Annotated in this window: 48 protein-coding genes, 1 tRNA gene and 1 pseudogene; 25 read left to right on the top strand and 25 right to left on the bottom strand. The window is 65.4% G+C overall.

The genetic code is table 11. The annotated features are described in order from the left end of the window. From ACETPF_RS19955 to ACETPF_RS19990, 8 genes and pseudogenes are all read left to right on the top strand, one after another. Nucleotides 1-573: pseudogene (locus ACETPF_RS19955) on the top strand (phenylalanine 4-monooxygenase); the annotation flags it as partial. Next, nucleotides 570-1,805, top strand: coding sequence for an amino acid aminotransferase (locus ACETPF_RS19960; protein ID WP_373936364.1), 1,236 nt, complete (start codon nucleotides 570-572; stop codon nucleotides 1,803-1,805). The pseudogene ACETPF_RS19955 and the gene ACETPF_RS19960, both read left to right, overlap by 4 nt. Beyond that, the gene (locus tag ACETPF_RS19965) at nucleotides 1,802-2,464 is read left to right on the top strand and encodes an SDR family oxidoreductase (protein WP_373936365.1); all 663 of its coding nucleotides are present in this window, start codon (nucleotides 1,802-1,804) and stop codon (nucleotides 2,462-2,464) included. Before ACETPF_RS19960 ends, ACETPF_RS19965 begins: the two co-directional genes overlap by 4 nt. A gap of 25 nt (nucleotides 2,465-2,489) precedes the next feature. Continuing rightward, complete coding sequence (gene hppD / locus ACETPF_RS19970) at nucleotides 2,490-3,581, top strand: 4-hydroxyphenylpyruvate dioxygenase (protein ID WP_373936366.1); 1,092 nt, start codon at nucleotides 2,490-2,492, stop codon at nucleotides 3,579-3,581. Further along, a complete protein-coding gene (locus ACETPF_RS19975; protein WP_373936367.1) occupies nucleotides 3,578-4,126 on the top strand; it encodes a VOC family protein in 549 nt (182 codons plus the stop codon). Before hppD ends, ACETPF_RS19975 begins: the two co-directional genes overlap by 4 nt. Next, nucleotides 4,123-5,130: a fumarylacetoacetate hydrolase family protein gene (locus ACETPF_RS19980; RefSeq protein WP_373936368.1), complete on the top strand. Its 1,008-nt coding sequence runs from the start codon at nucleotides 4,123-4,125 to the stop codon at nucleotides 5,128-5,130. The genes ACETPF_RS19975 and ACETPF_RS19980 overlap by 4 nt, the downstream gene beginning before the upstream one ends. Next, complete coding sequence (locus ACETPF_RS19985; protein ID WP_373936369.1) at nucleotides 5,130-5,426, top strand: 4a-hydroxytetrahydrobiopterin dehydratase; 297 nt, start codon at nucleotides 5,130-5,132, stop codon at nucleotides 5,424-5,426. The genes ACETPF_RS19980 and ACETPF_RS19985 overlap by 1 nt, the downstream gene beginning before the upstream one ends. A 100-nt stretch (nucleotides 5,427-5,526) precedes the next feature. Beyond that, nucleotides 5,527-6,825 (top strand): hypothetical protein, encoded by a 1,299-nt coding sequence (locus tag ACETPF_RS19990; protein WP_373936370.1) that lies wholly within the window; start codon nucleotides 5,527-5,529, stop codon nucleotides 6,823-6,825. A 3-nt stretch (nucleotides 6,826-6,828) separates the two neighbouring features. Here ACETPF_RS19990 and ACETPF_RS19995 read toward each other — a convergent pair whose 3' ends face one another. Further along, nucleotides 6,829-8,067 carry a tyrosine-type recombinase/integrase gene (locus ACETPF_RS19995; RefSeq protein ID WP_373936371.1) on the bottom strand — a complete coding sequence of 413 codons (1,239 nt, stop codon included), beginning with the start codon at nucleotides 8,065-8,067 and terminating at the stop codon, nucleotides 6,829-6,831. 166 nt (nucleotides 8,068-8,233) lie between these two features. Beyond that, a tRNA-Leu gene (locus ACETPF_RS20000) sits at nucleotides 8,234-8,320 on the bottom strand. A 127-nt stretch (nucleotides 8,321-8,447) separates the two neighbouring features. On the opposite strand from ACETPF_RS20000, the gene ACETPF_RS20005 reads away from it, so the two are divergent. Both ACETPF_RS20005 and ACETPF_RS20010 read left to right on the top strand, forming a co-directional pair. Further along, nucleotides 8,448-9,200, top strand: a complete 753-nt coding sequence (locus ACETPF_RS20005; RefSeq protein WP_373936372.1) for an alpha/beta fold hydrolase — start codon at nucleotides 8,448-8,450, stop codon at nucleotides 9,198-9,200. Continuing rightward, on the top strand, nucleotides 9,200-10,090 hold the full coding sequence (locus tag ACETPF_RS20010; protein WP_373936373.1) for a tetratricopeptide repeat protein: 891 nt from the start codon (nucleotides 9,200-9,202) through the stop codon (nucleotides 10,088-10,090). Before ACETPF_RS20005 ends, ACETPF_RS20010 begins: the two co-directional genes overlap by 1 nt. Nucleotides 10,091-10,145: 55 nt before the next feature. Here the strand turns inward: ACETPF_RS20010 and ACETPF_RS20015 are convergent, their stop codons facing one another. Next, nucleotides 10,146-10,850: an SIMPL domain-containing protein gene (locus ACETPF_RS20015; RefSeq protein WP_373936374.1), complete on the bottom strand. Its 705-nt coding sequence runs from the start codon at nucleotides 10,848-10,850 to the stop codon at nucleotides 10,146-10,148. Between the two features lie 102 nt (nucleotides 10,851-10,952). On the opposite strand from ACETPF_RS20015, the gene ACETPF_RS20020 reads away from it, so the two are divergent. Genes ACETPF_RS20020 through ACETPF_RS20030 form a run of 3 tightly spaced genes read left to right on the top strand, consistent with a single transcriptional unit; the run spans nucleotide 10,953 to nucleotide 12,566 of the window. Further along, a complete protein-coding gene (locus ACETPF_RS20020) occupies nucleotides 10,953-11,387 on the top strand; it encodes a VOC family protein (protein ID WP_373936375.1) in 435 nt (144 codons plus the stop codon). Between the two features lie 5 nt (nucleotides 11,388-11,392). Continuing rightward, complete coding sequence (gene gloB / locus ACETPF_RS20025) at nucleotides 11,393-12,115, top strand: hydroxyacylglutathione hydrolase (protein WP_373936408.1); 723 nt, start codon at nucleotides 11,393-11,395, stop codon at nucleotides 12,113-12,115. A gap of 49 nt (nucleotides 12,116-12,164) precedes the next feature. Next, entirely contained in the window at nucleotides 12,165-12,566 is a 402-nt protein-coding gene (locus ACETPF_RS20030) for a hypothetical protein (protein WP_373936376.1), read from the top strand. Nucleotides 12,567-12,687: 121 nt separating this feature from the next. Here ACETPF_RS20030 and ACETPF_RS20035 read toward each other — a convergent pair whose 3' ends face one another. From ACETPF_RS20035 to rpmF, 5 genes are all read right to left on the bottom strand, one after another. Further along, nucleotides 12,688-13,044: a MerR family transcriptional regulator gene (locus ACETPF_RS20035; RefSeq protein WP_373936377.1), complete on the bottom strand. Its 357-nt coding sequence runs from the start codon at nucleotides 13,042-13,044 to the stop codon at nucleotides 12,688-12,690. A gap of 244 nt (nucleotides 13,045-13,288) precedes the next feature. Then, a complete protein-coding gene (locus ACETPF_RS20040) occupies nucleotides 13,289-13,585 on the bottom strand; it encodes an integration host factor subunit alpha (RefSeq protein ID WP_373936378.1) in 297 nt (98 codons plus the stop codon). A gap of 101 nt (nucleotides 13,586-13,686) precedes the next feature. Further along, entirely contained in the window at nucleotides 13,687-14,655 is a 969-nt protein-coding gene (locus ACETPF_RS20045) for a beta-ketoacyl-ACP synthase III (RefSeq protein WP_373936379.1), read from the bottom strand. After that, nucleotides 14,652-15,677 (bottom strand): phosphate acyltransferase PlsX, encoded by a 1,026-nt coding sequence (gene plsX / locus ACETPF_RS20050; protein WP_373936409.1) that lies wholly within the window; start codon nucleotides 15,675-15,677, stop codon nucleotides 14,652-14,654. Before plsX ends, ACETPF_RS20045 begins: the two co-directional genes overlap by 4 nt. A 68-nt stretch (nucleotides 15,678-15,745) precedes the next feature. Then, on the bottom strand, nucleotides 15,746-15,925 hold the full coding sequence (gene rpmF, locus ACETPF_RS20055; RefSeq protein ID WP_373936380.1) for a 50S ribosomal protein L32: 180 nt from the start codon (nucleotides 15,923-15,925) through the stop codon (nucleotides 15,746-15,748). 210 nt (nucleotides 15,926-16,135) lie between these two features. On the opposite strand from rpmF, the gene ACETPF_RS20060 reads away from it, so the two are divergent. Continuing rightward, nucleotides 16,136-16,564, top strand: a complete 429-nt coding sequence (locus ACETPF_RS20060) for an MAPEG family protein (RefSeq protein ID WP_373936381.1) — start codon at nucleotides 16,136-16,138, stop codon at nucleotides 16,562-16,564. Here the strand turns inward: ACETPF_RS20060 and ACETPF_RS20065 are convergent. The 5 genes from ACETPF_RS20065 to ACETPF_RS20085 all read right to left on the bottom strand — a co-directional run bounded on the left by ACETPF_RS20065 (nucleotide 16,561) and on the right by ACETPF_RS20085 (nucleotide 19,868). After that, nucleotides 16,561-17,220 carry an MBL fold metallo-hydrolase gene (locus ACETPF_RS20065; RefSeq protein ID WP_373936382.1) on the bottom strand — a complete coding sequence of 220 codons (660 nt, stop codon included), beginning with the start codon at nucleotides 17,218-17,220 and terminating at the stop codon, nucleotides 16,561-16,563. The genes ACETPF_RS20060 and ACETPF_RS20065 overlap by 4 nt on opposite strands. A 277-nt stretch (nucleotides 17,221-17,497) precedes the next feature. After that, nucleotides 17,498-17,917 (bottom strand): RrF2 family transcriptional regulator, encoded by a 420-nt coding sequence (locus ACETPF_RS20070; RefSeq protein WP_373936383.1) that lies wholly within the window; start codon nucleotides 17,915-17,917, stop codon nucleotides 17,498-17,500. A 164-nt stretch (nucleotides 17,918-18,081) separates the two neighbouring features. Beyond that, nucleotides 18,082-19,113 (bottom strand): glycerophosphodiester phosphodiesterase, encoded by a 1,032-nt coding sequence (locus ACETPF_RS20075; protein ID WP_373936384.1) that lies wholly within the window; start codon nucleotides 19,111-19,113, stop codon nucleotides 18,082-18,084. Between the two features lie 2 nt (nucleotides 19,114-19,115). Further along, entirely contained in the window at nucleotides 19,116-19,472 is a 357-nt protein-coding gene (locus ACETPF_RS20080; RefSeq protein WP_373936385.1) for an ArsC family reductase, read from the bottom strand. Between the two features lie 15 nt (nucleotides 19,473-19,487). After that, complete coding sequence (locus tag ACETPF_RS20085) at nucleotides 19,488-19,868, bottom strand: RidA family protein (RefSeq protein ID WP_373936386.1); 381 nt, start codon at nucleotides 19,866-19,868, stop codon at nucleotides 19,488-19,490. Nucleotides 19,869-20,002: 134 nt separating this feature from the next. Here ACETPF_RS20085 and ACETPF_RS20090 point away from each other — a divergent pair, with 134 nt between their 5' ends. Then, on the top strand, nucleotides 20,003-20,317 hold the full coding sequence (locus ACETPF_RS20090; RefSeq protein WP_373936387.1) for a hypothetical protein: 315 nt from the start codon (nucleotides 20,003-20,005) through the stop codon (nucleotides 20,315-20,317). A gap of 9 nt (nucleotides 20,318-20,326) precedes the next feature. Here the strand turns inward: ACETPF_RS20090 and ACETPF_RS20095 are convergent, their stop codons facing one another. Further along, nucleotides 20,327-20,737: a group II truncated hemoglobin gene (locus tag ACETPF_RS20095; protein WP_373936388.1), complete on the bottom strand. Its 411-nt coding sequence runs from the start codon at nucleotides 20,735-20,737 to the stop codon at nucleotides 20,327-20,329. A gap of 149 nt (nucleotides 20,738-20,886) precedes the next feature. On the opposite strand from ACETPF_RS20095, the gene ACETPF_RS20100 reads away from it, so the two are divergent. After that, on the top strand, nucleotides 20,887-21,486 hold the full coding sequence (locus ACETPF_RS20100) for a thermonuclease family protein (RefSeq protein WP_373936389.1): 600 nt from the start codon (nucleotides 20,887-20,889) through the stop codon (nucleotides 21,484-21,486). Nucleotides 21,487-21,492: 6 nt separating this feature from the next. Here the strand turns inward: ACETPF_RS20100 and ACETPF_RS20105 are convergent, their stop codons facing one another. Further along, nucleotides 21,493-22,071: a glycine zipper 2TM domain-containing protein gene (locus tag ACETPF_RS20105; protein WP_373936390.1), complete on the bottom strand. Its 579-nt coding sequence runs from the start codon at nucleotides 22,069-22,071 to the stop codon at nucleotides 21,493-21,495. Nucleotides 22,072-22,220: 149 nt separating this feature from the next. Next, nucleotides 22,221-22,694, bottom strand: coding sequence for a class I SAM-dependent methyltransferase (locus ACETPF_RS20110; RefSeq protein ID WP_373936391.1), 474 nt, complete (start codon nucleotides 22,692-22,694; stop codon nucleotides 22,221-22,223). 254 nt (nucleotides 22,695-22,948) lie between these two features. Between ACETPF_RS20110 and ACETPF_RS20115 the strand changes: the two genes are divergently transcribed. Further along, nucleotides 22,949-24,127, top strand: a complete 1,179-nt coding sequence (locus tag ACETPF_RS20115) for a GSCFA domain-containing protein (RefSeq protein WP_373936392.1) — start codon at nucleotides 22,949-22,951, stop codon at nucleotides 24,125-24,127. A gap of 15 nt (nucleotides 24,128-24,142) precedes the next feature. Here ACETPF_RS20115 and ACETPF_RS20120 read toward each other — a convergent pair whose 3' ends face one another. The 3 genes from ACETPF_RS20120 to ACETPF_RS20130 all read right to left on the bottom strand — a co-directional run bounded on the left by ACETPF_RS20120 (nucleotide 24,143) and on the right by ACETPF_RS20130 (nucleotide 27,540). Then, nucleotides 24,143-25,195, bottom strand: a complete 1,053-nt coding sequence (locus tag ACETPF_RS20120) for a ribonucleotide-diphosphate reductase subunit beta (protein ID WP_373936393.1) — start codon at nucleotides 25,193-25,195, stop codon at nucleotides 24,143-24,145. Between the two features lie 102 nt (nucleotides 25,196-25,297). Beyond that, complete coding sequence (locus ACETPF_RS20125) at nucleotides 25,298-25,666, bottom strand: HNH endonuclease (RefSeq protein ID WP_373936394.1); 369 nt, start codon at nucleotides 25,664-25,666, stop codon at nucleotides 25,298-25,300. Between the two features lie 14 nt (nucleotides 25,667-25,680). Beyond that, nucleotides 25,681-27,540, bottom strand: coding sequence for a ribonucleoside-diphosphate reductase subunit alpha (locus tag ACETPF_RS20130; RefSeq protein WP_373936410.1), 1,860 nt, complete (start codon nucleotides 27,538-27,540; stop codon nucleotides 25,681-25,683). Nucleotides 27,541-28,056: 516 nt separating this feature from the next. Here ACETPF_RS20130 and ACETPF_RS20135 point away from each other — a divergent pair. Together ACETPF_RS20135 and ACETPF_RS20140 are read left to right on the top strand one after the other, a co-directional pair. Next, on the top strand, nucleotides 28,057-28,716 hold the full coding sequence (locus ACETPF_RS20135) for a glutathione S-transferase family protein (RefSeq protein WP_373936395.1): 660 nt from the start codon (nucleotides 28,057-28,059) through the stop codon (nucleotides 28,714-28,716). Between the two features lie 80 nt (nucleotides 28,717-28,796). Further along, entirely contained in the window at nucleotides 28,797-30,317 is a 1,521-nt protein-coding gene (locus ACETPF_RS20140; RefSeq protein WP_373936396.1) for a fumarate hydratase, read from the top strand. A gap of 142 nt (nucleotides 30,318-30,459) precedes the next feature. Here the strand turns inward: ACETPF_RS20140 and ACETPF_RS20145 are convergent, their stop codons facing one another. Next, the gene (locus ACETPF_RS20145) at nucleotides 30,460-31,677 is read right to left on the bottom strand and encodes an MBL fold metallo-hydrolase (protein ID WP_373936397.1); all 1,218 of its coding nucleotides are present in this window, start codon (nucleotides 31,675-31,677) and stop codon (nucleotides 30,460-30,462) included. 88 nt (nucleotides 31,678-31,765) lie between these two features. On the opposite strand from ACETPF_RS20145, the gene ACETPF_RS20150 reads away from it, so the two are divergent. Next, complete coding sequence (locus ACETPF_RS20150) at nucleotides 31,766-33,166, top strand: alanine/glycine:cation symporter family protein (protein ID WP_373936411.1); 1,401 nt, start codon at nucleotides 31,766-31,768, stop codon at nucleotides 33,164-33,166. A gap of 147 nt (nucleotides 33,167-33,313) precedes the next feature. Here the strand turns inward: ACETPF_RS20150 and ACETPF_RS20155 are convergent, their stop codons facing one another. Beyond that, nucleotides 33,314-33,496: a CsbD family protein gene (locus ACETPF_RS20155; RefSeq protein WP_373936398.1), complete on the bottom strand. Its 183-nt coding sequence runs from the start codon at nucleotides 33,494-33,496 to the stop codon at nucleotides 33,314-33,316. Between the two features lie 90 nt (nucleotides 33,497-33,586). After that, complete coding sequence (locus tag ACETPF_RS20160; RefSeq protein ID WP_373936399.1) at nucleotides 33,587-34,744, bottom strand: N-acetyltransferase; 1,158 nt, start codon at nucleotides 34,742-34,744, stop codon at nucleotides 33,587-33,589. 149 nt (nucleotides 34,745-34,893) lie between these two features. On the opposite strand from ACETPF_RS20160, the gene ACETPF_RS20165 reads away from it, so the two are divergent. Further along, nucleotides 34,894-35,958, top strand: coding sequence for a fatty acid desaturase family protein (locus tag ACETPF_RS20165; protein WP_373936400.1), 1,065 nt, complete (start codon nucleotides 34,894-34,896; stop codon nucleotides 35,956-35,958). A gap of 311 nt (nucleotides 35,959-36,269) precedes the next feature. Here ACETPF_RS20165 and lptG read toward each other — a convergent pair whose 3' ends face one another. Next, nucleotides 36,270-37,370, bottom strand: coding sequence for an LPS export ABC transporter permease LptG (gene lptG / locus ACETPF_RS20170; protein WP_373936401.1), 1,101 nt, complete (start codon nucleotides 37,368-37,370; stop codon nucleotides 36,270-36,272). 4 nt (nucleotides 37,371-37,374) lie between these two features. Next, on the bottom strand, nucleotides 37,375-38,583 hold the full coding sequence (gene lptF / locus ACETPF_RS20175) for an LPS export ABC transporter permease LptF (protein WP_373936402.1): 1,209 nt from the start codon (nucleotides 38,581-38,583) through the stop codon (nucleotides 37,375-37,377). A gap of 128 nt (nucleotides 38,584-38,711) precedes the next feature. Here lptF and ACETPF_RS20180 point away from each other — a divergent pair, with 128 nt between their 5' ends. Next, nucleotides 38,712-39,206: a DUF2141 domain-containing protein gene (locus tag ACETPF_RS20180; protein ID WP_373936403.1), complete on the top strand. Its 495-nt coding sequence runs from the start codon at nucleotides 38,712-38,714 to the stop codon at nucleotides 39,204-39,206. A 9-nt stretch (nucleotides 39,207-39,215) separates the two neighbouring features. Then, entirely contained in the window at nucleotides 39,216-40,184 is a 969-nt protein-coding gene (locus tag ACETPF_RS20185) for a diacylglycerol kinase family protein (RefSeq protein ID WP_373936404.1), read from the top strand. A 333-nt stretch (nucleotides 40,185-40,517) separates the two neighbouring features. Here the strand turns inward: ACETPF_RS20185 and dgcA are convergent, their stop codons facing one another. Next, nucleotides 40,518-41,495, bottom strand: coding sequence for an N-acetyl-D-Glu racemase DgcA (gene dgcA, locus ACETPF_RS20190; protein ID WP_373936405.1), 978 nt, complete (start codon nucleotides 41,493-41,495; stop codon nucleotides 40,518-40,520). 82 nt (nucleotides 41,496-41,577) lie between these two features. On the opposite strand from dgcA, the gene ACETPF_RS20195 reads away from it, so the two are divergent. Continuing rightward, complete coding sequence (locus tag ACETPF_RS20195; RefSeq protein ID WP_373936406.1) at nucleotides 41,578-42,870, top strand: class I SAM-dependent methyltransferase; 1,293 nt, start codon at nucleotides 41,578-41,580, stop codon at nucleotides 42,868-42,870. Between the two features lie 43 nt (nucleotides 42,871-42,913). Then, nucleotides 42,914-44,692 carry an ABC transporter transmembrane domain-containing protein gene (locus ACETPF_RS20200; RefSeq protein ID WP_373936407.1) on the top strand — a complete coding sequence of 593 codons (1,779 nt, stop codon included), beginning with the start codon at nucleotides 42,914-42,916 and terminating at the stop codon, nucleotides 44,690-44,692. Nucleotides 44,693-44,835 lie beyond the last annotated feature (143 nt).

The raw sequence follows: 44,835 nt of genomic DNA on the forward strand, positions 1-44,835 counted from the left end.
CGGCATCAGCCCGCTCGCATTCGAAGCCCAGGTGGCATAATGAGATGGGTGACCGGCGCAAAACCGTTACAAGTCCACGACATCTTCCACGACGTGTTCGGGCATGTCCCGCTACTCGTGCATCCGGTGTTTGCCGACTACATGCAGGCCTATGGCGAAGGGGGCCTGAGAGCCGCCAAGCTCGGCACGATCGAGGCGCTCGCGCGACTCTACTGGTATACGGTCGAGTTCGGACTGATCCGCGATGGCGGCGATCTCAAGCTCTACGGCGCGGGCATCGTATCGTCTTATGGCGAAAGCCTCTTCGCTCTCGACGATCCGTCGCCCCACCGCATCGGGTTCGATCTCGAGCGGGTGATGCGATCACAATATCGGATCGACGATTACCAGCAGAACTACTTCGTCATCGACAGCTTCGAAGACTTGCTGCAGCAGACGCGCGATGCGGACCTGGGGCCGATCTACGAGCGCCTGCGCGGCCATGAGCCGATCGAGGTCGGAACCCTGCTTTCGACCGACCGCGTCTTGCATGCGGGAACCCAGGATTATGCACGCGCAAAGGCTGGGGCATGACGGTTTCCTCTCACGCATTCGCGAGCCTTGAGCCGCAAAAGCCGGACGCGCTGCTGGCGCTGATCGCGCAGTACCGCGCCGACCCGCGGGCCGACAAGATCGACGTTGGCGTGGGTGTCTACCGCACTGAAACGGGCGAGACACCCGTGATGCGCGCAGTGAAGGATGCCGAAGCAACGCTCCTCGCCGTACAAGCCAGCAAGTCCTACCTCGGGGCCGAGGGCGACCAGCGCTTCGCGCAGCTCATCTGGCGGTGTGTATCGGGCAACGACGAACTCGGCGCGCGCTGTTTCGGGCTGCAAACCCCCGGCGGCACAGGCGCCTTGCGCGTCGGCGCAGAGTTGCTGGCGCGCGCCCGGCCGGACGCACGGGTCTGGATCGGCGAGCCGACATGGCCGAACCATGCGCCGATCTTCCGCGAAGCGGGCCTGCAAGTGCGCACGCATCCTTATGTGGATGCAACAGGCGGAAGCATCGACTTCGACGCCATGGATTCCGCGCTGACGGATGCAGCAAGCGGCGACGTGCTCCTGCTGCACGGATGCTGTCACAATCCAACCGGTACGCAGTTCTCCGGCGAACAGTGGATGGCCTTGTCCGACCTTTGCCACGGGCGTGGCCTCGTGCCCTTCATCGATCTGGCCTATCAGGGCCTGGGCGATGGCATGGAAGAAGACGCTCGAGGGGCACGTCACATGCTCGCGGCAGTGCCCGATGTGCTTTTGGCCTATAGCTGCGACAAGAACTTCGCCCTCTATCGCGACCGGGTCGGGGCCCTCTTCGTCCAGTCGGGAACGGAACAATCGCTGGAATTGGCTCGAAGCAACGCGCTGACGATCGCCCGCAGCCTGTGGTCGATGCCGCCCGATCACGGGGCTGCCGTTGTCCGGACGATCCTCGATGATCCTGCGCTGCGGACGGACTGGGAGAATGAACTCGCCGGCATGCGTGACCGGCTCCTGGCGGTCCGGCGAGGGCTGGCAGCAGCCCACCCCCTGCTCGCGTCGGTTGCGACGCAGCGCGGCCTTTTCTCCCTGCTCCCCCTGGACGCCGACGCCGTTGCTGCCGTCAGGCGCGCGCACGGGATTTACATGCCGGCAGATGGCCGGATCAACCTGGCCGGGCTCAATCAGGCAAATCTCGGCCGGTTCGTCGAGGGCGTACTTCCCCACCTGCTCGCCCGCGACACCAGCATCCTCCAATCTGCCAAGTCACAGGAACTCTCCGCATGAAGCTTATCGTCACCGGGGCTGGCGGTGCCCTCGGCGCGGCCACCGCCGCGCTTCTCGAACGACAGGGGCACGACGTCGCGCGCATAGTTCGCGTGTCGGCTTCCCAGGATATGCGCACGATCGCCTGTGAAGATCTCGCCGATGCACAGGCGGCCGAGCAATCCGTGGGTGCGGCCGTGGAAGCTTTGGGCAGTCTTGACGGTCTCCTTCATATGGCCGGGGCCTTCGATTGGCGACCCGTTGCTCAAAGCGACGCTGCCTTGTGGCAGGTCCTGTTTCGCAAGAACTTGGAAACCACCCTCGCGGTCGTGAAGGCGGCGCTCCCGTGCCTCGAAGCGAGCGGTGCGATCGTCACGATCGGTGCCGCGGCAGCCGAACCGAGCGGTGCCGGCATGGCGCCTTATGCGGCGTCCAAATCCGCCGTCGCCCGGCTGACCCAGAGCCTTGCGGCGGAGCTGGACGAAAGCCGCATCCGCATCAACACGCTGCTGCCCTCGATCATCGACACGCCGGCCAATCGCGCCGCCATGCCCGACGCCGACCCGTCGAGCTGGACCCACCCGGACGCCATCGCCGAAGTAGCGTCCTTCCTGGTGTCGCCCGCCGCCCGGGCGATTCACGGTGCCCTGATCCCGGTGACCAACGCTGTCGCCGCCTGACAAAAATTTGCGAGAGGAAAACGATATGAGCCTGTTCGAAAACCCCATCGGCCTAGATGGCTTCGAGTTCGTGGAATTCAGCGCGCCCGAAAAGGGGGTGCTGGAGCCGGTCTTCGCCGCCATGGGCTTCACCCTGATCGCGCGCCACCGCTCCAAGGACGTGCAGTTGTGGCGGCAGGGCGGCATCAACCTCATCGCCAATTACGAGCCGCGCAGCCCGGCTGCCTATTTCGCCGCGGAGCATGGCGCGTCGGCCTGCGGCATGGGGTGGCGGGTGAAGGACGCGAAGAAAGCCTACGAACTTGCCATCGAGCGTGGCGCGGAGCCGGTCGAGGTGCGAACTGGCCCGATGGAATTGCGCCTGCCCGCGGTGCGCGGGATCGGCGGATCGATCATCTACCTCATCGATCGCTATGAGGACGAGAAGGGCGGTCTGTCGATCTACGACATCGACTTCGTGTACGAGCCGGGCGTCGACCGGCATCCGCAAGGCGCTGGCTTCAGGATCATCGATCACCTGACCCACAATGTCTATGGCGGGCGCATGGCCCATTGGGCGAGCTTCTACGAGCGCGTCTTCGGCTTCCGCGAAATCCGCTATTTCGACATCAAGGGCGAATATACCGGCCTTACCAGCAAGGCGATGACCGCGCCCGACGGCAAGATCCGCATTCCGCTCAATGAGGAAGGCAAGGCCGGCGGCGGCCAGATCGAGGAATTCCTGCGCGAATATAATGGCGAGGGCATCCAGCACATCGCCCTGCTGTGCGACGACCTCATCGCCGCCTGGGATCGCCTCAAGGCGCTGGGCGTGCCCCTGATGGCCGCGCCGCCCGCCACCTATTACGAGATGCTGGACGAGCGGCTGCCCGGCCATGGCGAGCCGGTCGAAGAGTTGCAGGCGCGCGGCATCCTGCTCGACGGATCGACCCAGGATGGCGACCCCCGCCTGCTGCTCCAGATCTTCGCGCAGCCGCAGATTGGCCCCGTTTTCTTCGAGTTCATCCAGCGCAAGAAGGATGAGGGTTTTGGCGAAGGCAATTTCACCGCCCTGTTTCAGAGCATCGAGCGCGATCAGCTGCAGCGCGGCGCGCTCAATGTCGGAGAGCCGGTATGAGCACGACAGCGCCCGCGCTCAAGCGCATCCATCACGTAGCCTATCGCTGCAACGACGCGAAGGAGACGGTGGAATGGTACAGCCGCGTGCTCGGCATGACCTACACCACCGCTTTCGCCGAGGACAAGGTGCCCTCCACCGGCGAGGACGACCCCTATATGCACGTCTTCCTCGATTGCGGCGGCGGCAATGTGCTGGCCTTCTTTGAGCTGCCGAACCAGCAGCCGATGGGCCGCGACCCCAACACCCCGGCCTGGGTCCAGCATCTCGCCTTTGAGGTGGAGGATGAGGCCGCCCTGCTCGCCGCCAAGGCGCATGTCGAGGCACAGGGGATCGACGTGCTCGGCCCGACCTTCCATGGCGTGTTCCGCTCGATCTATTTCTTCGACCCCAACGGCCATCGCGTCGAACTGGCCTGCAACATCGGGACCGACGAGCAATATGCGGAACTCAAGCGCGTCGCGCCGCTGATGCTGGAGGAATGGAGCCAGACGAAACGCGCCCCACGCCACGCCGAATGGCTGCACAAGGACCCCACCGCATGAAACTTGCCAGCCTGAAGCAGGGCCGCGACGGTCGCCTGATCGTCGTATCCGAAGATCTGTCCACCTATGCCGACGCATCCGCGATCACGGCGACGCTCCAGGCGGCGCTCGACGACTGGTCGAGCGTCGAGCCGAAGCTCAAGGCGCTCGCCGATGGTCTGGCGGCAGGTACGGTTGCCGGTCAGCCGCTCGATCCCGCTGCGTTCGCCGCGCCCTTGCCCCGTGCCTACCAGTGGGCCGATGGGTCGGCCTATGTGAACCATGTTGAGCTGGTACGCCGCGCGCGCGGAGCCGAACTACCCGACAGCTTCTGGCATGATCCGCTCGTCTATCAGGGTGGCTCAGACCGTTTCCTCGGCCCTCGCGACGCGATCCCGCTGGCCGACGAGTCCTGGGGTTGCGACATGGAGGCCGAGGTCGTCGTCGTGACGGGTGACGTTCCACAGGGCGTGTCGCCGGAGGACGCGCGCGGCCTCATACGACTTGTCGGCCTCGTCAACGACGTGTCGCTGCGCAACCTCATCCCGGGCGAACTGGCCAAGGGGTTCGGCTTTTACCAGTCCAAGCCTGCGAGCGCGCTGTCGCCGGTCTTCGTGACGCCGGATGCGCTGGGCGAGCGGTGGCAGAATGGCAAGCTGCGCGGCACGCTGCATGTCGATCTCAACGACGAACCCTTCGGCCGCGCCGACGCCGGCGTGGACATGACCTTCGACTTCGGCGTGCTCATCGCGCATCTCGCCAAGACCCGCTCATTGGGGGCCGGCACGATCGTCGGATCGGGAACCGTGTCCAATCGCGACGCCGATGGCGGCCCCGGCCGGCCCGTCGCCAATGGCGGCTTGGGCTACAGCTGTATTGCGGAGGTGCGCATGGTCGAGACGATCCGCGATGGCGCGCCAGCGACGCCGTTCCTCAAATATGGCGATACGGTCCGTATCTGGATGGAGGATGACAACGGTCATGCCATCTTCGGCACGATCGACCAGAAGGTGGAGGCCATCTGATGCGGCGGTTGACCGACCAGGAACGAGCCGACGCGCTCGCCACGCTCGCGGAATGGACGCATGAGCCGGATCGCGATGCGATCGTGCGGACGTTCCAGTTTCCCGATTTCGTGACCGCCTTCGCCTTCATGACAGCGGTCGCGCTGGAAGCCGAGAAAGCCGATCATCACCCGGAATGGTCGAACGTCTATGGTCGCGTCTCCATAATGCTGACGACCCATGATGCCGATGGCCTGTCCGAGCGAGACATCAATCTCGCGCGCGAGGTCTCGGCCCTCGCAGCGCGTTTCGAATGAGAAGAAAAGGAGGGGCGCCTCGAAAGCGCTGCCCTCCATTCTTTCCGAGCAGACCTGAAGAGCGTGGAAACACACGGACGTCGAGACTTGCCTTCGTGTCTTGCGTAACGGCGAGACTTATCGATCGGCCATGACCGGCGGCGGCTCTGCATTCAAGATGACACGCAGGGATCTGTTCGACCGCGCATGGTCCAAGCCGATGACCAGGAATGCCATCGAACTGGGCACCACTGCGCCTCAGCTCGCCGCTCTGGCCAGACGCCTCGGCCTCCCTCTGCCGCAGGCTGGTCACTGGATGAAGAAGGAGGTGGGAAAGGAACCGCCCACGCCTGAGTTTCCTTCGGATCCTGTTCTCGACTCGGAAGTCCATGTCGTCGACCCTGCTCCCGTACCGAGACGTGGATCGGTCCTGCCCCATCGGCATCGACAGCCCGCATCCGAGCTGCTCGGCGGCACACCGTCGACGGCTGATCATGCGCCCGACGCAGCATTAGTTCCGGCCTCTGCGACGGAGGGCCGACTGCCCGAACATCCAAAGGTCAGCCGAACCCGCAGGACGATCGGAAGAAAAGCAGGGGCCGATCGTGCTTCGGTGGGCGGTAGCGGCCATTTCCGCCTGCTCATCACTCCATCGTTGGGAGAGCGGGCATGTAGGATTCTGGATGCGCTGGCCACGACCGTGGAGGCAAGGGGCTGGTCGATCGAGACTTCCGACAACGGCTATGTCGTTGCGGCGGATAGCGAGAAGATCGGCTTCGTGATCGAGGAGAAGCTCGATCGCGTACCGCACGAGATGACACCTCGCGAGATCAAGCAGAAAGCCGATTATGATCGCGAGTGTGCGCTGGCCGATCGCGGGATCGGCTACCGGCCGTGGCGCGAGCCCCAGATCCCCCAGCATGACCATGTCCCCAATGGCGAACTCGTTCTGAAGTTCGACCACGATTACGATGCCGGCGGCATCCGCAGGACCTTTTCGGATGGGAAGCGGCAGCGGCTGGAAGACATGATCCCGTCGATGATCGGCTCGCTCGAAAAATGGAGTGTCGCGATAAAGGCACGGCGTGAAGAGCGCGCAAGATGGCAGCGCGAGTCGGAAGAGCGGGAGCAGCGGCGCCAGGATCGCGAGCGGCAGGCCCGCATCGAAGGGTATCGGATCGCATTCCTGCGACGCCAGGCGGAGCGCGTACGCGAGATCGATGGCCTCTCCGCCCTCATCGCCAGGTGGGAGGAAGCGGGAGATGCCGGAGCTCAGTTTGCCGACCTGCTCGACTTTGCCCGCCAATATCGAAGACATCTCGAGAAGCAGATCGCGCCCACCGATGTGGCGAAGCGCATAGCGGCTCTCAAGCTCATGGACGATGACGTCTATATCTATGATGCTGGGAGGATCGACTGAGGCTCAGCCGGCCGAAGCCTGCCGACCGCCGAAGTTGGGCTTGAGCAGCTTTGCGCCCTCGCGCAGCCGATCGAGCTCGTCGGACCACCACTGCATCATGGTGACGCGCTCGTTCCAATACTCTCCGCGCGTGTAGGCGCGCCGTACGCCATCATTCTCCATATGCGCGAGTTGGCGTTCGATCGCGTCGGGATTGAACTTGCCGGATTCGTTGAGCAACGTCGCAGCCATGGCCCTGAAGCCGTGGGCCGTCATCTCCTCCTGCCCGAAACCGAGCGCCCGCAGCGCGGCCGTCACCGTGTTCTCGGACATCGGTCGCTGTCCGGTCCGAAACGAAGGAAAGCAGTAGCGCCCGGTGCCGGTCAGCTCCCACAGCTCTTCGAACAAGCCTGTCACCTGCGTGGAGAGAGGGACACGGTGGGGTCGCCGCATCTTCATCTTCTCGGCGGGGATGTTCCAGACCGACCGGTCGAAATCGAACTCGGTCCATTCGGCTTGTCGCAGTTCCCCCGGACGGACGAACAGGTGCGCCGAGAGCCGCAGCGCGTAGAGGGTGATGCCGTGTCCGGTGTAGCCCTCGATCGCTCGCAGCAGCTCGCCGGCACGGTTGGGAGTCGTGATCGCGGCGAGATGCTTGGGCTTGGGAACGGTCAACGCGCCACGAAGGTCGCTGGTTGGATCGCGTTCGGCGCGAGCGGTTGCGACCGCGTAGCGAAAGATGCGCCCCAGGACGCTGCGCATGCGGCGCGCGCTCTCATAACGGCCGGTCGCCTCGATGGCCCGTAACACGATAAGGACTTCATGTGCCGTGACCTGGGCGATCGGCCGCGTGCCGATCTTGGGATAGGTCTTGTCGAGGAGCCAGCGGATCTTGCTGAGCGTGATCTCGGCCATCTGCTCGCGCTCCTGCTTTTCGATCCACTCCAGCGCGACGGCCTTGAAGGTGTCGTTCTGCGCGACCTGTGCCTTTGCCAGGGCCACCTTCTGTTCGTGGGTGGGATCGAGCCCAGCGGCGATCTGTCGGCGCGCCTCGTCGCGCTTGTTCCGCGCGTCGGCCAAGCCGACTTCGGGATATGTGCCGAAGGCGAGCGTGCGATATTTCCCGAGGCGCCGGTAGTTGAGGCGCCAGAGCTTTGCTCCGGTGGTTCGCACGAGCAGATAGAGACCGCCGCCATCGGACAGCTTATAGTCTTTGTCCCGCGGCTTCGCGCTTGCTACGGTGGTCGCGAACAGGGTGCTCATTGGGGGTATCGTCCTTGCAAAGGACGGAGAACGATACCCTCGGATATACCCCCATTGTTCCCGATTGGTGCCGTATCCGCCCGGATTTGACCGGACGGTTATAGCACAAGAATCGCCGGATTTCAGCCATTTCCGGGACGTCCCCGGACGCCCCCGGAAGAACAAATGGTGCCCAGAAGAGGACTCGAACCTCCACGACCTTGCGATCGCCAGCACCTGAAGCTGGTGCGTCTACCAATTCCGCCATCTGGGCACGGGGTAGGAGCGCGCCTCTAGCCGGTGGTCCTGGGGCTGTCAACGCGGGGGCGGGATATTTTTGGAATTGTCGCCAAGGCCGGCTATGAGCGCCGCTCGCACGCACCCGTCAATGCAGGACGATGATGACCGCTCCACTCCCTGATCCCGCTTTCTTCTCCCGACCCGACGGGCTGCGCCTGGCCTATCGCTTCAGCGCTGGCGCGGGGCCAGTGCTGGTGTTCCTGCCGGGCTATATGTCCGACATGGAGGGCGGCAAGGCGGTGGCGCTGCATAACTGGGCGGCAGGGCAAGGGCGGGCGATGCTGCGGCTCGACTATGCCGGCTGCGGGCTAAGCGAGGGGCGGTTTGCGGATGGTACGCTGGCGTGCTGGCGCGACGATGTGCTGATGCTGGTCGACGCGCTGACGAGCGGACCGGTGGTGCTGGTGGGATCGTCGATGGGCGGATGGCTGGCGCTGCTGGTCGCGCTGGCGCGGCCGGATCGGGTCGCGGGGCTCGTCGGCATCGCCGCCGCGCCGGACTTCACCGAATGGGGCTTTACCGATGCCGACAAGGCGCTGCTCGCGACCGAGGCGCGGATCGAGGAGCCGACGCCCTATAGCGACACCCCCTATGTGACGACGCTGGATTTCTGGCGGTCGGGGCAGGCGCTGCGGCTGCTGGAAGGAGAGATCGCGATCGACTGCCCGGTGCGGTTGCTCCATGGGCAGCGGGACACCGACGTGCCGTGGGAGATTGCGGTGCGGACGGCGGCGCGGCTGCGTTCATCCGATGTGCAGACGCTGCTGGTTAAGGACGGCGACCATCGCCTCTCGCGCGACGGCGACATCGCGCTGCTGATCCGCACCGTCGACGCCCTGCTGGAAAGCCTCTGATGCCCTTTCTCCTGCCGCTCCTGCTTCAGGCCTATGATCCCGAGATCGAGGCGGTGATGAATCGCAGCCGCCAGCGCAAGCAGGAGGAGCGCGCCGCCGCCGCGTCGGCCGCCTCCGCGGCGGCGGCGGCGGCAAAGCCTGCCCCCACCCCTGCCGCGCGGACCGATGGGCGCATTCCGGTGCCGGAGAAGTTCGCCGCGCCCTTCCAGCAATGCCTGGACATGGCGATCGAAGCGCCGGACGGCGGCATCGCCTTCGCCCAGAAATGGCGGATCGAGGGTGGCAGCTTCTATGCGCGCCATTGCCTGGGCTTCGCCTATGCGCGGGCGGAGCGCTGGGCGCCGGCGATCGTCGCGTTCGAGCAGGCGGCGGAGGAAGCCGAGCGCGGCGGCGAGATGGCGCAGAGCGCGCGGCTGTGGGCGCAGGCGGGCAATGCGGCGCTGGCGAGCGGGGACGCGGCCAAGGCGCGGGGCGATTTCGACGCGGCGCTGGCACGCGGCCTGCCCGACGGGCTGGAGAAGGGCGAGGTGCATCTCGACCGGGCGCGGGCGCTGGTGGCGCTGGGCGACATGGCGGCGGCGCGGGAGTCGCTCGACGTGGCGCTGGAGCAGGCGCCGGGCGACCCGCTGGGCTGGCTGCTGTCGGCGACGCTGGCGCGGCGGACGGGCGAGCTGCGGCTGGCGCAGGCGCATATCGCGCGGGCGGTGCGGCTGTCGCCCGACGATGCGTCGGTCGCTCTGGAAGAAGGCAATATCGCGATGCTGACCGAGCATGACGATGTCGCCCGCGCCGCCTGGCAACGCGCGGCGAGGCTCGCGCCCGATGCGCCGGCGGGGAAGGCGGCGGCCGACAATCTGTCGCGCATGGGCGGGGCTTCCCCCGCCCGTTGAACCTCCAACTTGTACAGCGAGCTGGACAGTTGTTTGGCGGTTTTTCGGGTCGCCCCTATTTGAGATAGAAGTCGACCGTGGTGACGACGCGGACCTTCTTGTAGGGCGTATCGCTGCCCCCTTCCCCGCCCGCTTCGCCGTCGCGGGCGTCGATCGAGAAATAGCCCTGGGTCGCGCTCTTGATGCCGCCGACGCCGGAGCCCGAATCCTGGGCGAACTGTTCGGCGGCGGCGCGGGCGTCATTGGTGGCGGCGGCGACCATCTGCGGCTTGATGTCGTTGAGCTTCGTGAAGCTGTAGCGCATCCCCGATCCTTCCTGGAGCGTGACGCCGCGCCGGACGAGGTCGAACTGCTGCGCGACGGCGCGCTGGGCGCGGGCGATGTCGGTGGTGCGGAGCAGCATACGCTGGGTGATGGTGATGGTGTTGACGCCATTGTTCAGCCACTGGTTGACGCCCGCGCCGGTGGGCTTCAGGTCATCGGCCTTGAAGCCGAGGTCACGGAAATAGGATTGCAACTCCTTGGTATTATTGTCTATTTCTGCACGTACCGCAGGAAGGTCGAAGCCGGTGGCGCTGTAGCTGATCGACCAGGTGGCAAGATCGGCGGTCACGTCCTTTTCGGCAAGGCCGCGCACCGTCACCGATCGGTCGGCCGCCTTGGCGCGCTTGAGCCCATCGCCCAGCAGATAGCCGCCCGCCACCATGCCGATCGCAAGCAGCCCCGCGCCAGCCAATAGTATCTTGTCGCGCATCTCCATCTGCCTTTCCCCTTCCGTCCCGGCCCCAGCGGCCTTATCTTGATGGCATATCTGACACCCTATAGATGAACCGTTGCTTTATAGCGACGAACGGAGCCAGCCTTGCCCAAATATCTCCACACCATGATCCGCGTCAGCGACATCGAAAAGACGGTCGGTTTTTTCGAACTGCTGGGCCTGAAAGAAGTCAAACGCTTCGACAATGAGCAGGGGCGCTTCACCCTGGTGTTCCTGGCCGCGCCGGGCGACGAGGAGGCGCAGGTGGAGCTGACCTACAACTGGCCCGCGGAGGACGGCAGCCCGGCGGAAATCTATGGCGAGGGGCGCAATTTCGGCCATCTCGCCTATCGGGTCGAGAATATCTACGACACCTGCCAGCGGCTGATGGACGCCGGCGTGACGATCAACCGGCCGCCGCGCGACGGGCATATGGCCTTCGTCCGCAGCCCCGACAATATTTCTATCGAGCTGTTGCAGGACGGGCGGCTGGAGCCGGCGGAACCCTGGGCGTCGATGCCCAACACGGGCAAATGGTGATACCGATGCTGGAGGTCGTGCGCGTCCCGGTCCTGACCGACAATTATGTCTGGCTGGTCCATGATGCAGCCAGCAGTGAGACGGTGGTGATCGATCCGGCGGTAGCGGAGCCGGTGCTGGAGGCGGCCGCCGCGCGAGGCTGGACCATCAGGCAAATCTGGAACACGCACTGGCACCCCGATCATGTCGGCGGCAATGCGGCGATCAAGGCGGCGACCGGCTGCACCATCACCGGCCCGGCGGCCGAGGCGGAGAAGATCGGCACGCTCGACCGGGCGGTGGGCGAAGGCGATATGGTCCGCATCGGCGACCATGAGGCGGCCGTGCTGGCGGTGCCGGCGCATACGGCGGGGCATATCGCCTATCATCTGGCGGACGATGCGATGATCTTCGTCGGTGACACGCTGTTCGCGATGGGCTGCGGGCGGCTGTTCGAGGGGACGGCGGCGCAGATGTTCGCCAATATGCAGCGCTTCGCCGCTTTGCCCGACGACACGCAGGTCTATTGCGCGCACGAATATACGCTGTCGAATGGCCGTTTCGCGCTGACGGTGGAGCCGGACAATGCGGCGCTGATTGCGCGGGTGGCGGCGGTGGAGGCCGCCCGCGCGCGCGGCGAGGCGACGGTGCCCACGAGCATCGGCGCGGAGCGGGCGACCAATATCTTCCTGCGCGCGCGCGACGTGGCGGACCTCGCCGCCCGCCGCGCCGCGAAGGATGCTGCCTGACGGGAGGCCGGGCGCTGTGTCGTCTCCCACATATTGGATGGAGAGAGAGATGCGCGCCTGGATGGTCCTCATGCCCCTGTTGCTGGCCGGCTGCGCCGGCAGCTATGCGCCCGCGCCGCTGACGCAGCGTCAGGCGGCCGATCTCGACAAGGCGCTCGCGGGCAAGGTCGCGGGCGAGCCGCAGACCTGCATCAACCGCGAGCCGCAGACCAATTTGACGGTCATCAGCAACAATGTCCTGCTCTACCGCGTCAGCGGAAAGCTGGTGTACAAGAATGAGCTGATCGGGACGTGCAGCGGCCTCACCAGCGGCAGCACGATCATCGTGCGGAGCTATGGATCGCAGATGTGCCGCGGCGACATGGCGACGACCGCCAATCTCCAGACCGGGATCACGACGGGCGCTTGCGCGATCGGATCGTTCATTCCCTATCGCACGCCCAAGCCTTGAGGGTCTGAGGCGAGGGCCAGGCTTTCAGTGCCCCGGCGCACGCCGGGGCCAGGGTTCGAGGCGCTGCGCATGGGGCTCTGGACCCCGGCTTTCTCTGGGGAAGACGTTAGCTTGGGTTGCGTCACCCCTCCCCGATGGCGCGGGCAAGAGCGTCGCGTATGCCTTGAAGCCGGCGCAGCAGCGCCGCGTCGTCGGTGGGCGCGGGTGGCGGCGGGGCGGGCTGTGCCGATCCGTCGCGCGCTCCCTCGCCCAGTGCCTTCTGCGCGCCCTTGACGGTGAAACCCTCGACAGTGAGCAGCTGGTGGATGCGGCGCGCCAGCGCGACATCGGCCGGGCGGTAATAGCGGCGGTTGCCCGAGCGCTGGAGCGGACGAAGCTGCGGAAAGCGCGTTTCCCAATAGCGCAGGATATGCTGGGGAACGGCAAGCTGAGCGGCCAGTTCGCTGATCGTCAGAAATGCGCCATCGGCCTTTTCCATGGTGCGATGTTGCACCCAACATCGCGCCAAGGTCAACTGGCGTAAATTCAATATGCTAGCGGTCGGCAGCCTTGAGCCAAAAACACCCCGTTCGTCCTGAGTAGCCATTGAGCGAAGTCGAAATGGCGTATCGAAGAGACCAAGAACTGCGCTTGGTGCTTCGATACGGGCCTTCGACAGGCTCAGGCCCTACTCAGCACGAACGGTTGATATTTCGGGCGGATGCTTTGAAGCAATCGCCCCCTCAGATCGAGGAAACGCGGTCGCGCATGGTCTGGCTGGCGCGGAAGGTGAGGACGCGGCGGGGTTCGATCGGCACTTCGACGCCGGTCTTGGGGTTGCGGCCCATGCGCTGCGTCTTGTCGCGCAGGACGAAGGTGCCGAAGCTCGAAATCTTCACATTTTCGCCGCGTTCCAGCGCCGCCGACATATGTTCGAGGATCGATTCGACCATCGCCGCCGCTTCGGCACGCGACAGCCCGACATTGCGATTGACGCTTTCGGCCAGATCAGCCCGCGTGAGAGTATTGTTACCCGACATATGCCATCCCCGTTCCCGATGTGCAGAACATCATCCCCCCGGATGATCCTTCAAGAATGTGCGCGATTCGGCGCGATTTCGCAAGCTTCCTGAAAAGCCAGTCAGATACGCAGGACGCACGCCCCCCAGGTGAAGCCGCCGCCCATCGCTTCGAGCACGACGAGGTCGCCGGTCTTGATCCGTCCGTCGCGCACCGCAAGGTCCAGCGCCAGCGGCACCGAGGCGGCGGAGGTGTTGGCGTGACGATCGACGGTGACGACGACACGATCGGGCGAGAGCTTCAATTTGCGCGCGGTGGCGTCCAGGATGCGGGCGTTGGCCTGGTGCGGGACCAGCCAGTCGATCTGGTCGGTCGACAGGCCCGCCTGCCCCATCACCTCGTTCAGCACGGCGGCGAGATTGGTGACCGCGTGGCGGAACACTTCCTGCCCCTTCATCCGCAGCTTGCCGACCGTGCCGGTGGTGGACGGACCGCCGTCGACATAGAGAAGCTGGTTATGGCGGCCATCGGCATGGAGCTTTGCCGCCAATATGCCGCGCGCGCCCTCCGCGCTGTCCTCCGCGCCCAGCACGACCGCGCCGGCGCCGTCGCCAAACAGGACGCAGGTGGTGCGGTCCTGCCAGTCGAGGATGCGGCTGAAGGTTTCCGAGCCTATCACCAGCGCGCGGGTCGCGCCGCCCGCGCGGATCATGCTGTCCGCCACAGTCATGGCGTAGAGGAAGCCGGAACAGACGGCGGCGACGTCGAAGGCGACGCAATCGTCTATGCCCAGCGCCGCCTGCACCTTGGTCGCGGCGGCGGGGAAGGTCTGGTCCGGTGTGGCGGTCGCCAGGATGATGAGGTCGATGTCCTGCGGCGTGAGGCCGGCGGCATCGAGCGCGCGCTGCGCCGCCTGTGTCGCGAGCGTCGCGGTGGTTTCGCCGTCGGCGGCGATGTGGCGGGTGCGGATGCCGGTGCGCTCGACGATCCATTCGTCGCTGGTGTCGACGGTCTGCGCCAGTTCGTCATTGGTGACAATGCGCGCCGGCAGGGCGGAGCCGGTGCCCAGGAGGATGGAGCGGCGGGTCACTTGGCGGGCTGCTCCAGCTTCGATGCGGCGGCGGACAGCGCGGCCACGCCCGCCATGTCGGCGGCGATGCGGCGGGTGATGTCCTCTTCCAGCAGGCGCGCGGCGACATGGACGGCGTTCGCCACGCCCTTCTCGTCGGCGCTGCCATGGCTTTTCACGACCACGCCGTTCAGACCCAGGAAGACCGCGCCATTATGATTGTTGGGGTCGAGATGATGCTTGAGCAGGTGCATGGCGGGCTTGGAGATCAAGAAGCCGATCTTCGAGCGGATCGAGCTGGTGAACGCCTTGCGCAGAACGTCGGTGACGAAGCGGGCCGTACCCTCCGCCGTCTTGAGCGCCACATTGCCCGAAAAGCCGTCGCACACGATCACGTCGCAGTCGCCGCGCGCCAGCTTGTCGCCTTCGGTAAAGCCATCGAAGCGCAGCGGCAGGCTGTCGGCCGCGCGCAGCACGGCGGCGGCGTCGCGAATCTCGTCGGTGCCCTTGAGATCCTCCGTGCCGATGTTGAGCAGGCGGACGCGCGGCTTTTCCAGGTCGAAGGCGATGCGCGAATAGGCCGCGCCCATGACCGCGAACTGGACGAGATTGCGGGCGTCGCATTCGGTGTTGGCGCCCAGGTCCAGCATGACGACGTCATTGTCGCCGAGCGTCGGGAGCAGCGCCGCGAGCGCGGGCCGGTCGACGCCGGGCATGGTGCGGAGCGCGAGCTTCGCCATCGCCATCAGCGCGCCGGTATTGCCGGCGGATACCGCCGCGCCGGCCTCCCCCGCCTTCACCGCGGCGATCGCCATGCTCATGGAGCTGGATTTCTTGCGGATGGCGACGCTGGGCTTGTCCGATCCGTCGACCACCGTGTCGGCATGGACCACGTCCGACGCCGCGCGCAGATTGGGGTGATTGTCCAGCGCCGCCTTGATCTGCGCCTGATCGCCGAACAGGGTGAAGCGCAGCCCTTCGTGGCGGCGGCGGGCCAGCGCGGCCCCCGCCATCATCACGCGCACGCCTTCGTCCCCGCCCATCGCGTCGATTGCGATTCGCGGCTGGCTGGACACTCTCAATTCACCCCTTTGCGGAGTAGAGGGAGGACTTACGCCCCGACGGCGACGATTTCGCGGCCGTTATAATGCCCGCAGGCGTCGCACAGATTGTGGGGACGCTTCAGCTCACCGCAGTTGGAGCATTCGTTGAACGCCTCGACGCGCAGCGCGTCATGGCTGCGACGCATGCCGCGGCGGGAAGGGGAAGTCTTGCGCTTGGGGACAGCCATGTCGGCACCTTGTTCCGTATATCAATCTGGTTGTGCGACTTGCCGGCCCCACATGGAAATGCCGACGCCAACGGCGCCGCAGACCCATGCGGCCCGGATGATCGCGAAGCCATGCGCCTATAGCCTTTTTTGGATAAGGCGCAAGTGCTTCCTTGCCTCGGGCGACGGCGGGTTTAAGCTCCCGCGGCTGGAGTGGGGAGACTGAAAACCATGGTACTGCCGATCACGCTGACCTTCGCCGCCGCCTGCGCGCTTCTCAACCTGTGGCTGGCGATTCGCTGCGCCCGCTTCCGCATCAGGGACAAGGTGCTGCATGGCGACGCGGGCCATGCGCTGCTGGCGAAGCGGATGCGGGCGCACGCCAATTTCGTGGAATATACGCCGATCGTGCTGATCCTGTGCGGGCTTGTGGAGCTGGCGGCCGGCGCGTCGATCTGGCTGTGGATCGCGGCGCTGGCCTATGTGGTCGCGCGGGTGGCGCATGCCTTCGGCATGGATGCGGACGGCCCAACGGCATGGCGCGCGGGTGGCGCGCTGCTGACCTGGGCGATCATGGCGGGGCTGGCCGTCGCGGCGCTGCTGATCGCCTATGGCGCAACGCGCGAAGTGCCCGCGCCGCCGAGCATGGCGCAGGTCTAGCGCGCCAGCACCGAATCGGCGACGAAGGGATTGCTGCGCCGCTCATGCGCGAAATTGCTCATCGGACCATGGCCGGGGACGAAGGCGGTGTCCCCGCCCAGCGGCCAGAGCTTGCCGGTGATCGCGTCGATCAGCTGCTGATGATTGCCGCGCGGGAAGTCGGTGCGGCCGATCGATCCCTGGAACAGCACGTCGCCGACGATCGCGAGCTTGCTGGGGGCGTGGTGGAACACGACATGGCCGGGCGTGTGGCCGGGGCAGTGATAGACGTCGAGGGTGAGGTTGCCAACCGTCACCTGATCGCCATCGGCCAGCCAACGGTCGGGCTCGAACGTGCGGCCGTCAATGCCATATTTGGGGCCTTCGCTTCCGAGCTTGTCGATCCAGAAGCGATCTTCCTCATGCGGCCCCTCGATCGGCACGCCAAGCTCTTCGGCGAGGATGCCCGCCTGCCCGCAATGGTCGATATGGCCGTGGGTGACGAGGATCTTCTCGATCGTGACGCCGCTCTGTTGCGCGGCGCGCTTGAGCAGCGGCAGGTCGCCGCCCGGATCGACGAACGCGCCGCGCATCGTTTCCGTGCACCAGAAGAGGGTGCAATTCTGCTGGAGCGGGGTGACGGGGATAAGCGTGGCTTTGAGCGGCGGCTGGGTCATGATGGGGATGTGGCGGAGGGGCAAGCCATCCGCAAGCCCCCGCTTCTCTGCACGCCCTCTCGCCCGTTCGGGCTGAGCCTGTCGAAGCCCTCTACTCCTGCACACAGCCCAAAGAATAGAAAAGCCCTTCGACAGGCTCAGGGCGAACGGAGAAATATCGCGCGCGAGATATGTTAACGATCACCGTGCATGAAAAAGCCGTTCCAAAGCATCAATGCGAACAATCCGAGGGCAAGTAAGGCCCCAATCAAACAGCCCGTTCCTGGAAGCGGGCATTTCATTCCACCACCACCAGCGGATCGGCAAGGCTGATCCCGTCCAAAACCTTTGCCATCTCGTCCCGAACCTTGAGCATCACCCGGTGCAGCCGGCATTCCGATTCGGGCAGGCAATTGGTGCAGCTTTCATGGGCGAAGCGGCTGGCGCAGGGGGTGAGGGCGAGCGAGCCGCGTGTCAGGCGGACGATGTCGCCATAGCTGATGTCGACCGGGGCCAGCGCCAGCCAATAGCCGCCCTCGCGCCCGCGCTGGGTCGCCACCAGCCCTTCGCGCGAGAGTTCGGACAGGATCACGGTCAGGAATTTCGCCGGGATATTCTGCCGCGTCGCGATCTCGCTGAGCGGCACGGGGCCTTGTCGGTAGCGGTCGGCGAGATGTTGCAGCGCGCGGATGGCGTAACGGGTCTTCTGGGACAGCATGGTCCGGTTATTCGCCCGCTCGCCGGCTTTGGCAAGTCGGGGGATGGAGATTGCGAGGCTAATCATCCTCACCCTTCCCACCGGCTTCGCCGGCGGGCCCCTTCCCTCTCCCGCCGGGAGAGGGAGAGAGGTGCGAATGCACCGATGAGGGTGAGGGTGATGGACTAAGGCGCCGGGTTGAGCGCCGCGCGGGCTTGCCTTGGAAAATCGCTGAAGAAGCCGTCCACCCCGGTCGCCGCGACGGCGCGGACCCAGCCGGCGAAGTCGCCACGCCCCTGGGGATCATCGGGCCGCTGATACTGTGCGGGCAGGAAGCCGTTTTCCATCCTGAGCGTCCAGACATGGACCTGCAACCCCGCCTCATGCGCGCGGCCGACCAAAGCGGTCGGGCCTTCGGGCGCGATCAGCAGCGCGGCGGAGGGGCCGATGCCGTCAGCATAGGCGGCGATTTCGCCCAAGCCCTGCACGGTCAGCATGTCGGCATAGGTCGTCCCGGCCATGTCCGCCGGGCCGCCCTCCGCATCGACAAGCTGGATGAGGCGCAGCCGCGTGGCGGCGCGCAAGGCCTTGAGATTGCCGACCTCGAACGACTGGATGAAGACGGGATCGTCCTGCGTCTCATAGCCATATTTGGTGAGCAGGGCGAGCAGCGCCGCCTGATGCGGCAGGCCGATCGTCGCGAAATAGGTCGGGTGCTTGGTTTCGGGATAGAGGCCGATGCGGCGATGCGCCTCCGCCTCCTTCGCGCGGACCAGCTGCAAAATCTCCTCGAACGTCGGGATCTGATACAGGTCGTTGAAGCGCTTGTTGGCCGGGCGCACGTCGGGCAGCCGCTCGCGCGCGTGGAGCGTCCGCAATTCGGCGATGGTGAAGTCCTCGGTGAACCAGCCGGTCATGACGATGCCGTCGATGGTCTTGCTGGTCTTGCGCTCGGCGAATTCGGGATGATCGGCGACGTCGGTCGTGCCGCTTATCTCATTTTCGTGCCGGGCGACCAGCACGCCGTCCTTGGTCAGGACAAGGTCGGGCTCGATATAGTCCGCGCCCTGGTCGATCGCGCGCTCATAGCTCGCCAGCGTATGTTCGGGCCGCTCGCCGCTCGCGCCGCGATGGGCGATGATGATGGGTTCCGCCAACGCGGGGGGGAGAGGAAGGAGGCTCATCAGCAGCAATCCCGCATGGACCAGCCCCCGCATCGTCACGCCTTCACGCGCTGGAGCGCATTTTCGTAGGTCGTCGCCTTGAACCCCACGATCGTGCCCTTGCCCGTATCGAGGATGGGCCGCTTGATCATCGAGGGGTTGGCGAGCATCAGGAGGATCGCCTTGTCCGCGTCGATATGCGCCTTGTCGCCCGCGTCCAGCGCCTTGAAGGTCGTGCCGGAGCGGTTGAGGATGGCTTCCCAGCCATGCTCCATCACCCATTCCTCCAGCCGGCCCTTGTCGATGCCCGACACCTTATAGTCGTGGAAGCTGTATGCCACACGCTCATTGTCCAGCCAGTTGCGGGCTTTCTTGATCGTGTCGCAATTCTTGATGCCGTACATGGTGATCATGGCCAAGGGCTCCGTTCAGCCCCGAAAGGCGGTGACTTCGATTTCGATCTTCATCTCCGGCTTGATGAGGCCGGTGACGACGCAACTGGCGGCGGGGCGATGTTCGCCGAACACCGGCGCGGTCGCCTGGCCCAGCACGTCCCAATAGGCCGGGTCGGTGATATAATAGGTAACCCGCACCACGTCCGCGAAGGAGAAGCCGGCTTCCTCCAGAGCCTTGCCGATGACCTTGAGCGCATTGCGCCCCTGGTCGACGACATCCTCGGGCATGGCCTTCGTCTCGGGATCGGTGCCGGTGGTGCCGGCGACGAAGCACCAGTCGCCCTGAACGACGGCGCGGGAATAGCCGACCTGCGCCTCGAACGGCGAGCCGGAGGAAATGAGCTGGCGAGGCATGAAGGATTCCTGCTGCGGTGCGAAAGGATCGGGTGCGCCTTTGCCCCCTCCCCCGCCGCCTGTCCAGCGCTTTTGCGGAACAGCGCCCCGCGCCGTCCGTTGAAGCGCGGTTACGATGTGCAGGAGATGACGCGATGGACCGCCCTACCCCCGACCGCGAGCTGGAAGACAATAGCGAGCAGGCTGAAGCCGGCACCCAGGCGCAGGATGTCGCCGACGAGGCGATGACCCGTGCGATCGACCTCAGCGAAGACAGCGAGCGCGGCGGGCGGCCCAACCCCGCGCAGATCATCCCCGACGATACCGAGGATCTGGTCGAGAAGATGGAGGCGATGAACCGGTCGGGCCGGATCGACATGGACGCCTATGCCGGCGAGCCGCAGATGGACGATGAGGAGGATATGTTCGGCGACACCGAGGATGCCGGGGACGAGGATGGCCTGTCCTGACGCCAAGCGTCAGGCGGCGGCGGTGTGATCCAGGCCGAAATTGATCATGCCGCGCGCCATGTGCCCCAGCGCTTCGGTCATGGCGTCGGCCAGCGGGGGATCGATGGCCTCTTCGCCAGCGACGGCGCAGGTCATCGCCATGGCCCATTGATCCGCCAGTGCAGGTGTGATCGGGAAAGCCCGATGCAATGACATGATGCACGGCCCGCGATCGAACCAGTCGCGCGGGCCGCCCAGCCAGCCGCACAGGAAACGGGTGAGCCCATGCCGCACCGGCCCCAGATCCGCCGCGTGAACCGCGCGGAGCGGCGCATAGGCGGGATCGCTGTCGATCAGATCGTAGAAACGATCGACGATGCCGCGCACGATCGGCTCGCCGCCGATGCGGGCATAGGGGCTGGGCGGCGCGGCAGCGTTCATGGTCGGCTCCGTTTTGGACGGGATGTGCCCAGCATGACGAAGCTTTCCGGCGCGGCATTGATCCGCGTCAAATCGGGGCGTCGCCATATCGGGTGAAAGCTGGATCAGCTTTAACGGGCTGTTTGCCGGTCGGCCGCTAGACCGGCGGCATGGCAAGAGGACATTCGGGGCGGCGCGGATCGTCGCAGCGCGACAGGGTGCGGCAGGCATGGCTGGCGGAAGCGCGGAGTAGCGGCAGCGCGGCGCGGTTTCGCCCCGCGCCGGCGCGACGCGGGCTGAACGGGCCGGCGATCATCTACATGGTCTGCCTGGCGCTCATGCTCGGCTGGTTCGGGCCGGACTGGGTTGCGCGCTACACGCCGAGCGCACCGCTGACGCGCCACGCGCCGGCGACGGATACGCTGTCGGCGCGGTTCGGCTTCTGCCATAGCGGGGGCGGGACCAACTGCGTCGTCGATGGCGACACATTCTGGTTCCGGGGCGAGAAATACCGGATCGCCGACATCGACACGCCCGAAACCCATGGGCCGCGCTGCGCAGCGGAGGCGGCGCTCGGCGCGCGGGCGACCGAGCGGTTGCAGGCGCTGCTGAACGCGGGGCCGTTTTCGTTGGAAGTGGGCGACAGGGACATGGACCGCTACGGCCGCGCGCTGCGGATCGTCACCCGGAATGATGAATCCCTCGGCACCATATTGGTCGCCGAGGGACTCGCCCGGTCGTGGGATGGCCGCCGCCATCCCTGGTGCTAGTTCCGCTTAACGGCAGCTCACGCCGCCACGGTCGATCTCGCGGCCCAGCAGCGCGCCCGCGCCGCCGCCGATCAGAACGCCGGCGATGTTCGACTGGCCGCGATCGATCTGGCTGCCGAGCAGGCCGCCCAGCGCCGCGCCGACGATCAGGCCGGTCGTGCCGTCCGAGCGGCGGCAATAATAGCGGTCGTCATAGCCGCGATAGATGCGGGTGCGGCGATCGACCCGGATCGGGGCATAGCCGGTGCGATAATAGCGGTTGGGCTGATAATAGCGGCCATAGCGCGGATCGGGCCGGTTATAGTCATAGGCATAGACGGTGCGGCCGGGGCGATAATAGTCGCGCCGATCATTGCGCCGGTCGTCGCGCCAGTCGCGGCGGGCTTCCTGCCGCGCATCGCGGATGTCGCGGCGATATTCCTGCCGCGCCTGCTGCACGCTGCGGTTATAGTCGCGGCGGGCTTCCTGCGCGTCGCGGCGATATTCGCGACCCGGCTGCGCCTGCGCGGCGGTGGCGCTCAGGCCCGTCAGCGTCATCGCGCCCAGCGACAGGGCGGTGACGACGGGCTTAAACAGCATCTTCATGGTCGAGGCTCCTTTCCCTCTTCATCCTTGCTGGCGGTAGAACCCGCCGCGGGGAAAGGCGTTGCATGAACGGAACAAAACCTGCGGTTCATGGGGGCGACAGGCGGGGGGAGCACCGGAATCGACGGCGGAAGCCCAGAGCGAAGCAGTTACGTCTTCGATATCCGGTAGAAATGAAGGGCCGGCTTATATTCCGTCACCCTGACATTGCTGAAACCAACGCTCTGGAACAGGGCGATCAGTTCGTAGCTGGTCATGGCATTGACCCATCCCAGGGACAGCCGGTCCCGGGCAGGACTGCGCTCCAGAGGATGATAGCTGAACAGACCCTCGTCAAACTGCGCGGCAAGTCCGCGAAGAAAGCGCGGTATGTCGAAAAAATATTCGAGCACGCCCATTCCCAGCGCGAAATCGGCGTCCGTGGCGGGCAAATCCTGCTCGTTCAGATCGACCACGATCGTGCGTTCGTCGCGGCGCGCCACGTCGAGCGGGACATAGCCGTGCCCCGGCGGCAACAGCCTTTCTATCATCATGTCGTTGCAGCCGATATCCAGGACGCGGCGGCCAGGCGGTATCAAGGCGATCGCCGCCTCCGCGCGGACGATCCACAAGGGGTCGGTCACGATTTCGTGCAAGGATCGCCATCGACCCATCGCCGTCTTTTGTCGTTTTATGGCGGTTATCGTCGTCTTGCGCGTTTCGAGACGCCTCGCCTCTATTTCAGGACTAACATCTGCCATTTCGCGCTTGTTTCAAAGTTGCCTGGCATTGACCACCGAAAAATTGATCGCGACCCTTATATTGCGCCCGAATAATGGGTACGCATATCCGGTCCTATCAACCGGAAAGGGAAGCCATGACAGGGGCCAACGGGATGATGACCGCGTCCGTCGACGGATCGGAATTCAAGGTCAGCCGCTCCTTCTTTCGTGGCGAGCACACCAAGTTTCGGCCTGTAGCGAAGGGGATGGCCAAGCCGGGCGCTTTGGCCAAGCATGTCCTGGCAGGATGGATGCCGGACCAGCCCTTCATCGGCAAGGACACGACCATCGTGGCATTCGGCAGCTGTTTTGCCAGTCATGTCAGCGCCTATCTCAACAATCTGGGGTTCGACGTCGCCACCCAAAGAAAAGGCAGGGCCTATATCACCGAGATGGGCGATGGCATCGTCAACAGCTATGCGATCCGGCAGCAGTTTGAATGGGGATGGGAAGGCCGGACACCCGCCATACCGCTTTGGCACGGCTATCGCGCCGAGGAGTTCGGCTATGATGAGGATGTCCAGATCGCCACCAAGGCTTTGTTCGACGAGGCGGATGTATTCATCATCACTCTGGGCCTGTCGGAAATATGGTATGACGAACCGACCGGCGAGGTGTTCTGGCGGGCCGTGCCGGAGGCCAGCTTCGACCCGGCACGGCATAAATTCCGGGTCGCAACGGTGTCGGAAAACAAGGATAATCTCCGCGCGGTCTATGACCTGATCAGACGCCACCGCCCCGGCGCATCGATCATCTTCACCGTGTCCCCGGTCCCCTTGTCAGCCACCTTCCGCCCGATCAGTTCCTTTACCGCCAATTCGGTATCCAAGGCCAGCCTGAGATGCGCGGTGGATGAATTGATCCAGGAGATAGGGCCGGACGACAAGCTGTTTTATTATCCCTCCTACGAGGTCGTGCTCGACTGTTTCCACCATCCCTTCGTCGATGATCTGCGCCACCCGCACGAACATCTCCTCGACCTCAACATGATCGCCTTCGAGCGGTATTTCTGTTGCACCGGCCTTCAGGATCAGGATGTCGAACTGGCCTATCTCCACGCGATCGATGCTGACCGGAAAATCGGCGAGATGAGCGAAGAGGAGCGCCAGCACATGCTGGAACAGCAATTATTGTGGCGCGCCGCCCATCCCGCTGCGTCATTGCGAAAAGAAAAGGCGATGGCGGACCGCGAAGCCACCATCAAGGCCAGGCAAGCGGAAAAAGCTGCGCGCATCGCCGAACGCGACGCGCGCATTGCGGCACGGGAAGCCCGGCTCAAGGCGAAGAACGGCTGAGCCGGGCGATTTTTCCTACTCCGCCGCGATCCCCGCTGCCTTGAACATGTCGGGGCCTTCGTCGTCGGCATTGGCCGCGTCGGCGCTCTTCACCTTCTGGCGGCGGTCGAAGGCGTCCCAGACGTCGTTCCACTGGCCGCGCGTCGCGCCCTTCGAATATTCGGTGGCGCGGGTTTCGAAGAAATTGGCGTGCTCCACGCCGTTCAGCAGCGGGGTGAGCCAGGGGAGCGGATGCTCGTCGATCATGTAGATCGGCTTCAGACCCAGCTGTCCCAGCCGCCAGTCGGCGATGTAGCGGACATATTTCTTGATGTCCTTGGGCGTCATGCCGGGCACCGGCCCCATTTCGAAGACGAGATCGACAAAGGCGTCCTCGATCCGGACGGTCTTGTGGCACATGTCCAATATGTCGTCCTTGACCGCCGGGGTCAGGCAGCCGCGTTCCGCGCAGAAGGCGTGGAACAGCTTGATGATGCCTTCGCAATGGAGCGTTTCGTCGCGGATCGACCAGGTGACGATCTGCCCCATGCCCTTCATCTTGTTGAAGCGCGGGAAGTTCATCAGCATCGCGAAGGAGGCGAAGAGCTGCAAGCCCTCGGTAAAGCCGCCGAACATCGCGAGCGTGCGGGCGATATCCTCGTCCGTATCGACGCCGAATTGTTGCAGATAGTCGTGTTTGTCCTTCATCTCCTTATATTGCATGAAGGCGCTATATTCGCTTTCGGGCATGCCGATCGTGTCGAGCAGATGGCTGTAGGCGGCGATATGCACCGTCTCCATGTTGCTGAACGCGGTCAGCATCATCTTGACCTCGGTCGGCTTGAACACGCGGCCATATTTTTCGTGGTAGCAATCCTGCACCTCGACGTCCGCCTGGGTGAAGAAGCGGAAGATTTGCGTGAGCAGGTTGCGCTCATGGTCGGAGAGCTTCTGCGCCCAGTCGCGACAATCCTCGCCCAGGGGCACCTCCTCGGGCAGCCAGTGCAGCTGCTGCTGGCGCTTCCAATACTCATAGGCCCAGGGATATTCGAAGGGCTTGTACACCTTGGAGGCTTGGAGAAGAGGCATAAAAGATTGACCCTAAGATATGTCAATTATTGGTATACCAGAAACAGCGGAATACCGAAAATATCGACTAATTTTACAAAGCACAGAAGAAGTTAATCTGAATTATTTCTTCAAGAATGCGCCGAGCATGCCGCCAAGCGATCTATTGGCCCTACAGCTAAGAGCGCGCAGGTTTTCATACCCATTTCCACCACCGAGAGACCTCGGAGTAACATGATCTATTTCCCAACCATAGATAGAATCATGCCTACCGTAATGAGACAAACAAATGATATTGCCCAGTTCATCTACACGGGCATCTGTAGGATGAAATATTACACCTCGGCTAAGAGGACTTGTCCTCTCCCAAGCAGCTTTCTTCCGCAGATCGTCGGAACTAAACCCACTGAATAAATCAGCGATAGCATTTTCCAGGCTTGGCGGTTCGCGCTTGGACAATATTTCAGCAATGTAGTTAAACTGATTTCCCACGACACATCTCCTACTCACTGGCAGGCTAGGCACTCGTCATAGTCCGTCGTCTCGCCGATCTGGAATTTGGGGGCGTCGATCGTGTTGTCGGCTTCCACCCCGCCGGCGAAGCCCGCGCGCTGCACGCTCTTGGAGCGCAGATAGTAGAGCGACTTGATCCCCAGTTCCCAGGCGCGGAAGTGGAGCATCAGCAGATCCCACTTTTCCACGTCCGCCGGGATGAACAGGTTCAGCGACTGCGCCTGGTCGATATAGGGCGTGCGGTCGGCCGCGAGTTCGAGCAGCCAGCGCTGGTCGATCTCGAAGCTGGTCTTGAACACGTCCTTCTCTTCCTGGCTCAGGAAATCGAGATGCTGGACCGAGCCGCCCCGCTCCAGGATCGAATTCCAGACGGCCGTGCTGTCCTTGGCCTTGGCCACCAGCAGCTTTTCGAGATAGGGATTCTTGACCGGGAAGCTGCCCGACAGCGTCTTGTGGGTATAGATGTTCGCCGGGATCGGTTCGATACAGGCCGATGTGCCGCCGCAGATGATGCTGATCGACGCGGTCGGCGCGATCGCCATCTTGCAGGAGAAGCGCTCCATCACGCCCTGATCGGCGGCGTCGGGGCATGGGCCGCGTTCCTGCGCCAGCATCATCGACGCCTCGTTCACCTTGGCGTTGATATGCTTGAAGATACGCAGGTTCCACGATTTCGCCATCGCTCCCTCGAACGGCAGGCTGCGCGCCTGGAGAAAGCTGTGGAAGCCCATGATGCCAAGGCCCACCGATCGTTCGCGGGCAGCGCTGTACTTGGCGCGCGCCATTTCGTCGGGCGCGCGGTCGATATAGTCCTGAAGCACATTGTCGAGGAAGCGCATCACATCCTCGATGAAGCGGGCGTCCTTGTTCCACTCGTCCCAGGTTTCGAGGTTGAGGCTGGAGAGGCAGCAGACCGCCGTGCGGTCATTGCCGAGGTGATCACGCCCGGTCGGCAGGGTGATTTCCGAGCAGAGGTTCGAGGTCGACACCTTGAGCCCCAGGTCGCGATGATGCTTGGGCATCATGCGGTTCACCGTGTCGCTGAACACGATATAGGGCTCGCCGGTGGCAAGCCGCACCTCGACCAGCTTCTGGAACAGGGCGCGGGCGTTCACCGTGCCGCGCACCGACTGGTCCTTGGGGCTGCGGAGGTTGAATTCCGCGCCGTCGCGCACCGCCTCCATGAACTCGTCGGTCAAAAGGACGCCGTGATGCAGGTTCAGCGCCTTGCGGTTGAAGTCGCCGCTGGTCTTGCGGATCTCCAGGAACTCCTCGATCTCCGGGTGGGAGATGTCGAGATAGCAGGCGGCCGACCCGCGGCGCAGCGAACCCTGGCTGATCGCCAGCGTCAGCGAGTCCATCACCCGGACGAACGGGATGATGCCGCTGGTCTTGCCATTGAGGCCCACCGGCTCACCAATGCCGCGCACATTGCCCCAATAGGTGCCGATGCCGCCGCCGCGCGAGGCGAGCCAGACATTCTCGTTCCAGGTGTTGACGATGCCTTCCAGGCTGTCGTCCACCGAATTGAGATAGCAGCTGATCGGCAGGCCGCGCCCGGTGCCGCCGTTGGACAGCACTGGCGTCGCGGGCATGAACCACAGCTTCGAGATATAGTCGTAAACGCGCTGCGCATGGTCCGCATCGTCGGCATAGGCGGCCGCGACGCGCGCGAAGAGATCCTGATAGGATTCGCCGGGCAGCAGATAGCGGTCGTTCAGCGTATCCTTGCCGAATTCAGTCAGCAGCGCGTCGCGCGATGCGTCGGTCGTGACAGGAAAGCGGCGCGCATGGACGCTGGACGACGAAGATGGCGCAGCGGGTTTCGCCTCCGCCCTGGGCGGCTGCACCATCGTCCTAGTCGCTTCCACCAGATCGTCCATCACCGTCGCCACGTCGTCACCTTGTCCACTCTCTCGAAAGTCCATGCGAGCCCCCGAATGTTCCTGTTTCGTTCGATTCGGTCAAGCCCGTTCGCGCCACGATGCGCGCCCATGTCCCGACCGTTTCGCCGGGCGGACACGGACCCGACATATAGGATCGCCGGGGGCAAAAATCACCCCGCGCCGGGAAACGTTCCCGACGTCGCAATCACTATCTGTTGGGTGGCCCCCGTTTACCCGATACAAGGGATAGTGCCATAGCGTCCGGGTGTCGCAAAGAGGGTAAATGACAATCGCGAGACTCGGTTCGTCGCCGCTGCGATTCGTTTCGTCGCTGCGACGCTCCTTTGCAGCGCAGCGACGCGCGGACTTTCCTCGCCCCCAAAAAACGCAAGAGGCGCCTTTCCAAGAAAAAATAAATTTGCCTTGCCACGCAAATGCGTGGCTCATCCTCTCAGGCCGCACCGACGGTTCGGGAGAGACGCCATGATCCTCTATTATCACCCCCTGTCCTCCTATTGCTGGAAGGTGCTGATCGCGCTCTACGAAAGCGGCGTGCCTTTCTCGCCAAGGATGCTGGCGGACGAAGCGGCGGCAGCCGAGTGGCAGGCGCTCTGGCCGATCGGCAAAATCCCGGTCCTGCGCGATCCCGCGCGCGACGCGATCGTGGCGGAGGCGAGCATCATCATCGAATATCTGGCGCTGCACGACCCCGGCACCTTCCGCCCGATTCCCGCCGATCCCGACGCGGCGCTGGAGGTACGGCTGATGGACCGACTGTTCGACAATTATGTGATGAGCCCGATGCAGGCGCTGGTCGGCGACCGTCTGCGGCCCGAACCGCAGCGCGACTCGACCGCGCGGGAACAGGCGCGTGCGCTGCTGGGCAAAGCCTATGCGCTGATCGAGGAGCGGATGGGCGGGCGGACATGGGCGGCGGGCGAGAGCTTCACCCTGGCCGACTGCGCCGCCGCGCCCTCGCTCTTCTACGCCGACCGCATCGTGCCGATGCGCGGCGCGCATCCCGCGCTCGCCGCCTATCTCGACCGGCTGGAAGCGCGGCCGAGCGTCGCGCGGGTGCTGGCGGAGAAGCAGCCCTATTGGTCGATGTTCCCCTTCGCCGACGGGCCGCTGGAGGCAGATTGACGCTCTGGTCCAAAACCCTATAGCCGCGCTTGCCAAAGTCCCGCCGTGCAGGGCGGGCGACTAGAGGGATATGGGCCAAGATGACCGTCATCAAGACCGCCGACCTGATCGAGAGCGTCGCCGACGCGCTTCAGTTCATCAGCTATTATCATCCGATGGATTATATCCGCGCGCTGGGCAAAGCCTATGAGGCGGAGGCCAATCCGGCGGCGAAGGACGCCATCGCCCAGATCCTGACCAACAGCCGCATGTGCGCGGAGGGGCATCGCCCGATCTGCCAGGACACCGGCATCGTCAACGTCTTCATCAAATGGGGCATGGACTGCCGCCTCGACGACAATAGCCGGTCGATGCAGGAGGTCGTGGATGAAGGGGTCCGCCGCGCTTACCTGAACCCGGAAAACCGGCTGCGCGCCTCGATCCTGCGCGACCCCGCTTTCTCGCGCCAGAACACGAAGGACAACACGCCCTGCGTGCTGAACGTCGAGATGGTGCCGGGGAACAAGGTGATCGTGGACGTGGCGGCCAAGGGCGGCGGCAGCGAGAACAAGACCAAGTTCAAGATGATGAACCCCAGCGATTCGATCGTCGACTGGGTGCTGGAGATGATCCCGCAGATGGGCGCGGGCTGGTGCCCGCCCGGCATGCTCGGCATCGGCATCGGCGGCACGGCGGAAAAGGCCGTCGCGCTGGCCAAGGAAAGCCTGATGGAGCCCATCGACATGGGCGAACTCAAGGCGCGCGGGCCGCAGAACAAGATCGAGGAGATGCGGATCGAGATTTTCGACAAGGTCAACGCGCTCGGCATCGGCGCGCAGGGCCTGGGCGGGCTTTCGACCATCCTCGATGTCAAGATTTACGACTATCCCTGCCACGCGGCGGGCAAGCCGGTGGCGATGATCCCCAACTGCGCCGCTACCCGTCACGCCCATTTCATGCTCGACGGTTCGGGTCCGGCCTATCTGGAAGCGCCCAAGCTCAGCGAATGGCCGCAGGTGGACTGGAAGCCCAGCAAGGAAGCGATCCGCGTCGATCTCGACACGCTGACGCCCGAAATCGTCCAGAGCTGGAAGCATGGCGACCGCCTGCTGCTGAACGGCCGGATGCTGACCGGCCGCGACGCCGCGCACAAGCGCATCCAGGACATGCTTAGCCGTGGCGAGAGCCTGCCGGTCGATTTCAAGGGCCGCGTCATCTATTATGTCGGCCCGGTCGATCCGGTGCGCGACGAGGTGGTCGGCCCCGCCGGTCCCACCACGGCGACCCGCATGGACAAGTTCATGGACATGATGCTGGAACAGGGCCTGGCCGCCTGCGTCGGCAAGGCCGAGCGCGGGCCGGCCGCGACCGATTCGATCGCACGGCACAAGAGCGCCTATCTGATGGCGGTCGGCGGCGCGGCCTATCTGGTCGCGCGCGCGATCAAGGAAGCCAAGATCGTGGGGTTCGAGGATCTCGGCATGGAGGCGATCTACGAATTCACGGTCGAGGACATGCCCGTCACCGTCGCGGTCGACAGCGAAGGCCAGAATGTCCACCGCCTCGCGCCTTTGGTGTGGCAGGAAAAGATCAAGCGCGAAGGGTTGTTGGAGGGCGTGTGAAGCAAGATAACCCTCCCCTGTAAGGGGGGGGTGCCGCGCGCGGAGCGCGTGACGGAGGGGTGTCAGCCTCTCGTTGGCTGGACACCCCTCCATCTGGCCTTCGCCCAGCCACCTCCCCTGCCAGGGGAGGATGAGGGGAGTATTACTCCAGCGCCTCGATCGCGCGTTCGTCGCAGCTTTTGGGCGCTTCCGGCACCGCGCTGACCGTCGGCACCATCACTCTTTGCCCGATCCGCACGGGTGCGAATCGATCGCGCGGGATGCCGGCGCAGCGTAGCGCGAGTTCCAGCATTTTGGGCGGCGTGCCCCATTTCTCGTAGGACAGGCGGAACGTGCCCCAGTGAACGGGAATCGCGGTCGATGCGCCCAGCCGCCTGAACACTTCCACCGCCTGGATCGGGCCGATATGCGCGTCCGATTGCATCTGCCCCTTCCAGAAGCGGAACGCGCCGATCGGGATCAGCGCCAGCCGGATCGGGCCATAGCGCCGCGCCTGGATCGGCCAGCCCATGTCGCCAGCGCCGGTATCACCGGCAAAGAAGATGTTGCCGGCGCGCGTTTCCACTACGAAGCTCGACCATAGCGCGCGGTTGCGGTCCGTGCCCCAGCGGCTGCCCCAATGATGGCTGCGGGTCACATGGACGCGATAGTCGGGGCAATGTTCGTAAGCGCCGCACTGGATCACCGCCTGCGGGGCGAGGCCGTTCAACGCCGCGCCGCTGACGCTGCCGCCCCAGTCGAGCGCGACGGCGGGGATGCCGGCATTTTTGAGGATCGTGTCGTTGCCGAGGCTGGTGACGATCTTCGGCCGGTCGCGTTCCCAGAGCCGCCTGAGCGTCGGCAGGTCCATATGGTCGTAATGATTGTGGCTGAGGAGAATGAGGTCGATCCTGGGCAGGTCGTCGAAGCGGATGCCCGGCTGCGCCACGCGCTTGGGCCCCAATGGGGGGAAGGGGCTGGCATAATCCGACCAGATCGGGTCAGTCAGGATGTTGAGCCCCGCCGCCTGCACCAGCACCGTCGCATGGCCGACCCAGGTCGCCACCATGCCGCGCGGCGCGGCAAAGGGCGCGGGGCGCGCGGGCGTGACCGCCACCGCATCGGGCCAGCGCGGCCGGTCGTCCGCGCCCAGCAGCCAGCGGGCGATGAAGCCCTGCCGGCTTGCCCCCGGCGGCGCGGGGATGTCGATCGCCCCGTCGGGGTTGAAGAAATGCGCGCCGTCATAATGGCCGCTCGCGGGGCCGCGATAATAGATGCGATCGAGGAAGGCAGGCACGATCGTCACCGCCAGGCACAGGGCGACGATCAGGAACAGCAGCGCGACGCCGATGCCGCGGGCAATGGTCTTGAGACGATCCATGCTGCGGGCATAGCGCGCCGCGCCCGCCGGGCAACAGGACAAGTTTTTCTCAATCGACTTTCGGTCCGGGTGGCGGCATCCGGCCATGATGGAAAATTTCAACGCCTTTATCGACGGCCTCTCCAGCGCGGTGTTCTTCAAGGTGCCGGTGCTGGGTGCTCAGGTCGAACTGATCGTCCTCTACCTCGCCGTGCCGATGCTGTTCTTCACCGTCTGGCTCGGCTTCCCCAACGTCACCCAGGTCGGGCGGGCGCTGCGCATCCTGCGCAGCCAGCCACGGGAAGGCGAGGCGAAGGGCGATGTCAGCCAGTGGGCGGCGCTCTCCACGGCCCTGTCCGGCACGATCGGCCTCGGCAATATCGCGGGGGTCGCGGTCGCGCTGACGATGGGCGGGCCGGGCGCGATCCTCTGGATGTTCATCATCGGCTGGTTCGCCATGACGGTGAAGATGGCCGAGGTGACGCTTGGCCTCAAATATCGGGTGTTCGACAGCCGCGGCCATGCCCATGGCGGGCCGATGTATGTGCTCAAAGCCGTGGGCGCGGCGCGCGGCTGGCCGAAACTCGGGCTGGCGCTGGGCGGCGCCTACGCCTTCTTCGCCTTGTTCGGCGCGATCCCGATGGTGCAGGTCAACCAGAGCTTCGCGCAGGTGAAGGTCGTCACCGGCCTGACCAACGGCTGGGCCTATGGCGTGTTCCTGGCGGGCGCGGTGGCGCTGGTGACGCTGGGCGGCGCGGCGTGGCTCGGCGAAGTCGCCAAACGCCTCACCCCGCTCAAGGTCGCGGTCTATCTGGCGGGGGTCGCGGCGATCCTGATCCTGCACGCGGGCGAGATCCCCTCGGCGCTGGCGCTGATCTGGGACGGGGCGTGGAGCGGCAACGCGGCGACCGGCGGCGCGGTCGGCGCGTTCGTCGCGGGGATGCGGCGCGCGGTGTTCGCCAGCGAGGCGGGCGTCGGATCGGCGGTGATGGCGCACAGCCTGGCGCGCACGCAGCATCCGGTGTCGGAGGGGCTGGTCGCGCTGCTCGAACCGCTCCTCGGCACGATGATCGTCTGCGCGCTGGGGGGCCTGGCACTGGTGGTTGCGGGGACGTGGAATAGCGGGCTGGAGGGGATCGCCATCACCTCCGCCGCGTTCGCCAAGGTGTCGCCATGGTTCCCCTGGCTGCTCGCAGTGGTCGTCTTCCTCTTCGCCTATTCGACGCTGGTGGCGTGGGGTTTCTATGGGCTTCAGGCCTGGGGCTACCTGTTCGGCCATGGGCCCAGGGCGCAGTGGAGCTACAAGATTCTCTACGTCGTCGCCCTGCCTCCCGCTGCCGCGATCGACCTTGGCCGCGTGGTCGGAATCGTCGATTCGAGCTTCTTCCTGATGGCGATCCCCAATGTGATCGCACTGTATCTGTGCGCCGGCGAATTGCGGCGGGATGTGCGGAATCATCTCGCTGAGCGAAATAGTCCTCCCCTGGAAGGGGAGGTGTCAGGCGCGTAGCGACTGACGGAGGGGTGTCGCTCTCTCGATAGCGGGACACCCCTCGACCACTTCGCGGTCCCCCTCCTCTTTCAGGGGAGGAATATAATAAAAGGCCCCGCCCCTCTTTCGAGGAACGGGGCCGGTGCGACCCTCAGGCGAGGGAAATCAGATCTTGTCGCCGAGCGCGCCCTTGACCGATCCGGCCACGTCCTGCGCGGTGCCCTTGGCCTTCTGCGCCTTGCCTTCGGCTTCCAGGCTGGCATTATCGGTGGCCTTGCCGACCGATTCCTTCACGGCGCCCGCAGCCTTGTTGCCGGCAGCCTTCAGCTTGTCGATGGTCTCACCCATGATGCACACTCCTTCGTTGCTATCTTGAGTTAGAAACGAAGCGGATCGGCTGAAGTTGCAGAAGAAACGGCAACGTAATGATAAACGTCGTCAGAGCGGCTTCTCGTAAATCTGATAGATTTTGTTCACCCGACTCTCGATCGCGTCGGCGATGGCGTTCATGCCCTGATTGTCGTCCAGCACCCAGCCGATTTCGCCGCGCGTCGACCCATAGCGCGCGACGGCGTTGCGCCGGATATATTCGATCATCATGAAGGCGAGCTGGCTCGCCATGCGCGATGCCTGAAGCCGCTGCACCACCCCCATCAGCGGCACGCGCATCGTCCGGCACCGGGGCTTGCGCAGCCAGGAGAGCAGCTTGATGAAGCCGAACGGAAAGAGCGATCCGTTCAAGGGCTTCACCGCCTCGTTAAGGTCGGGCAGCGTCATCATGAAGGCGACCGGCTCGCCGTCCAGTTCGGCGATCATGATCAGATCCTCGAACACGATCGGCTTCAGCTTCTTTCCGGTATGCGCGACTTCCGCGTCGGTGATCGGCACGAAACCCCAATTATTGCCCCAGGCGTCGTTCAGGATGCCGAGGATGATCGCGGCTTCCTTGTCGAACTGCTTTTTGTCCACCTGCCGCACGCGGATGCGCGGGTTCTTCTCGCCCGACTGGACGATCCGCTGGATCAGCGGCGGAAAGTCTTTCGTGATATCCAGCTCATAGGTCTTGAGCTGCTTGACCGGGGCATAGCCCGCGCCTTCGATCATCGCCTGATAGGCGGGGCTGTTATGCCCCATCATGACCGTGGGCGGATGGTCATGCCCCTCGATCAGCAGGCCGGGCTCCTCCCAGATGGACAGCGAGATCGGCCCGAGCACGCGACTCATCCCCTTGCCGCGCAGCCAGCCCTCGGCCGCTGCGATCAGCGCTGCGCCGACCGCCGCATCCTCCGCCTCGAACATCCCGAAATTGCCGGTGCCCGGCCCCATCCCCTGCTCGACCGGCTGCTCCAGCGCCAGCCGGTCAATATGGGCGGAAATGCGGCCGACGACCGTGCCGCCCCGCCGGGCGAGGAAATATTGCGCCTCGGCATGGCCGAAAAAGGGGTTCTTGCCGGGCGTCAGCAGCTCCTTCACCTCGGCCTTCAAGGGCGGCACCCAGTTGGGATCGTTGGCATAAAGCCGCCAGGGCAGGTCGATGAAGGCCTTCATGTCGGCCTTGCCGGATACGGGGGTAATCACCAGATCAGTCTGCGCCACGTCTGCCGCCTCGCTGGAAAAAATGCTGCGCGTCCGTTCGGCGCTTGATTGTGCAAAGTCAATGCGCTGCGGCGGCCGGCGCGCATCATGGGGCTGATGGCCATGCTGTTGCCATGATATCAGCGCATTTGAAGGTTAGGACCGCCCGCATGACGAAGCACGACCCCATATTGGCCGCCGCCCAGCGCGCGCGCGCGGCGATCCCCGACGACCCGGCGATGCTGCGCGCGGCGGCCGATCTGGCGCGCGAATATGCGATCGCCAGCCCCCGCATTTACTGGACCGACCTGATACTCTCGGCGCTGATCGGCTGGGGCGGGATGGCGGGCGCGATCCTCGCTCCATCGACGGGAGTCGCCATCGCGTGCGGCATCCTGTCGATGCTGGCGCTCTATCGCGCGGCGAGCTTCATCCATGAGCTGACGCATATCCGCAAGGGGGCGCTGCCGGGCTTTCGCGCGGGGTGGAACCTGATCGTCGGGATGCCGCTGATGATCCCCTCCTTCATGTATGAGGGCGTCCATACCCAGCATCACGCCCGTACCCGCTACGGCACGAGCGAAGACCCCGAATATCTGCCGCTGGCGCTGATGAAGCCCTGGTCGCTGCCGCTCTTCATCCTCGTCGCCGCGCTCGCGCCGGTCGGCCTCATCCTGCGCTTTGGCGTGCTGACCCCGCTGTCGCTGCTGATACCCCCGCTGCGGGCGAAGGTGGTGGCGGAATTTTCCGCCTTGTCGATCAACCCCGCCTATCGCCGCCGCGCGCCCGAGGGGGCGTTCGCCCGCATGTGGGCAGCCCAGGAAGCGGGCGCGAGTCTGGTCGCGCTGGCGCTGGTGGGCAGCGTCTTCGCCTTCGGCTGGAAGCCGTTGCTCACCTATATGGCGATCCATTCGGCGATGACCGTCATCAACCAGCTGCGCACCCTGGTCGCGCATCTCTGGGAAAATGAGGGCGAGGCGATGACGGTGACGGCGCAATATCTCGATTCGGTCAATGTGCCGCCGCCGGGCTACCTGCCCTTCCTGTGGGCACCGGTGGGGCTGCGCTACCATGCGCTGCATCATCTGTTGCCCAGCGTCCCCTATCACGCACTGGGCAAGGCCCATGCCCGGCTGATGGCGGCGCTGGAACCGGACTCGCCCTATCGCAGGGGCAATTATGCCGGCATGTCGCCGCTCATCGCGAAGATCGCGCGGAGCACCATGGGGCGGTGAGGTATCGAACATACGTGAAGTTTCGTCATCCCCGCGAAGGCGGGGATCCATCTCCGGCCCTCTCCCCCGGCGAAAGGTCGGGAGATGGGTTCCCGCTTTCGCGGGAATGACGAGAAGGAAACGGTCGCGGACGGTGGCACGACTGTTCGAGCTCAAGAATATCTTCCCGTTGCGTCTTGAAACGCAACTCACCCGACCCATATAGCGGTTGTTCCGGTCTCTTTCCCCTCCCCCTATGAGGATCGGAACGCCCCCTGTGGAAGGCCCCGTGCGACGTCCCTTGGTCGCCGGGGCCTTCTTTATTCCGCCGCTTATTCCTCAGTGCGGAATAATACGGTCTCGCCGACCAGCAGGAACAGGAAGAACGGCGCCCAGGCCGCCAGCACGGGCGGATAGGCGCCCAGGCTGCCCATCGCGAGCGAGAAATTGTCCGCCACGAAATAGGCGAAGCCCAGCGCCATGCCGATCACCGCGCGGATGAACAGCTGGCCCGACCGCGCAAGGCCGAACGCCGCCACCGATCCCAGGATCGGCATCAGCAGCGCGGACAGCGGCCCCGACAGCTTGTGCCACAGATTGCCCTCCAGCTCCGCCGTCGGCCGCCCCGCATCGTGCAGGTCGGCGATGGCGGCGCGCAGTTCGTCGAAGGTCAGCGCATCGGGATCGACCTTCGCCAGCGTGAACTGGTCCGGGCGGATGTCGCGGCCGAAACGCACCGTGCCGATCTGCCGCTGCGTGCCGCGCGCCACGTCGAACTGGCGCGCATCTTCCAGCACCCAGCTCTTGTCCGCCGCGTCATAATGGCCGCGCGGCGCCTGGACGATCGTCGTCAGGCTGTTGTTGATGCGGTTGTAGATCTGCACGTTGCGCAGTTGGACCGCGTCGCGCCGCCCGGCGACGATGGCGACGTTGACAAGATTGTTGCCATCGCGCACCCAGGGGTTCGACTTGATCCCGGTCGACGGCGGCACCGGGCCGTAATCCACCGCTTCCCAGGCGCTGAGCGCCGCGGTCGACCGCGCGACGATCCGCTCGTTGAAGGCGAAGCTGATGAGCGATACGCCGAGCGCCGTCGCGATCAGCGGCGCCAGAATCTGGTGCGCCGACAGCCCCGCCGCCTTCATCGCGATGACCTCGCTGTTCTGGTTGAGCGTCGCCAGCATCACCAGCGTGCCGAGCAGCACCGAAAAGGGCAGGAAGCGCGCCACGATCTGCGGCGCGCGTAGCGCCACATAATGCCACAATTGCGCGTCGCCATTGCCCGGATAGGCGAGGATGTCGCCCGATTCGCCCAGCAGGTCCAGCGTCTGGAGCACGACCACCAGCAGCATCAGCACGGCGAAGGTGCGCGTCAGGAACAACCGCGCCATATACCAGCTCATCTGGCGCGACGGGAAGAATTGCAGGTTCATAGGATCAGGCCGCTCCTTCCGCTCGGCCGCGCCGCCGCCAGAAGCCCAGCAGCCGCGCCACCTGCTTGCCGAGCTTGCCGAACGCAAATTCGAGCGCCGCGATGGGCTGGCCGCCCGGCCGGTGCGCGATCACATGATACATCCAGAGCACCAGCGCGGAGGCGAGCAGGAACGGCCCCCACAGCGCGATGATCGGGTCGATCCTGCCCAGCGCGCCGACGCTTTCGCCATATTGGTTGATCTTGTGATAGGTTACGATGAACACGATCGAGAGGAACACGCCCAGCGCCGACGTCGATCGCTTGGGCGGGATGGCGAAGGCCAGCGCGGCAAGCGGCAGCAGCAGCATGAACACCACCTCCGCCATGCGATAATGGAAATTGGCGCGCACCTCGTTGCGGAGTTTTTCCGGCGTCGCGCCGCTCTTGCCGATCTTCACCAGCTCCGGAATCGTCTTCTCCCGGTCAACGTCGCGCCCCCGGAACCGCTCGATCTGCGGCAGGTCGATCGGCAGGTCATGGCTGGAGAAGGACAGGATGCGCGGCGACTTGTACTTGGGCGAATCATTGACCAGCACGCCGTCGCGCAAGCGGAAGATGATGACGTCGGGGTCGTCGGTCGCCAGGAAGGTGCCTTGCGCCGCCGTCACCGCCAGCGATTGTCCGTCGCGGCTGGTCGCGCGCACGAAAATGCCCTGGAGGTTGCGCCCCTCGTCGCGGCTGCGCTCGATCCGCATCGTCATGCGCTTGCCAAGATTGGTGAACTCGCCGACCTTGATCGACGCGCCGAGCGCCCCCGACCGCAGCTCGAAGCGCAACGCCTCATAGGCGTGGCGCGACAGGGGCTGGACGAAGCCGACGATGCCGAAATTGAGCAGCGCCAGGGCGATCGCGAACATGTACGGCACCCGCAGCAGCCGTCCGTAGGACAGGCCCACCGCGCGCATTACGTCCAGTTCGGAGGACAGCGCCAGCTTGCGGAACGCCAGCAATATCCCCAGCATCAGCCCGATCGGAATGCCGAGCGAAAGATATTCGGGCAGCATATTGGCCAGCATCCGCCACACCACGCTCACCGGCCCGCCCTCCGCCGCGACGAAGTCGAACAGGCTCAGCATCTTGTCCAGCACCAGCAGCATCGCGGCGATCACCAGCGTGCCGAACATCGGCAGAGCGATCAGCCGGGCGAGATAACGGTCGGTGGCGGTCAGCATTCTCTAAGTCGTCGTCCCATCACCATGTTTTGGCCGCAAACCGATTCCATATCCCAGGGCTAAGTTGCGGGGCGAACAGGGGCTCGCCATCCGGTCGTTCCCGGATGGCTATAGCTTCCAGGAGTCTGATGGTCATGGTAAAATTTGCACGGGGTCTGGTGATGGCGGGCGCGCTGGTCGCGTCCTCGGCCGCGCTCGCCCATGGGCAGGAAATCGGCAATGATCTGGCGCGCTGCGCCGCCGATGCGAAGGGGCCGGCGGTGCTGGTCGACGTGCGCGGCTTTTCCGCCGCCACGGGCAAGGTGCGGGTGCAATCCTATCCCGCCACGAAATCGGCATGGCTGACCAAGGGCGAGTGGCTCAACCGCATCGACACGGCGGTCCGCCCGGCGGGCGGCGCGATGCGCTTCTGCATGCCGGTGCCGCAGCCGGGCCGCTACGGCATCGCCGTGCGCCACGATCGCGACGGCAATGGCAAGACCGACATTTCGCGCGACGGCGGCGGCTTTTCCAACAACCCGTCGCTCAGCATCTTCAACCTCGGCAAGCCGGGGGTGGAGAAGGCGGCCTTCTATGCCGGCCCCGGCGTGACGAAGATCACCATCAACCTGCAATATATGTGATCGGCAAGGATGGTCTGCGTCGCGCTCCTGTCCAATCCCAAATCGACGGGCAACCGCCAGACCCTCCCGCGCGTCCGCAGCTATTGCGCCAACAACCCCGCCATCTTCCATTATGAGGTGGAGCAGGTCGACCAGATCGGCCGCGCCTTCCAGACGATCGCGCGCGTCGATCCCGCCGTCATCGTCATCAATGGCGGCGACGGCACGGTGCAGGCGTCGCTGACGGAACTCTACCAGGGCGCGCATTTCAAGGGCCGGGTGCCGCCGATCGCGGTGCTGCCCAACGGCAAGACCAACCTGATCGCGCTCGACCTTGGCATCCATGGCGATCCGATCAAGGCGCTGGAGCGGATCGTCGAGATCGCCAAGGCGGGCGTGGACGACCATGTCGTCGCGCGCGAGCTGATCGCCCTGTCCGACGGCCATGCCGAAAGCCGGCCGGTGCTCGGCATGTTCCTGGGCGGCGCGGGGCTTGCCGACTCGATGCTCTATTGCCGCAACCAGATCTATCCGCTGGGCCTCTCCAACGGCATCAGCCATTTCATCACGGCGGTCGCGGTCATCTTCTCGATGCTGTTCGGCATCCGCGCGCGTTTCCTGCCGCCATCGGGCAAGCCGGTCCGCATCTCGCTGATCCGCGACGGGCAACTGGTCGGCCGCTTCGCGGTGCTGATCGTGACGACCCTGGAAAAGCTGCTGCTGGGCGTGCAGCCGGGTGGCAGCCAGCGCGGCAACATGAAGCTGATGGCAGTGGACCAGAGCCTGCCCGCATTGCTGCGGCTCGTCTGGGCCAGCGTCTTCAGGCGCGTGGGCAAGGCCAAGATGCAGGGCATCCACCTCGAACAGGGCGATGTCATCCGCATCGAGGGCGACCATAGCAGCGTCATCCTCGACGGCGAATTGTTCGAGGCATCGGAAGGCCGGCCCATCGTGCTGCGCTCCACCGACCCGGTGCCGTTCCTGCGCCTCGCCGCCTGACCTTACCCGTCATTCCCGCGCCAGCGGGAACCCATCTCCCATCCTATCCTCACGACGCGACGTCGGGAGAGAAACCGCCCCTTTCCTAATAGGATTTTCTCTGCTCCATCCTGCACGGTGAAGCCTCCCGACAGCCCCGCCAATATGCGACAGACGCGCCGCCGTTACCCGGTCGGCGCGTCACCGGCCCATCATGATGACCCGACCGTGACGTCGTGGAGACCCGACCGTGACCCGACAGGTGCGTGGCGGAAGCGTCGCAGGCGCGTTGCAGACGCGTCGCGGAGGCTTTTGCCCCGAAAACGCCCACGACACTGTATACTTCGCCTGCCGTTACCCGCCAGTGCCCCACAGCGTCCCCGGCGCCAGCATCCCGTTGGCCACCGCCAGCCCGCCCGGCCGGTCCTCCGCCAGCAGCAGCGCGCCATCGAGGTCGATCCAGTCGGCCCCCTGCGCCACCAGCGCGGCAGGCGCGATGCCGAGCGAGGTGCCGAGCATGCAGCCGACCATCACCCGAAAGCCCCGCCGCCGCGCTTCGTCCCGCAATGCCAGTGCCTCGGTCAGGCCGCCCGCTTTGTCGAGCTTGATGTTCACTGCATCGAACCCGCCCAACCGGTCGAGGTCGGCGCGCGTATGGCAGCTTTCGTCGGCGCACAGCGGCAACGGCGCGCGCACTCCATCGAGCCGAGCCTCTGCGCCATGGCGCACCGGCTGCTCCACCATCTCGACCCCCAGCGCCGCGAGCGCCGCCGCCTCCGCCGCAATGTCCATCTCGTGCCAGCTTTCATTGGCGTCGACGATCAGCCGCGCATCGGGCGCGCCGGCCCGCACCGCCGCCACCCGATCCCGGTCGCCCGCCCCGGTCAGCTTGCATTTGAGCAGCCCGAAACCCCGCGCCGCTGCGGCGCGCGCATCCGCCTCCATCGCCGCCGGCTCCCCCAGGCTGATGGTGAAGGCCGTGGGGAGCGCGACGGGCGGCTCCAGCCCCGCCAGTCGCCACACCGGCACGCCTGCCCGCTTCGCCTCCAGATCCCACAGCGCACAGTCGAGCGCATTGCGGGCCGCGCCGCGCGGCATATGGGTCAGCAGCGCCGTCCGCTCCAGCGGCCCGGCATATCCGGCAAGCGCGGCGACGCACCCCTCCGCGCTCTCGCCCTCATAATAGATGGCCGTGCCCTCGCCCCGCCCTTCATGGCCTCCGTCGCCGACCGTGCAGACGATCACGTCGACATGCGTCTTGGCCCCCCGGCTGATGACGAACGCGCCGGCCACCGGCCAGCGTTCAACCGTCGCGGAAATTATGCGGGTCATCGGTCTTACCTGTGTCATGGATTGCGCCCTATGCGCGAAAGCCGATGACGGGCATAGCCTTTCCCACAAGGAGCCTTCCTACGTGACATCCCGCGAGCTTACCGGTTTTCTCCCGCTGAGCGAAGCCGCGCCGGCCCCGGCCGACCTGCGCCGGAAGGCGAGCGATCTTGCCTGGCGGCTCGCCTTCGGGGCCATCGGCTGGCCCTGGCTGCTCGCCAGCCTGTCGGGCGGCCGCCCTGCGGACAAGCGCGCTTTGCTCGATGAACTCGGCCTGCCGCACGATGCGCTGCCCCATCTGGGCAGCTGGAAGGCCGATGTCGGCTTCCTTCGCCACATCGTCCGCGAAATCGCCCGGTTGCGGCCTGCTCATGTGGTGGAACTCGGCGCCGGCGCATCCTCGCTGGTCGCGGCGCGCGCGCTTCAGCTCCATGGCGGCGGGCGGCTGCACAGTTTCGACCAGCATGGCGGCTTTGTCGACGCGACGCGGCAGTGGCTCGGCGACCATGGGCTGGACGTCGATATCCGCCATGCGCCGCTCACGCAGGAAAGCGGCGACTGGCCCGGCCGCTGGTATGCGGTCGATCATCTCCCCGACCGGATCGACCTCCTCATCATCGATGGCCCGCCCTGGAGCGTGCATCCACTGGTGCGGGGCGCGGCGGACTGCCTGTTTTCGCGCCTGTCGCCGGGTGGCGTGGTGCTGCTGGACGACGCCGCCCGGCCCGGCGAGCGCCTGGTCGCGCGGCGCTGGCGTCGGCGCTGGCCGCATATCGATTTCCGCCTGTCGCGCGACGGGACCAAGGGGACGCTGGTGGGCCGCCGCCGCGACCCCGCGCTGCCCGTCGCCAACGATAATGACGCGCGGCGGACATGGCGGCATCTGAGCCGCGCCGCCGGCATCGCCGCGCTCATTGCCACCGGCTGGATCGCGCGCGGCGCGCTGGGCGAGTTTCCGCAGGCGGCGCAGGCGAGCAGCTTCCTCGACGAAGCCGCCGCCTCGCGCCGCGCCGGACTGCTCAGGCAAAGCATGGCCTCGCAGGTCGAAAGCGCGACCCTCGACCCGCGCGAGATCGAGAAATCCACCGGCATCACCCTGCCCACCCTGCCCGCTGGCTGGCGCGTCACCGACGTTCAGCTCTTCCCCACGCCCGACAGCAGCGCCATCGCCATCAGCCTGGTGACGCCTCAGGGCGAGCCGCTCTCCTTCTTCGCCGACCGCGCCGAAACCCCGGCCGAAACGACCCCGCTGATGGCTCGCCGCGCCGGCGAGACGATCGCCTATTGGGAACAGGGTGCGATGGCCTATGCGCTGACGGGCAAGGTCGATGCCCGTCGGGTGATGCAACTCGCGGGCCTGGTCGCCCCGGCGGGATGAACGGCCATTGAGGGGGGACGGAGGGGCTGCTAAGCGGCCGGCCATGGAGGATGTTTCCGCGACCCGCGCCGCGCCGCGACCCGCCCTTGGCAGCCTGGCGATGCTGTGGCGCTTCGCCCGCCACTATCCGGGCCGCATCGCCGCCGCGCTCGCCGCGCTGATCGTCTCATCCGCGGCGACGCTCGGCATCCCCAGCGGCTTCCGGCTGGTGATCGACCGGGGCTTCATGGGCGGCGGCGACATCAGCCGCTGGTTCGAATATCTGCTGATGATCGTCGTCGTGCTGGCGATCGCCTCAGCGCTGCGCTTCTACTTCGTCTCGACCCTTGGCGAGCGCGTCGTCGCCGACATCCGCAGTGCGACCCAGGCGAACCTGCTGCGACAAGCGCCCCGCTTCTTCGAGGAAAACCGCCCCTCCGAAATCGCGTCGCGCATGACCGCCGACACCGCCATCGTCGAACAGGTCGTCGGCTCCACCGTTTCGGTGGCACTGCGCAACATGGTGACGGGGATCGGCGGGCTTGCCTATCTCTTCGTCCTGGCGCCCAAGCTCGCCGCCCTGCTGTTGCTCGGCATCCCCGTCATCCTCGTCGTGCTGATCGGCCTGGGCCGCCGGGTCCGGCTTCTGTCCCGTGCCAGCCAGGACCGGCTCGCCGATGTCGGCAGCGTCACCAGCGAAGTGCTGGGCGCGATGAAGATCGTCCAGGCGTTCGGCCAGGAAGCGCGCGAGGCGGCCCGCTTCGACGCCACGGTGGAGGCCGGCTTTGCCACCGCCCGCCGCCGCATCCGGCTGCGCGCGGTGATGACGGGCGTGGTCATCGCGCTTGTGTTCGGATCGATCACCGCCGTCATGTGGCAGGGCGCGCTCGACGTCGCTGCCGGCCGCCTGTCCGGCGGCAGCATCGCCGCCTTCGTGCTGACCGGTGGCCTTGTCGCCGGCGCGTTCGGGTCGCTGTCGGAAAGCTGGGGCGACCTGCTGCGCGGCGCGGGCGCGGCGAGCCGGCTAGACGAGTTGATGCGGGCCGAGCCGGATATCCATCCGCCTGCCCATCCCGTGGCGATCCCCAGCGCGGCCGCCGGGGCGCGGCTGGATTTCGATGCGGTGCATTTCCATTACCCCACCCGCCCGGATCAGGCGGCGCTGCACGGCGTCAGCTTTACGGTCGAGCCAGGCGAGACTGTGGCCATCGTCGGACCTTCTGGCGCGGGAAAGTCGACCATCATCCAGCTCGCCCTGCGCTTCTACGATCCCGATGCCGGCACGGTGCGGCTGAACGGCGTCGCTCTGCCGCAGGCCGACCCCGCGGCGCTGCGCGCCATGACCGCGATGGTGCCGCAGGACAGCGTGATCTTTGCGGCGTCCGCGCGCGACAATCTGCGCTATGGCTGCTGGGATGCTAGCGACGATCGCATCTGGGACGCGGCGCGCGCCGCCAATGCGGAAGGCTTCCTGCGCGGTTTGCCCCACGGCCTCGACACCTATCTTGGCGAAGGCGGTGCGCGGCTTTCCGGGGGGCAGCGCCAGCGCATCGCCATCGCGCGCGCGCTGTTGCGCGATGCGCCGCTGCTGCTGCTGGACGAGGCGACCTCGGCGCTCGATGCCGAATCCGAGCGGCTGGTGCAGGATGCGCTGGGCCGGCTGATGCGCGGGCGCACGACCATCGTCATCGCCCACCGGCTGGCAACGGTGCGCGCGGCGGACCGCATATTGGTGATGGATGACGGTCGAATCGTCGAGCAGGGCGATCATGCCGCTCTGGTGGCGCATGGCGGCCTCTACGCCCGGCTCGCCAGCCTCCAATTCCAGGATGCCGCCGCCTGAACCGCGTGCGGCGCCTTGCGTTGCTTGGCGAGGCTTAGAGCGAGATGACGTGAGGCTGAATCGAGAGGGTTTTGCTCGGGCCTATTATGTGATTCAAGATGCCGGCTGGGGAATGGAGGCCAGCGGGCATGGCGAAACCCTAT

The organism is Sphingobium agrisoli, assembly GCF_041877245.1.
Lineage (GTDB): Bacteria > Pseudomonadota > Alphaproteobacteria > Sphingomonadales > Sphingomonadaceae > Sphingobium.

Excerpts from the sequence above, each read along its gene's own strand:
- ACETPF_RS20185 (WP_373936404.1), top strand. The coding sequence starts at position 39,216 with ATGGTCTGCGTCGCGCTCCTGTCCAATCCCAAATCGACGGGCAACCGC.
- ACETPF_RS19960 (WP_373936364.1), top strand. The coding sequence starts at position 570 with ATGACGGTTTCCTCTCACGCATTCGCGAGCCTTGAGCCGCAAAAGCCG.
- ACETPF_RS20065 (WP_373936382.1), bottom strand. The coding sequence starts at position 17,220 with ATGACCCAGCCGCCGCTCAAAGCCACGCTTATCCCCGTCACCCCGCTC.
- ACETPF_RS20150 (WP_373936411.1), top strand. The coding sequence starts at position 31,766 with ATGGAAAATTTCAACGCCTTTATCGACGGCCTCTCCAGCGCGGTGTTC.
- lptG (WP_373936401.1), bottom strand. The coding sequence starts at position 37,370 with ATGAACCTGCAATTCTTCCCGTCGCGCCAGATGAGCTGGTATATGGCG.
- ACETPF_RS20095 (WP_373936388.1), bottom strand. The coding sequence starts at position 20,737 with ATGAACGCTGCCGCGCCGCCCAGCCCCTATGCCCGCATCGGCGGCGAG.
- ACETPF_RS20135 (WP_373936395.1), top strand. The coding sequence starts at position 28,057 with ATGATCCTCTATTATCACCCCCTGTCCTCCTATTGCTGGAAGGTGCTG.
- ACETPF_RS20005 (WP_373936372.1), top strand. The coding sequence starts at position 8,448 with ATGACCGCTCCACTCCCTGATCCCGCTTTCTTCTCCCGACCCGACGGG.
- ACETPF_RS20100 (WP_373936389.1), top strand. The coding sequence starts at position 20,887 with ATGGCAAGAGGACATTCGGGGCGGCGCGGATCGTCGCAGCGCGACAGG.
- ACETPF_RS20130 (WP_373936410.1), bottom strand. The coding sequence starts at position 27,540 with ATGGTGCAGCCGCCCAGGGCGGAGGCGAAACCCGCTGCGCCATCTTCG.
- ACETPF_RS19995 (WP_373936371.1), bottom strand. The coding sequence starts at position 8,067 with ATGAGCACCCTGTTCGCGACCACCGTAGCAAGCGCGAAGCCGCGGGAC.
- ACETPF_RS20075 (WP_373936384.1), bottom strand. The coding sequence starts at position 19,113 with ATGCGGGGGCTGGTCCATGCGGGATTGCTGCTGATGAGCCTCCTTCCT.
- ACETPF_RS20030 (WP_373936376.1), top strand. The coding sequence starts at position 12,165 with ATGCGCGCCTGGATGGTCCTCATGCCCCTGTTGCTGGCCGGCTGCGCC.
- rpmF (WP_373936380.1), bottom strand. The coding sequence starts at position 15,925 with ATGGCTGTCCCCAAGCGCAAGACTTCCCCTTCCCGCCGCGGCATGCGT.
- lptF (WP_373936402.1), bottom strand. The coding sequence starts at position 38,583 with ATGCTGACCGCCACCGACCGTTATCTCGCCCGGCTGATCGCTCTGCCG.
- ACETPF_RS19975 (WP_373936367.1), top strand. The coding sequence starts at position 3,578 with ATGAGCACGACAGCGCCCGCGCTCAAGCGCATCCATCACGTAGCCTAT.
- ACETPF_RS20085 (WP_373936386.1), bottom strand. The coding sequence starts at position 19,868 with ATGCCTCGCCAGCTCATTTCCTCCGGCTCGCCGTTCGAGGCGCAGGTC.
- ACETPF_RS19985 (WP_373936369.1), top strand. The coding sequence starts at position 5,130 with ATGCGGCGGTTGACCGACCAGGAACGAGCCGACGCGCTCGCCACGCTC.
- ACETPF_RS20010 (WP_373936373.1), top strand. The coding sequence starts at position 9,200 with ATGCCCTTTCTCCTGCCGCTCCTGCTTCAGGCCTATGATCCCGAGATC.
- ACETPF_RS19980 (WP_373936368.1), top strand. The coding sequence starts at position 4,123 with ATGAAACTTGCCAGCCTGAAGCAGGGCCGCGACGGTCGCCTGATCGTC.
- ACETPF_RS20015 (WP_373936374.1), bottom strand. The coding sequence starts at position 10,850 with ATGGAGATGCGCGACAAGATACTATTGGCTGGCGCGGGGCTGCTTGCG.
- ACETPF_RS19965 (WP_373936365.1), top strand. The coding sequence starts at position 1,802 with ATGAAGCTTATCGTCACCGGGGCTGGCGGTGCCCTCGGCGCGGCCACC.
- ACETPF_RS20060 (WP_373936381.1), top strand. The coding sequence starts at position 16,136 with ATGGTACTGCCGATCACGCTGACCTTCGCCGCCGCCTGCGCGCTTCTC.
- ACETPF_RS20140 (WP_373936396.1), top strand. The coding sequence starts at position 28,797 with ATGACCGTCATCAAGACCGCCGACCTGATCGAGAGCGTCGCCGACGCG.
- ACETPF_RS20145 (WP_373936397.1), bottom strand. The coding sequence starts at position 31,677 with ATGGATCGTCTCAAGACCATTGCCCGCGGCATCGGCGTCGCGCTGCTG.
- ACETPF_RS20080 (WP_373936385.1), bottom strand. The coding sequence starts at position 19,472 with ATGATCACCATGTACGGCATCAAGAATTGCGACACGATCAAGAAAGCC.
- ACETPF_RS20035 (WP_373936377.1), bottom strand. The coding sequence starts at position 13,044 with ATGGAAAAGGCCGATGGCGCATTTCTGACGATCAGCGAACTGGCCGCT.
- plsX (WP_373936409.1), bottom strand. The coding sequence starts at position 15,677 with ATGGGCGGGGACGAAGGCGTGCGCGTGATGATGGCGGGGGCCGCGCTG.
- ACETPF_RS20090 (WP_373936387.1), top strand. The coding sequence starts at position 20,003 with ATGGACCGCCCTACCCCCGACCGCGAGCTGGAAGACAATAGCGAGCAG.
- ACETPF_RS20040 (WP_373936378.1), bottom strand. The coding sequence starts at position 13,585 with ATGTCGGGTAACAATACTCTCACGCGGGCTGATCTGGCCGAAAGCGTC.
- ACETPF_RS20105 (WP_373936390.1), bottom strand. The coding sequence starts at position 22,071 with ATGAAGATGCTGTTTAAGCCCGTCGTCACCGCCCTGTCGCTGGGCGCG.
- ACETPF_RS20165 (WP_373936400.1), top strand. The coding sequence starts at position 34,894 with ATGACGAAGCACGACCCCATATTGGCCGCCGCCCAGCGCGCGCGCGCG.
- ACETPF_RS20070 (WP_373936383.1), bottom strand. The coding sequence starts at position 17,917 with ATGCTGTCCCAGAAGACCCGTTACGCCATCCGCGCGCTGCAACATCTC.
- dgcA (WP_373936405.1), bottom strand. The coding sequence starts at position 41,495 with ATGACCCGCATAATTTCCGCGACGGTTGAACGCTGGCCGGTGGCCGGC.
- ACETPF_RS20115 (WP_373936392.1), top strand. The coding sequence starts at position 22,949 with ATGACCGCGTCCGTCGACGGATCGGAATTCAAGGTCAGCCGCTCCTTC.
- ACETPF_RS20120 (WP_373936393.1), bottom strand. The coding sequence starts at position 25,195 with ATGCCTCTTCTCCAAGCCTCCAAGGTGTACAAGCCCTTCGAATATCCC.
- ACETPF_RS20200 (WP_373936407.1), top strand. The coding sequence starts at position 42,914 with ATGGAGGATGTTTCCGCGACCCGCGCCGCGCCGCGACCCGCCCTTGGC.
- hppD (WP_373936366.1), top strand. The coding sequence starts at position 2,490 with ATGAGCCTGTTCGAAAACCCCATCGGCCTAGATGGCTTCGAGTTCGTG.
- gloB (WP_373936408.1), top strand. The coding sequence starts at position 11,393 with ATGCTGGAGGTCGTGCGCGTCCCGGTCCTGACCGACAATTATGTCTGG.
- ACETPF_RS20180 (WP_373936403.1), top strand. The coding sequence starts at position 38,712 with ATGGTCATGGTAAAATTTGCACGGGGTCTGGTGATGGCGGGCGCGCTG.
- ACETPF_RS20155 (WP_373936398.1), bottom strand. The coding sequence starts at position 33,496 with ATGGGTGAGACCATCGACAAGCTGAAGGCTGCCGGCAACAAGGCTGCG.